The organism is Pseudomonas arsenicoxydans, from assembly GCF_006438915.1.
GTDB lineage: Bacteria > Pseudomonadota > Gammaproteobacteria > Pseudomonadales > Pseudomonadaceae > Aquipseudomonas > Aquipseudomonas arsenicoxydans_A.
Genome location: NZ_RCZE01000022.1, coordinates 1 through 49,784 on the forward strand (window position 1 = coordinate 1; position 49,784 = coordinate 49,784).

General features: G+C 58.3%; 55 protein-coding genes and 2 pseudogenes. 39 read left to right on the top strand and 18 right to left on the bottom strand.

Annotation, left to right across the window (positions count from 1 at the left end):
- The 31 genes and pseudogenes from EAH78_RS30580 to bfr form a co-directional block, all read left to right on the top strand.
- Positions 1-298 (top strand): annotated as a pseudogene (locus EAH78_RS30580) (hypothetical protein); the annotation flags it as partial.
- A 157-nt stretch (positions 299-455) separates the two neighbouring features.
- Entirely contained in the window at positions 456-767 is a 312-nt protein-coding gene (gene rpsJ, locus EAH78_RS30585) for a 30S ribosomal protein S10 (protein WP_003186070.1), read from the top strand.
- A gap of 80 nt (positions 768-847) precedes the next feature.
- Positions 848-1,483 (top strand): 50S ribosomal protein L3, encoded by a 636-nt coding sequence (gene rplC / locus EAH78_RS30590; protein ID WP_003186059.1) that lies wholly within the window; start codon positions 848-850, stop codon positions 1,481-1,483.
- A gap of 12 nt (positions 1,484-1,495) precedes the next feature.
- On the top strand, positions 1,496-2,098 hold the full coding sequence (gene rplD, locus EAH78_RS30595) for a 50S ribosomal protein L4 (protein ID WP_007896707.1): 603 nt from the start codon (positions 1,496-1,498) through the stop codon (positions 2,096-2,098).
- Complete coding sequence (gene rplW / locus EAH78_RS30600) at positions 2,095-2,394, top strand: 50S ribosomal protein L23 (protein WP_002555488.1); 300 nt, start codon at positions 2,095-2,097, stop codon at positions 2,392-2,394. The genes rplD and rplW overlap by 4 nt, the downstream gene beginning before the upstream one ends.
- A gap of 14 nt (positions 2,395-2,408) precedes the next feature.
- The gene (gene rplB / locus EAH78_RS30605) at positions 2,409-3,233 is read left to right on the top strand and encodes a 50S ribosomal protein L2 (protein ID WP_003176423.1); all 825 of its coding nucleotides are present in this window, start codon (positions 2,409-2,411) and stop codon (positions 3,231-3,233) included.
- Between the two features lie 16 nt (positions 3,234-3,249).
- The gene (gene rpsS, locus EAH78_RS30610) at positions 3,250-3,525 is read left to right on the top strand and encodes a 30S ribosomal protein S19 (protein ID WP_002555486.1); all 276 of its coding nucleotides are present in this window, start codon (positions 3,250-3,252) and stop codon (positions 3,523-3,525) included.
- Between the two features lie 11 nt (positions 3,526-3,536).
- The gene (gene rplV, locus EAH78_RS30615; protein WP_003103908.1) at positions 3,537-3,869 is read left to right on the top strand and encodes a 50S ribosomal protein L22; all 333 of its coding nucleotides are present in this window, start codon (positions 3,537-3,539) and stop codon (positions 3,867-3,869) included.
- A 13-nt stretch (positions 3,870-3,882) separates the two neighbouring features.
- A complete protein-coding gene (rpsC, locus tag EAH78_RS30620; RefSeq protein WP_003176422.1) occupies positions 3,883-4,569 on the top strand; it encodes a 30S ribosomal protein S3 in 687 nt (228 codons plus the stop codon).
- A 12-nt stretch (positions 4,570-4,581) separates the two neighbouring features.
- Positions 4,582-4,995: a 50S ribosomal protein L16 gene (gene rplP, locus EAH78_RS30625; RefSeq protein WP_007943783.1), complete on the top strand. Its 414-nt coding sequence runs from the start codon at positions 4,582-4,584 to the stop codon at positions 4,993-4,995.
- A complete protein-coding gene (gene rpmC / locus EAH78_RS30630; RefSeq protein WP_002555481.1) occupies positions 4,995-5,186 on the top strand; it encodes a 50S ribosomal protein L29 in 192 nt (63 codons plus the stop codon). Before rplP ends, rpmC begins: the two co-directional genes overlap by 1 nt.
- A 2-nt stretch (positions 5,187-5,188) precedes the next feature.
- Positions 5,189-5,455, top strand: a complete 267-nt coding sequence (gene rpsQ, locus EAH78_RS30635) for a 30S ribosomal protein S17 (protein ID WP_003176419.1) — start codon at positions 5,189-5,191, stop codon at positions 5,453-5,455.
- A 23-nt stretch (positions 5,456-5,478) separates the two neighbouring features.
- Positions 5,479-5,847: a 50S ribosomal protein L14 gene (rplN, locus tag EAH78_RS30640; protein WP_002555479.1), complete on the top strand. Its 369-nt coding sequence runs from the start codon at positions 5,479-5,481 to the stop codon at positions 5,845-5,847.
- 11 nt (positions 5,848-5,858) lie between these two features.
- On the top strand, positions 5,859-6,173 hold the full coding sequence (gene rplX, locus EAH78_RS30645) for a 50S ribosomal protein L24 (RefSeq protein ID WP_003176416.1): 315 nt from the start codon (positions 5,859-5,861) through the stop codon (positions 6,171-6,173).
- A 20-nt stretch (positions 6,174-6,193) separates the two neighbouring features.
- Positions 6,194-6,733, top strand: a complete 540-nt coding sequence (gene rplE / locus EAH78_RS30650; protein ID WP_003176415.1) for a 50S ribosomal protein L5 — start codon at positions 6,194-6,196, stop codon at positions 6,731-6,733.
- A 13-nt stretch (positions 6,734-6,746) separates the two neighbouring features.
- Complete coding sequence (gene rpsN / locus EAH78_RS30655) at positions 6,747-7,052, top strand: 30S ribosomal protein S14 (RefSeq protein WP_003176414.1); 306 nt, start codon at positions 6,747-6,749, stop codon at positions 7,050-7,052.
- A 209-nt stretch (positions 7,053-7,261) separates the two neighbouring features.
- Complete coding sequence (gene rpsH / locus EAH78_RS30660) at positions 7,262-7,654, top strand: 30S ribosomal protein S8 (protein WP_003186040.1); 393 nt, start codon at positions 7,262-7,264, stop codon at positions 7,652-7,654.
- A 12-nt stretch (positions 7,655-7,666) separates the two neighbouring features.
- Positions 7,667-8,200 (top strand): 50S ribosomal protein L6, encoded by a 534-nt coding sequence (rplF, locus tag EAH78_RS30665; RefSeq protein ID WP_003176412.1) that lies wholly within the window; start codon positions 7,667-7,669, stop codon positions 8,198-8,200.
- 10 nt (positions 8,201-8,210) lie between these two features.
- The gene (rplR, locus tag EAH78_RS30670) at positions 8,211-8,561 is read left to right on the top strand and encodes a 50S ribosomal protein L18 (RefSeq protein WP_003186037.1); all 351 of its coding nucleotides are present in this window, start codon (positions 8,211-8,213) and stop codon (positions 8,559-8,561) included.
- 3 nt (positions 8,562-8,564) lie between these two features.
- Positions 8,565-9,065, top strand: coding sequence for a 30S ribosomal protein S5 (gene rpsE / locus EAH78_RS30675; RefSeq protein ID WP_007943782.1), 501 nt, complete (start codon positions 8,565-8,567; stop codon positions 9,063-9,065).
- A gap of 2 nt (positions 9,066-9,067) precedes the next feature.
- Positions 9,068-9,244 (top strand): 50S ribosomal protein L30, encoded by a 177-nt coding sequence (gene rpmD / locus EAH78_RS30680; protein ID WP_003186033.1) that lies wholly within the window; start codon positions 9,068-9,070, stop codon positions 9,242-9,244.
- Between the two features lie 3 nt (positions 9,245-9,247).
- Entirely contained in the window at positions 9,248-9,685 is a 438-nt protein-coding gene (gene rplO / locus EAH78_RS30685) for a 50S ribosomal protein L15 (RefSeq protein ID WP_007896782.1), read from the top strand.
- On the top strand, positions 9,686-11,014 hold the full coding sequence (gene secY, locus EAH78_RS30690) for a preprotein translocase subunit SecY (RefSeq protein ID WP_003228718.1): 1,329 nt from the start codon (positions 9,686-9,688) through the stop codon (positions 11,012-11,014).
- A gap of 27 nt (positions 11,015-11,041) precedes the next feature.
- Positions 11,042-11,158, top strand: coding sequence for a 50S ribosomal protein L36 (gene rpmJ / locus EAH78_RS30695; protein WP_002555468.1), 117 nt, complete (start codon positions 11,042-11,044; stop codon positions 11,156-11,158).
- A 130-nt stretch (positions 11,159-11,288) separates the two neighbouring features.
- On the top strand, positions 11,289-11,645 hold the full coding sequence (gene rpsM, locus EAH78_RS30700; protein WP_003186020.1) for a 30S ribosomal protein S13: 357 nt from the start codon (positions 11,289-11,291) through the stop codon (positions 11,643-11,645).
- 30 nt (positions 11,646-11,675) lie between these two features.
- Positions 11,676-12,065 carry a 30S ribosomal protein S11 gene (rpsK, locus tag EAH78_RS30705; protein WP_002555466.1) on the top strand — a complete coding sequence of 130 codons (390 nt, stop codon included), beginning with the start codon at positions 11,676-11,678 and terminating at the stop codon, positions 12,063-12,065.
- An 18-nt stretch (positions 12,066-12,083) separates the two neighbouring features.
- Positions 12,084-12,704, top strand: coding sequence for a 30S ribosomal protein S4 (gene rpsD / locus EAH78_RS30710; protein ID WP_003210056.1), 621 nt, complete (start codon positions 12,084-12,086; stop codon positions 12,702-12,704).
- Positions 12,705-12,726: 22 nt separating this feature from the next.
- Positions 12,727-13,728 (top strand): DNA-directed RNA polymerase subunit alpha, encoded by a 1,002-nt coding sequence (locus tag EAH78_RS30715; RefSeq protein WP_003186012.1) that lies wholly within the window; start codon positions 12,727-12,729, stop codon positions 13,726-13,728.
- Between the two features lie 42 nt (positions 13,729-13,770).
- On the top strand, positions 13,771-14,157 hold the full coding sequence (rplQ, locus tag EAH78_RS30720; RefSeq protein WP_140671918.1) for a 50S ribosomal protein L17: 387 nt from the start codon (positions 13,771-13,773) through the stop codon (positions 14,155-14,157).
- Between the two features lie 238 nt (positions 14,158-14,395).
- Positions 14,396-15,850, top strand: a complete 1,455-nt coding sequence (locus EAH78_RS30725; RefSeq protein ID WP_140671920.1) for a catalase — start codon at positions 14,396-14,398, stop codon at positions 15,848-15,850.
- A gap of 149 nt (positions 15,851-15,999) precedes the next feature.
- The gene (gene bfr / locus EAH78_RS30730; RefSeq protein ID WP_007943775.1) at positions 16,000-16,464 is read left to right on the top strand and encodes a bacterioferritin; all 465 of its coding nucleotides are present in this window, start codon (positions 16,000-16,002) and stop codon (positions 16,462-16,464) included.
- A gap of 65 nt (positions 16,465-16,529) precedes the next feature.
- Here bfr and uvrA read toward each other — a convergent pair whose 3' ends face one another.
- Complete coding sequence (gene uvrA, locus EAH78_RS30735) at positions 16,530-19,364, bottom strand: excinuclease ABC subunit UvrA (protein ID WP_123433348.1); 2,835 nt, start codon at positions 19,362-19,364, stop codon at positions 16,530-16,532.
- Positions 19,365-19,555: 191 nt separating this feature from the next.
- Between uvrA and EAH78_RS30740 the strand changes: the two genes are divergently transcribed.
- Together EAH78_RS30740 and EAH78_RS30745 are read left to right on the top strand one after the other, a co-directional pair.
- Positions 19,556-20,953 carry an MFS transporter gene (locus EAH78_RS30740; RefSeq protein WP_140671922.1) on the top strand — a complete coding sequence of 466 codons (1,398 nt, stop codon included), beginning with the start codon at positions 19,556-19,558 and terminating at the stop codon, positions 20,951-20,953.
- A gap of 9 nt (positions 20,954-20,962) precedes the next feature.
- Positions 20,963-21,490, top strand: coding sequence for a single-stranded DNA-binding protein (locus EAH78_RS30745; protein ID WP_017341065.1), 528 nt, complete (start codon positions 20,963-20,965; stop codon positions 21,488-21,490).
- Between the two features lie 66 nt (positions 21,491-21,556).
- Here the strand turns inward: EAH78_RS30745 and EAH78_RS30750 are convergent, their stop codons facing one another.
- From EAH78_RS30750 to EAH78_RS30795, 10 genes are all read right to left on the bottom strand, one after another.
- Complete coding sequence (locus EAH78_RS30750) at positions 21,557-23,761, bottom strand: OsmC domain/YcaO domain-containing protein (protein ID WP_140671924.1); 2,205 nt, start codon at positions 23,759-23,761, stop codon at positions 21,557-21,559.
- A gap of 156 nt (positions 23,762-23,917) precedes the next feature.
- A complete protein-coding gene (locus EAH78_RS30755) occupies positions 23,918-25,075 on the bottom strand; it encodes a glutathionylspermidine synthase family protein (RefSeq protein ID WP_140671926.1) in 1,158 nt (385 codons plus the stop codon).
- Positions 25,076-25,087: 12 nt separating this feature from the next.
- Positions 25,088-25,801: a DUF1190 domain-containing protein gene (locus EAH78_RS30760; protein WP_140671928.1), complete on the bottom strand. Its 714-nt coding sequence runs from the start codon at positions 25,799-25,801 to the stop codon at positions 25,088-25,090.
- 19 nt (positions 25,802-25,820) lie between these two features.
- On the bottom strand, positions 25,821-26,249 hold the full coding sequence (locus EAH78_RS30765) for a DUF350 domain-containing protein (RefSeq protein ID WP_123433352.1): 429 nt from the start codon (positions 26,247-26,249) through the stop codon (positions 25,821-25,823).
- 14 nt (positions 26,250-26,263) lie between these two features.
- Entirely contained in the window at positions 26,264-26,947 is a 684-nt protein-coding gene (locus EAH78_RS30770; protein WP_140671930.1) for a DUF2491 family protein, read from the bottom strand.
- A complete protein-coding gene (locus tag EAH78_RS30775) occupies positions 26,934-27,968 on the bottom strand; it encodes an ion channel (RefSeq protein WP_140671932.1) in 1,035 nt (344 codons plus the stop codon). The genes EAH78_RS30770 and EAH78_RS30775 overlap by 14 nt, the downstream gene beginning before the upstream one ends.
- 72 nt (positions 27,969-28,040) lie before the next feature.
- The gene (locus EAH78_RS30780; RefSeq protein ID WP_140671934.1) at positions 28,041-28,604 is read right to left on the bottom strand and encodes a rhomboid family intramembrane serine protease; all 564 of its coding nucleotides are present in this window, start codon (positions 28,602-28,604) and stop codon (positions 28,041-28,043) included.
- A 142-nt stretch (positions 28,605-28,746) separates the two neighbouring features.
- The gene (locus EAH78_RS30785) at positions 28,747-29,445 is read right to left on the bottom strand and encodes a PspA/IM30 family protein (protein WP_140671936.1); all 699 of its coding nucleotides are present in this window, start codon (positions 29,443-29,445) and stop codon (positions 28,747-28,749) included.
- Positions 29,446-29,466: 21 nt separating this feature from the next.
- Complete coding sequence (locus tag EAH78_RS30790) at positions 29,467-30,048, bottom strand: YjfI family protein (RefSeq protein ID WP_193560112.1); 582 nt, start codon at positions 30,046-30,048, stop codon at positions 29,467-29,469.
- A gap of 234 nt (positions 30,049-30,282) precedes the next feature.
- The gene (locus tag EAH78_RS30795) at positions 30,283-30,831 is read right to left on the bottom strand and encodes a cysteine hydrolase family protein (protein ID WP_140671940.1); all 549 of its coding nucleotides are present in this window, start codon (positions 30,829-30,831) and stop codon (positions 30,283-30,285) included.
- A 102-nt stretch (positions 30,832-30,933) separates the two neighbouring features.
- Between EAH78_RS30795 and EAH78_RS30800 the strand changes: the two genes are divergently transcribed.
- The 3 genes from EAH78_RS30800 to EAH78_RS30810 all read left to right on the top strand — a co-directional run bounded on the left by EAH78_RS30800 (position 30,934) and on the right by EAH78_RS30810 (position 34,089).
- Positions 30,934-31,929 (top strand): GlxA family transcriptional regulator, encoded by a 996-nt coding sequence (locus EAH78_RS30800; RefSeq protein ID WP_140671942.1) that lies wholly within the window; start codon positions 30,934-30,936, stop codon positions 31,927-31,929.
- Between the two features lie 302 nt (positions 31,930-32,231).
- Positions 32,232-33,341, top strand: a complete 1,110-nt coding sequence (locus EAH78_RS30805; protein ID WP_140671944.1) for a DUF3182 family protein — start codon at positions 32,232-32,234, stop codon at positions 33,339-33,341.
- On the top strand, positions 33,331-34,089 hold the full coding sequence (locus EAH78_RS30810) for an alpha/beta hydrolase family protein (protein WP_140671946.1): 759 nt from the start codon (positions 33,331-33,333) through the stop codon (positions 34,087-34,089). The genes EAH78_RS30805 and EAH78_RS30810 overlap by 11 nt, the downstream gene beginning before the upstream one ends.
- A gap of 113 nt (positions 34,090-34,202) precedes the next feature.
- Here EAH78_RS30810 and EAH78_RS30815 read toward each other — a convergent pair whose 3' ends face one another.
- From EAH78_RS30815 to EAH78_RS30840, 5 genes and pseudogenes are all read right to left on the bottom strand, one after another.
- Positions 34,203-35,189, bottom strand: a complete 987-nt coding sequence (locus tag EAH78_RS30815; RefSeq protein WP_140671948.1) for a lysylphosphatidylglycerol synthase domain-containing protein — start codon at positions 35,187-35,189, stop codon at positions 34,203-34,205.
- Positions 35,176-36,471 (bottom strand): annotated as a pseudogene (clsB, locus tag EAH78_RS30820) (cardiolipin synthase ClsB). Before clsB ends, EAH78_RS30815 begins: the two are co-directional and overlap by 14 nt.
- Positions 36,468-37,265, bottom strand: a complete 798-nt coding sequence (locus tag EAH78_RS30825) for an endonuclease/exonuclease/phosphatase family protein (RefSeq protein WP_140671950.1) — start codon at positions 37,263-37,265, stop codon at positions 36,468-36,470. The pseudogene clsB and the gene EAH78_RS30825 overlap by 4 nt, the downstream one beginning before the upstream one ends.
- Complete coding sequence (locus EAH78_RS30830; RefSeq protein WP_140671952.1) at positions 37,262-38,188, bottom strand: DUF72 domain-containing protein; 927 nt, start codon at positions 38,186-38,188, stop codon at positions 37,262-37,264. Before EAH78_RS30830 ends, EAH78_RS30825 begins: the two co-directional genes overlap by 4 nt.
- A 204-nt stretch (positions 38,189-38,392) precedes the next feature.
- Positions 38,393-39,592, bottom strand: a complete 1,200-nt coding sequence (locus EAH78_RS30840) for an MFS transporter (protein WP_140671956.1) — start codon at positions 39,590-39,592, stop codon at positions 38,393-38,395.
- 312 nt (positions 39,593-39,904) lie between these two features.
- On the opposite strand from EAH78_RS30840, the gene EAH78_RS30845 reads away from it, so the two are divergent.
- A complete protein-coding gene (locus EAH78_RS30845; protein ID WP_140671958.1) occupies positions 39,905-42,028 on the top strand; it encodes a mechanosensitive ion channel family protein in 2,124 nt (707 codons plus the stop codon).
- 135 nt (positions 42,029-42,163) lie between these two features.
- Here the strand turns inward: EAH78_RS30845 and EAH78_RS30850 are convergent, their stop codons facing one another.
- Positions 42,164-46,480 (bottom strand): DEAD/DEAH box helicase, encoded by a 4,317-nt coding sequence (locus EAH78_RS30850; RefSeq protein ID WP_140671960.1) that lies wholly within the window; start codon positions 46,478-46,480, stop codon positions 42,164-42,166.
- 325 nt (positions 46,481-46,805) lie between these two features.
- On the opposite strand from EAH78_RS30850, the gene EAH78_RS30855 reads away from it, so the two are divergent.
- Both EAH78_RS30855 and EAH78_RS30860 read left to right on the top strand, forming a co-directional pair.
- Positions 46,806-47,690 carry a sugar nucleotide-binding protein gene (locus tag EAH78_RS30855; RefSeq protein ID WP_140671962.1) on the top strand — a complete coding sequence of 295 codons (885 nt, stop codon included), beginning with the start codon at positions 46,806-46,808 and terminating at the stop codon, positions 47,688-47,690.
- Positions 47,683-48,612 (top strand): NAD-dependent epimerase/dehydratase family protein, encoded by a 930-nt coding sequence (locus EAH78_RS30860; protein ID WP_140671964.1) that lies wholly within the window; start codon positions 47,683-47,685, stop codon positions 48,610-48,612. The genes EAH78_RS30855 and EAH78_RS30860 overlap by 8 nt, the downstream gene beginning before the upstream one ends.
- Positions 48,613-48,665: 53 nt before the next feature.
- On the opposite strand, the gene EAH78_RS30865 is transcribed toward EAH78_RS30860, so the two are convergent.
- A complete protein-coding gene (locus EAH78_RS30865; protein WP_140671966.1) occupies positions 48,666-49,367 on the bottom strand; it encodes an OmpW/AlkL family protein in 702 nt (233 codons plus the stop codon).
- Positions 49,368-49,784: the final 417 nt, after the last annotated feature.

Sequence of the window (49,784 nt, forward strand, 5' to 3'; positions counted from 1 at the left end):
GGGTTCGGTTAAGCCGCACACCAAGTTCACTGCAGAAGTTTACGTTCTGAGCAAGGAAGAAGGCGGCCGTCATACTCCGTTCTTCAAAGGCTACCGTCCACAGTTCTACTTCCGTACTACTGACGTGACTGGTAACTGCGAGCTGCCAGAAGGCGTTGAAATGGTAATGCCAGGTGACAACATTCAGATGACTGTTACCCTGATCAAAACCATCGCGATGGAAGATGGCCTGCGTTTCGCTATCCGTGAAGGCGGTCGTACCGTCGGCGCTGGCGTCGTAGCCAAAATCATCGAGTAAGCCTCTTTTTAGAGTCGGCTTGATGAATTGAAAAAGCCCCCGCTTAGCGGGGGCTTTTTTATTGGGTTGACACCTATCTGGGGCGTCTATAGAATTGCGCCTCCTTTTAACGGGCGTATTGCGCTCGGTGGGAATAGCAGCCGGAGTCTGAAATCCAATGCAAAATCAGCAAATCCGTATCAGGTTGAAGGCTTTTGACCATCGCCTGATCGACCAATCCACCCAGGAAATCGTGGAAACCGCGAAACGTACTGGTGCTCAAGTGCGTGGTCCAATTCCACTGCCTACCCGTAAAGAGCGGTTCACCGTTCTGGTCTCCCCGCACGTCAACAAAGACGCGCGTGATCAGTACGAGATCCGTACTCATAAGCGCGTTCTGGACATCGTCCAGCCAACGGATAAAACCGTTGATGCTCTTATGAAGCTTGATCTTGCGGCCGGTGTGGAAGTGCAGATCAGCCTCGGCTAAGACTCGGTCTTAGTCGTGTAACGCTCTGAAATGGGCGGCCATAGCGGGTGAAAGCCCCGTACACTCATGAGGTTTACAACATGACTATTGGTGTAGTCGGTCGTAAATGCGGTATGACCCGTATTTTCACCGAAGAAGGTGTCTCCATTCCGGTCACGGTCATTGAGATCGAACCGAATCGCGTCACCCAGTTCAAAACTGAAGAGACCGATGGCTATCGTGCAGTGCAAGTCACTGTAGGCGAGCGTCGTGCTTCGCGTGTTACAGCTGCTCAAGCTGGCCACTTCGCTAAAGCGAACGTTGCCGCTGGTCGTACCGTAATGGAATTCCGTCTTGAAGAAGGCGAGTACCAGGCCGGCGATCTGATCAACGCTGAAATCTTCGCCGCTGGTCAACTGGTTGATGTAACCGGTCAGTCCAAGGGTAAAGGCTTCCAGGGTACGATCAAGCGTTGGAACTTCCGCGGGCAAGATAATACCCACGGTAACTCCGTGTCCCACCGCGTTCCAGGCTCTATCGGCCAGTGCCAGACTCCTGGTCGTGTATTCAAGGGCAAAAAAATGTCCGGTCATATGGGCGCTGAGCGCGTGACCGTGCAGTCCCTCGAAGTAGTGCGCGTGGACGCTGAACGCAATCTGTTGTTGGTCAAGGGCGCTGTTCCTGGCGCTACTGGCGGCAACTTGGTTGTACGTCCAGCAGCCAAGGCTCGCGGTTAAGGGGAAGCTGACATGCAATTAAATGTAAATGACGCTCAAGCGATCGAAGTTTCCGAACTGACATTTGGCGGCGAATTCAACGAGACGCTGGTTCACCAAGCAGTCGTGGCCTACATGGCCGGCGGCCGTCAGGGTTCCAAGCAGCAAAAGACCCGTTCCGACGTTCGTGGTGGCGGTAAGCGCCCATGGCGTCAGAAAGGTACTGGCCGTGCTCGTGCCGGTACTATCCGTAGCCCAATCTGGCGTGGCGGCGGTACCACTTTCGCAGCTCGTCCTCAGGATCACACCCAGAAGCTGAACAAGAAGATGTATCGCGCAGCAATGCGTTCCATCCTTGCTGAGCTGGTGCGTACTGATCGTCTGGTCGTGGTTCAGGACTTCGCTGTTGATGCACCGAAGACCAAAGATCTGCTGAACAAACTGACCGGCATGGGCTTGACTGACGTCTTGATCGTGTCTGAAGTCGTTGATCAGAACCTGTACCTGGCTGCTCGTAACCTGCCACACGTTGATGTACGTGACGTGCAAGGTTCCGATCCAGTTAGTCTGATCGCATACGACAAGGTGTTGATCACCGTGTCGGCCGTGAAGAAATTCGAGGAGCTGCTGGGATGAACCAGGAACGCGTATTTAAAGTTCTGCTTGGCCCGCACGTTTCCGAGAAGGCTACGGTTCTGGCTGACAAGAAAGGCCAGTTCGTTTTCAAGGTTGCAACTGACGCAACCAAGCTGGAAATCAAGAAGGCCGTCGAAAGCCTGTTCAGCGTGAAAGTAGAGCGTGTTACTACCCTGAATGTTCTGGGTAAGAGCAAGCGCACTGCTCGCGGTCTGGGCAAGCGTAATGACTGGAAGAAGGCAGTTATCTCCCTTCAGCCAGGCCAAGATCTCGATTTCAGCAGCAGTGCTGAGTAAGGAAGGGGTGCATCATGGCAATCGTTAAATGCAAACCGACTTCCCCTGGCCGCCGTTTTGTGGTCAAGGTGGTCAACCAGGAGCTGCATAAAGGCGCTCCTCACGCACCGCTGCTCGAGAAAAAATCGAAGACTGGTGGTCGTAACAACAATGGTCGCATTACCACTCGTCACATCGGTGGTGGCCATAAGCAGCATTATCGTCTGGTCGATTTCCGTCGCAACGACAAAGATGGCATCTCTGCCACTGTCGAGCGTATCGAATACGATCCAAACCGCACTGCTCACATCGCTCTGCTGCTGTACGCAGATGGCGAGCGTCGCTACATCATCGCCCCTAAAGGCGTGAGTGCTGGTGACCAGCTGATCGCAGGTGCTCTGGCACCGATCAAGCCGGGCAACGCTCTGCAACTGCGTAACATTCCAGTTGGTAGCACCGTACACGGCATCGAATTGAAGCCAGGTAAAGGCGCGCAAATCGCTCGTTCCGCTGGTGCTTCTGCTCAGCTGATCGCTCGTGAAGGTGTCTACGTGACCCTGCGTCTGCGTTCTGGTGAGATGCGTAAAGTGCTGGCTGAATGCCGCGCGACCCTGGGTGAAGTCTCGAACTCCGAGCACAGCCTGCGTTCGCTGGGTAAAGCTGGTGCCAAACGCTGGCGTGGCGTTCGCCCAACCGTTCGTGGTGTTGCCATGAACCCGGTTGACCACCCACATGGTGGTGGTGAAGGTCGTACCTCTGGTGGTCGTCATCCGGTATCGCCATGGGGCTTCCCGACTAAGGGCGCGAAGACTCGTGGTAATAAGCGTACCGACAAAATGATCGTCCGTCGTCGCAAGTAAATAGAGGGATACGACAGTGCCACGTTCTCTGAAAAAAGGTCCTTTTATCGATCTTCACCTACTGAAGAAGATCGAAGTGGCGGCGGAAAAGAATGATCGCAAACCGGTGAAAACCTGGTCGCGTCGTTCGATGATCCTGCCACAAATGGTCGGTTTGACCATCGCAGTACACAACGGTCGTCAACACGTCCCAGTTCTCGTTAACGAAGACATGGTCGGCCACAAACTGGGCGAGTTCGCCGGTACCCGCACTTATCGTGGGCACGTGGCAGACAAGAAAGCCAAGCGTTAAGGGGTTAGGAAATGGAAGTAGCCGCTAAGTTGTCGGGCGCTCGAATCTCCGCCCAGAAAGCCCGCTTGGTCGCCGACCAGATCCGCGGGAAGAAGGTGGGCGAAGCGCTCAACTTGTTGGCTTTCAGCAGTAAGAAAGCCGCCGAGATCATGAAGAAAGTGCTGGAGTCGGCCGTAGCCAACGCCGAGCATAACGAAGGCGCAGACGTTGATGACCTTAAAGTCAGCACCGTTTTCGTCAACGAAGGGCGTTCGCTGAAGCGCATCATGCCACGTGCCAAAGGCCGTGCTGATCGCATCGTCAAGCGGTCTTGCCATATCACTGTCAAGGTTGCTGACAAGTAACGGAGTCGAAGAGATGGGTCAGAAAGTACATCCCATTGGCATTCGCCTGGGAATCGTCAAGGAGCACACCTCCGTCTGGTACGCAGACGGTCGGACTTATGCGGACTATTTGTTCGCTGATCTGAAGGTGCGCGAGTATCTCCAAGACAAACTAAAAAGCGCGTCCGTAAGCCGTATCGATATCCATCGTCCGGCTCAGACTGCACGTATCACTATCCACACCGCTCGTCCAGGTATCGTTATCGGGAAGAAAGGTGAAGATGTTGAGAAACTGCGTCAGGACCTGACCAAGCAAATGGGTGTGCCTGTGCACATCAATATCGAAGAGATCCGCAAGCCGGAGCTCGACGGTATGCTGGTTGCGCAGAGCGTAGCTCAGCAGCTGGAGCGTCGCGTAATGTTCCGTCGCGCTATGAAGCGCGCTGTTCAGAACGCCATGCGCATTGGTGCCAAAGGCATCAAAATCCAAGTGAGCGGTCGTCTCGGCGGTGCTGAAATCGCACGTACTGAATGGTATCGCGAAGGTCGTGTGCCACTGCACACCCTGCGTGCCGACATCGACTATGCCAACTACGAAGCTCACACCACTTACGGTGTGATCGGTGTAAAGGTTTGGATCTTCAAAGGCGAAGTAATTGGTGGTCGCCAAGAAGAACTGAAACCACAAGCACCAGCGCCTCGTAAAAAAGCTGCTAAGTAAGGGGTACGCCAAATGTTGCAACCAAAGCGTACGAAGTTCCGCAAGCAGATGACAGGCCACAACCGTGGTCTGGCACAGCGCGGTAGCAAAGTCAGCTTCGGCGAATATGCGCTGAAGTCTGTAGCTCGTGGTCGTCTCACCGCTCGTCAGATCGAGTCAGCGCGTCGTGCTCTGACCCGTCACGTTAAACGTGGCGGCAAGATCTGGATCCGTGTATTCCCGGACAAGCCTATTTCCAAAAAGCCCCTCGAAGTTCGTATGGGTAAAGGTAAGGGTAGTGTGGAGTACTGGGTTGCCCAGATTCAGCCAGGCAAAGTCCTGTATGAAATCGAGGGTGTTTCTGAAGAGCTGGCGCGTGAGGCTTTTGCCCTGGCTGCTGCAAAGCTGCCGCTCGCCACCGCCTTTGTTAAACGGACGGTGATGTGATGAAAGCGAATGAACTTCGTGAAAAATCCGCACAGCAGCTGAACGAGCAACTGCTCGGCTTGCTGCGCGACCAGTTCAATCTGCGTATGCAGAAAGCAACTGGCCAGTTGGGGCAGTCTCATCTGCTCTCGCAAGTTAAGCGTGACATCGCTCGCGTGAAGACTGTGCTCAACCAGCAGGCAGGTAAGTAATCATGGCTGAAGCCGAAAAAACTGTCCGTACGCTGACTGGCCGTGTTGTCAGCGACAAGATGGACAAAACCATCACCGTACTGATCGAGCGTCGCGTTAAGCACCCGATCTACGGTAAATACGTTAAGCGTTCGACTAAGCTGCACGCGCACGACGAAACCAATCAGTGCCACATCGGCGACAAAGTCACTATTCGTGAAACTCGTCCTTTGGCCAAGACCAAGTCTTGGGCGCTGGTTGATGTTCTCGAACGCGCTGTGGAAGTCTAAGGACTAGGGGTCGGAGAAATTATATGATTCAGACTCAATCCATGCTCGATGTGGCCGATAACAGCGGCGCTCGCCGTGTTATGTGCATCAAGGTGCTGGGTGGCTCCCATCGTCGTTACGCTGGTATCGGTGACATCATCAAAGTTACCGTGAAGGAAGCAATTCCTCGCGGTAAAGTGAAAAAAGGCCAAGTGATGACTGCTGTTGTAGTCCGCACTCGTCACGGCGTACGTCGTGCTGATGGCTCCATTATCCGCTTTGATGGCAACGCTGCTGTTCTTCTGAACAACAAGCAAGAGCCGATCGGCACCCGTATCTTTGGGCCAGTGACCCGTGAACTTCGTACTGAGAAGTTCATGAAGATCGTCTCGCTCGCCCCAGAAGTGCTGTAAGGAGATCCGACATGCAAAAGATTCGTCGTGACGACGAGATCATCGTGATCGCCGGCAAAGACAAAGGTAAGCGCGGTAAGGTGCTTAAGGTTCTCGCTAACAACCGTCTGGTTATTGGCGGTCTGAACCTGGTCAAGCGTCATACCAAGCCTAACCCGATGTCGGGCGTACAAGGCGGTATCGTCGAAAAAGAAGCTCCACTGGACGCTTCTAACGTCGCCATTTTCAACGGCGAAACCAACAAGGCTGACCGCGTTGGTTTCAAAGTAGAAGACGGCAAGAAAATTCGTGTCTTCAAGTCGACCCAAAAAGCGGTTGATGCTTGAACACTGCTAGGTAGAAGACCATGGCACGACTAAAAGAGATTTACTGGAAGGAAATCGCACCGAAACTTAAGGAAGAACTTAAGCTTTCGAACGTGATGGAAGTTCCACGCGTTACAAAAATCACCCTGAACATGGGTCTGGGCGAAGCAGTCGGTGACAAAAAAGTCATCGAACACGCTGTTGCCGACCTGGAAAAGATCACCGGCCAGAAAGTCGTTGTGACCTACGCTCGGAAATCCATCGCTGGCTTTAAAGTCCGTGAAGGTTGGCCGATCGGAGTCAAAGTGACCCTGCGCCGTGAGCGTATGTACGAGTTCCTGGATCGTCTGCTGTCGATCTCCCTGCCTCGGGTTCGCGACTTCCGCGGCCTGAATGCCAAGTCCTTCGATGGTCGTGGTAACTACAGCATGGGCGTTAAAGAGCAGATCATCTTCCCGGAAATCGACTACGACAAGATCGATGCTCTCCGCGGTCTGGACATTACCCTGACCACCACTGCCAAGAACGATGATGAAGGTCGCGCCCTGTTGCGTGCTTTCAAATTCCCGTTCCGCAACTGATTGGAGTAGGAAAATGGCCAAGATGAGCATGAAAAACCGCGAGCTGAAGCGTCAGCTCACGGTTGCCAAGTACGCCAAAAAGCGTGCAGCACTGAAAGCTATCATCGTTGATCTGAACGCAAGTCCAGAAGCACGTTGGGAAGCTACAGTAGCTCTGCAGAAGCAGCCACGTGACGCAAGCGCCTCGCGCATGCGTAACCGCTGCCGCCTGACCGGTCGTCCACACGGCGTTTACCGCAAGTTCGGCCTCGGCCGTAACAAGCTGCGTGAAGCTGCAATGCGTGGTGACGTACCTGGTCTGGTTAAAGCCAGCTGGTAAGCACTGTCAAAGTCTCGGTGTCCAGGATCGCAAGATCCTGACCGCCGGTGACCTTGAACTTGAATCAAGCCCCTTTTGGGGCTTGATTCATTTGTGGGGTGTGTCTAGAATATCCGGCTCGCCTGAGCCCGTGCTTTTTCCGCATGGATGAGCTCGGCGACAAGTAGTAGCCGCAAGGCTAATTTTTTTGTATTAGGAGCGTCTAGCCCATGAGTATGCAGGACCCGTTAGCGGACATGCTAACTCGAATCCGTAATGCCCAGATGGCTGAAAAGTCCGTCGTAAGCATGCCATCTTCTACTTTGAAGGTAGCTGTTGCCAAAGTCCTGAAGGACGAAGGTTACATTGCGGGTTATCAGATCAGCAGCGAAATCAAGCCACTGCTGTCCATCGAGCTGAAGTACTTCGAAGGCCGTCCGGTCATCGAAGAAGTGAAGCGCGTTAGCCGTCCAGGCCTGCGTCAGTACAAGTCCGTCGATGATCTGCCAAAAGTTCGTGGCGGTCTCGGTGTGTCTATCGTCTCCACCAACAAAGGTGTGATGACGGATCGTGCTGCGCGCGCTGCCGGTGTCGGCGGCGAAGTTCTTTGCACTGTGTTCTAAGGGGGGATAAGCATGTCACGCGTCGCTAAGAACCCCGTTAAGCTGCCAGCCGGTGTCGAAGTCAAATTCGCAGGCCAACAGCTTTCGGTGAAGGGTGCCAAGGGCACTCTCGAACTGAACATCCATTCGTCCGTTGAGATCGTTGAAGAAGCTGGTGAGCTGCGTTTCGCTGCTCGCAATGGCGATCAACAAACTCGCGCAATGGCAGGTACCACTCGTGCGTTGGTAAACAACATGGTCCAAGGCGTAAGCCAAGGCTTCGAGCGCAAGCTCCAGCTGGTCGGTGTTGGTTACAAAGCGCAAGCAAAAGGCACAGTGCTGAACCTGGCTCTTGGCTTCTCGCACCCAGTGGATTATGAACTGCCGGAAGGCATCACCGCTGAGACTCCTAGCCAGACCGATATCCTGATCAAGGGCATCGATAAGCAGCTGGTAGGTCAAGTGGCCGCCGAGATCCGCGACTTCCGTCCACCAGAGCCGTACAAAGGCAAAGGTGTGCGCTACGCGGACGAAGTCGTCCGTCGTAAAGAAGCCAAGAAGAAGTAGGGCATAGCAAATGACCGACAAAAAAGTTACTCGACTGCGTCGCGCTCGCAAAGCACGCCTGAAAATGCACGAACTCGAAGTCGTGCGTCTCTGCGTGTTCCGCTCGTCGCAGCACATCTACGCCCAGGTCATTTCGGCCGACGGCAACAAAGTCCTGGCATCTGCCTCGACTTTGGATAAAGAACTGCGTGATGGCGCCACTGGCAACATCGACGCGGCCACTAAGGTTGGCCAGCTGGTCGCTACGCGTGCTAAAGCCGCTGGCGTCTCGCAGGTGGCTTTCGACCGCTCTGGCTTCAAGTATCACGGCCGCGTCAAGGCGCTGGCTGATGCTGCTCGTGAAGCTGGGCTGGAGTTCTAAGTTATGTCAAATAACGACCAAAAGCGCGACGAAGGCTACATCGAGAAGCTGGTTCAAGTTAACCGCGTAGCCAAAACCGTTAAAGGCGGCCGTATCTTCACTTTCACCGCGTTGACCGTGGTTGGTGATGGTAAAGGGCGTGTTGGCTTCGGCCGTGGCAAGTCGCGTGAAGTGCCTGCTGCGATCCAGAAGGCAATGGAAGCTGCTCGCCGCAACATGATCCAAGTTGACCTGAACGGCACCACTCTGCAGTACGCAATGAAGTCCGGTCACGGCGCTTCGAAGGTGTACATGCAGCCTGCTTCTGAAGGTACCGGTATCATCGCTGGCGGCGCTATGCGTGCTGTCCTCGAAGTTGCTGGCGTTCAGAACGTTCTGGCCAAGTGCTACGGCTCGACTAACCCGGTAAACGTGGTTCACGCCACTTTCAAAGGTTTGAAAGCTATGCAGTCTCCTGAATCCATTGCCGCCAAGCGTGGCAAAAGCGTCAAGGAGATCTTCTGATCATGGCTACCGTTAAAGTTACGCTGATCAAAAGCATGACCGGCCGTATCCCTAACCACAAACTGTGCGTTAAGGGTCTGGGTCTGCGTCGCATCGGTCACACTGTAGAAGTACTTGATACTCCCGAGAATCGCGGGATGATCAACAAGGCTTACTACATGCTGCGTGTCGAGGGTTAATCGATGAAACTCAATGATCTGAGTCCAGCGCCGGGTTCCCGTCGCGAAAAGCATCGTCCGGGCCGTGGTATCGGTAGTGGTTTGGGCAAGACCGGTGGCCGTGGCCACAAAGGTCAGTCCTCCCGCTCCGGTGGCACCATTGCTCCAGGCTTTGAAGGCGGTCAACAGCCGCTGCATCGTCGCCTGCCGAAGTTCGGTTTCGTTTCCCTGAAAGCCATGGACCGCGCAGAAGTGCGTCTGTCCGAGCTGGCTAAAGTGGAAGGCGACATCGTCACCGTGCAGTCCCTGAAAGATGCCAACGTGATCAACGTCAACGTACAGCGTGTGAAAATCATGCTGTCCGGCGAAGTTACTCGCGCTGTTACCATCGGAAAGGGAATCGGCGCCACCAAAGGTGCGCGTGCGGCTATCGAAGCAGCTGGCGGCAAGTTCGAGGAATAAATGGCTAAGCAAGGTGCTCTCTCTGCGCTCGGCAAAGGCGGTATGTCTGAACTCTGGGCTCGTCTGCGTTTTCTGTTCCTGGCGATTATCGTCTACCGAATAGGCGCACACATCCCGGTTCCAGGTATCAACCCGGACCGACTCGCGGACCTGTTTCGACAGAATGAGGGGACCATTCTTAGCTTGTTCAACATGTTTTCCGGCGGCGCGCTGGAGCGGATGAGCATCTTTGCACTGGGGATCATGCCGTACATTTCGGCATCGATCATCATGCAACTGATGACCGCCGTCAGCCCGCAGCTGGAGCAGTTGAAGAAGGAAGGTGAAGCTGGCCGTCGCAAGATCAGCCAGTACACCCGCTACGGCACTGTCGTCCTCGCTCTCGTCCAGGCAATTGGCATGTCCATTGGTCTGGCAGGGCAGGGCGTTGCGTTCACTGGTGACTTTGGCTTCCATTTCGTCGCGGTATCCACTTTTGTGGCTGGTGCGATGTTCATGATGTGGCTGGGTGAGCAGATTACTGAGCGTGGTGTTGGCAACGGTATCTCGATGTTGATTTTTTCGGGTATCGTCGCCGGTCTTCCGAGAGCGATCGGGCAGTCTTTCGAGTCTGCACGTCAGGGTGATATCAACATCTTCGCCCTGGTTGCCATCGGTTTGCTGGCAGTAGCGATTATCGGTTTCGTGGTGTTCATTGAGCGTGGTCAGCGTCGTATTGCTGTTCACTACGCCAAGCGTCAGCAGGGCCGTAAGGTCTTTGCTGCGCAGACTAGCCACTTGCCGCTGAAGGTGAACATGGCCGGTGTTATTCCGGCCATTTTCGCGAGCAGCATTTTGCTGTTCCCGGCTTCGTTGGGTGCCTGGTTTGGTCAGTCTGAAGGTATGGGCTGGTTGCAGGACATCTCGCAGTCGATCGCTCCTGGTCAGCCGTTGAATATTCTGCTGTTTAGTGCAGGGATTATTTTCTTCTGCTTCTTCTATACGGCGTTGATGTTCAATCCGAAAGACGTAGCGGAAAACCTGAAGAAGTCCGGTGCCTTTATTCCGGGCATCCGTCCAGGTGAGCAGTCTGCGCGCTACATTGACGGCGTTCTGACCCGCTTGACCATGTTCGGTGCTCTTTACATGACGGCCGTGTGCTTGTTGCCCCAGTTCCTGGTGGTTGCAGCAAACGTACCGTTCTACCTTGGCGGGACCTCGTTGCTGATCGTCGTCGTGGTTGTGATGGACTTCATGTCCCAAGTACAATCGCACCTCGTTTCGCACCAGTACGAATCCCTGATGAAGAAAGCCAACCTGAAGGGTTACGGCAGCGGCATGTTGCGCTGAGTACCCATAAGGTTCGAGGAGTTGGTGATGAAAGTTCGTGCATCGGTGAAAAAGCTGTGCCGTAACTGCAAAATTATTCGCCGCGAAGGTGTTGTTCGAGTAATTTGCAGCGCGGAACCGCGTCACAAACAGCGCCAAGGCTGAGTGTGATTGTGCTTCAAGCCCGGTAGCTAGTGCGCTACCGGGTTGATTATTTGTTATTACAGCGATATTATCTCGCGCCCTATTTCTTGGCTTCCGGGGCGTAGGTAGCTGTCAATTGGAGTCCCACTGAATGGCCCGTATTGCAGGCGTTAACATTCCAGATAACAAGCATACTGTTATCTCGCTGACCTACATCTATGGTGTTGGTCGCACTACTGCACAGAAGATCTGTGCAGTGACTGGGGTAAACCCAGCCGCAAAGATCAAAGATCTGAGCGACGAGCAGATTGAACAGCTGCGTGGCGAAGTGGCGAAGTTCACCACTGAAGGTGACCTGCGTCGCGAAATCAACATGAAAATCAAGCGTTTGATGGACCTCGGTTGCTATCGCGGTCTGCGTCATCGTCGTGGTCTTCCAGTGCGCGGTCAGCGTACCAAGACTAACGCGCGTACCCGTAAAGGTCCGCGTAAGCCGATCCGCAAGTAATCGCCCCCGCGAATCGACAGGAAAATTATCATGGCAAAACCTGCTGCTCGTCCTCGTAAAAAAGTTAAAAAGACAGTGGTTGATGGCATCGCCCACATCCATGCATCTTTTAACAACACAATCGTGACCATCACCGACCGTCAAGGCAACGCTCTTTCCTGGGCTACCTCCGGTGGTTCGGGTTTCCGCGGTTCCCGCAAGTCCACCCCGTTTGCTGCTCAAGTAGCTGCTGAACGTGCTGGTCAAGCTGCGCTGGAATACGGTCTGAAAAACCTCGACGTTAACGTCAAAGGTCCAGGCCCAGGTCGTGAATCTGCAGTCCGCGCTTTGAACGGCTGTGGCTACAAGATCGCCAGCATCACCGACGTGACGCCAATCCCGCACAACGGGTGCCGTCCGCCGAAGAAGCGCCGCGTGTAATCCAGGAGATTGTAAAGAATGGCTCGTTACATTGGTCCAAAATGCAAACTCGCTCGTCGCGAAGGCACCGATCTCTTTCTGAAGAGCGGCGTGCGCGCGATCGAATCGAAGTGCAACATTGAAGCAGCACCTGGTATCCACGGCCAACGCCGCGGTCGCCAGTCCGATTACGGCACCCAACTGCGTGAAAAGCAGAAGGTCCGTCGTATCTACGGCGTTCTCGAGCGTCAATTCAGCGGCTACTACAAAGAAGCTGCTGGCAAGAAAGGTGCAACCGGTGAAAACCTGCTGCAACTGCTCGAATGCCGTCTGGACAACGTTGTATACCGTATGGGTTTTGGCTCTACTCGTGCCGAATCCCGTCAGCTGGTATCGCACAAATCCGTCAGCGTTAACGGTCAGACCGTAAACGTACCGTCGTACCAGGTTCGTGCTGGTGACGTGGTCGCGATTCGCGAGAAAGCAAAGAACCAACTTCGCATTGTCCAAGCTCTCGATCTGTGTGCCCAACGTGGCCGCGTAGAATGGGTAGAAGTAGACACTGAGAAGAAGTCGGGCGTTTTCAAGAACGTTCCAGCTCGCAGTGATCTGTCCGCCGACATCAACGAAAGCCTGATTGTCGAGCTCTACTCCAAGTAAGGGCTAGAAAATAGGTGCATCCATGCAGATTTCGGTAAATGAGTTCCTGACACCCCGCCACATTGATGTGCAGGTTGTCAGTCCAACCCGCGCCAAGATCACTCTCGAGCCTCTCGAGCGTGGTTTCGGCCACACCCTGGGCAACGCGCTGCGCCGCATCCTGTTGTCCTCAATGCCCGGCTGTGCAGTAGTCGAGGCCGAGATTGACGGTGTACTCCATGAGTACAGCGCCATCGAAGGCGTACAGGAAGACGTAATTGAAATCCTGTTGAACCTTAAAGGTCTGGCTATCAAGCTGCACGGTCGTGACGAAGTTACGCTGACCTTGTCGAAGAAGGGTTCGGGGGTGGTTACCGCTGCCGATATTCAGCTGGATCATGATGTCGAGATCGTTAACCCCGATCACGTAATCGCTAACCTGGCGTCTAACGGCGCCCTGAACATGAAGCTCACCGTAGCTCGTGGTCGTGGTTATGAACCGGCAGACTCGCGTCAGAGCGATGAAGACGAAAGCCGCAGCATCGGTCGCTTGCAGCTTGACTCTTCGTTCAGCCCGGTTCGCCGTATCGCATACGTGGTGGAAAACGCCCGTGTCGAGCAGCGTACTAACCTGGACAAGCTGGTTATTGATCTGGAAACCAACGGTACTCTGGATCCTGAAGAGGCTATCCGTCGCGCTGCAACCATTCTGCAACAGCAGTTGGCTGCGTTCGTCGATCTCAAAGGTGACAGTGAGCCAGTGGTTGTCGAGCAGGAAGACGAGATCGATCCGATCCTGCTTCGCCCGGTTGACGATCTGGAACTGACTGTACGTTCGGCTAACTGCCTTAAGGCGGAAAACATCTACTACATCGGTGACCTGATTCAGCGTACCGAAGTAGAGCTGTTGAAGACTCCGAACCTTGGCAAGAAATCCTTGACTGAAATCAAGGACGTTCTGGCCTCCCGCGGTCTGTCCCTCGGCATGCGCCTCGACAACTGGCCGCCTGCAAGTCTTAAGAAGGACGACAAGGCGACTGCCTGATCGTCGTAATCACCGAACGTCGTGTTTGGTAAGGAATGAACCATGCGTCATCGTAAAAGTGGTCGTCACCTGAGCCGCACTAGCTCGCACCGCAAGGCCATGTTTCAAAACATGGCAGTGTCGCTGTTCGAGCACGAGCTGATCAAAACTACACTGCCGAAAGCTAAAGAACTGCGTCGCGTTGCTGAGCCGCTGATCACTTTGGCCAAGACAGACAGCCTGGCTAACCGCCGTCTGGCTTTCGACCGTACTCGTTCGAAAGCTATCGTTGGTAAGCTCTTCAACGACCTGGGCAAGCGTTACGCTACCCGTGAGGGTGGCTACCTGCGCATCCTCAAGTGCGGCTTCCGCACTGGCGACAACGCGCCTATGGCGTACGTCGAGTTGGTTGATCGTGCTACTGCCGGCGAAGCTGTAACCGCCGAGTAAGACGTCAGTCTGAAACGAAAAACCGGGCCTAGTGCCCGGTTTTTTGTGCCTGTAAAAAACGCGCGGTTTATACAATCTTTCCTGCGGTCCATGCCGTCATTCTGTTAACGGCTTCATTGGTAGTATTTTTCTATTGATCTCTGCAAATTAATGAATTTGTAGCCTTCTTGATCAATGGTCAATACTGCGTCCCAAGCCGATTAGCCGGCAGTTATAGACTGACAAAGGAAGAGAACGCATGAGCCAAAGTAAAACGCTTACCACCGCCAGTGGCGCTCCTGTCGCCGATAACCAGAATTCCCGTTCCGCCGGCCCTCGTGGCCCGCTGCTGCTCGACGACTTTCACCTTATCGAGAAGCTTGCCCACTTCAATCGCGAAAACATCCCGGAACGCCGTGTACACGCCAAGGGCTCGGGCGCCTACGGTACGTTCACCGTTACGCGTGACATCACTCAGTACACCAGCGCCAAGCTGTTTGAGTCCGTCGGCAAGCAAACCCTGACTTTTCTGCGGTTCTCCACCGTTGGCGGTGAGCGAGGTTCGGCCGATACCGAGCGCGATCCACGGGGTTTCGCCCTGAAGTTCTACACCGAAGAAGGTAACTGGGACATCGTCGGCAACAATACGCCTGTGTTCTTCATTCGCGATCCTTTGAAATTCCCGGACTTCATCCACACGCAAAAGCGCCTGCCGCAAAGCAATCTGAAAAGTGCGCAGATGATGTGGGACTTCTGGTCGCATTCGCCTGAGGCGCTGCACCAAGTCACCATTCTGTTCTCCGATCGGGGCATTCCTGATGGCTACCGTCACATGCACGGCTTTGGCAGCCACACCTACAGCCTGATCAACGCCAATGGCAAGCGGCACTGGGTGAAATGGCACTACAAAACCAAACAAGGAATCAAAAACCTCGTCCCGGCAGAAGCTGCACGCCTGGCGGGTACCGATCCTGATTACGCCCAGCGCGATCTGTTCGGCGCGATCGAGCGCGGTGACTTCCCGAAATGGCGCGTGTGCGTACAAATCATGACGGAAGCTCAAGCGACGGCGCACTACGAGAACCCGTTCGATGTCACCAAAACCTGGTCGCAGAAAGAGTTTCCACTGATCGAAGTGGGTGAACTGGAGCTCAACCGCAATCCGCTGAATTACTTTGCTGAAGTCGAGCAAGCGGCGTTCGGTCCGAGCAACCTGGTCCCAGGTGTCGGCTTGTCGCCTGACCGCATGCTGCAAGGTCGCGTATTTGCTTACGCGGATGCTCATCGCTACCGCATTGGCACCAATCACCAGCAACTGCCGGTGAATGCGCCTCGCAGCCCGGTGAACAGCTACCAGCGCGATGGTTCGATGGCGTTTGGCAGTAATGGCGGGGCGGCTCCCAACTATGAGCCAAACAGCTACGTTGATGCACCGAAGCAAGCGCCTCGTTATGCAGAGCCGCCATTGGCACTGAGCGGCGCGGCTGATCGTTACGATCACCGCGAAGACACCGACTACTACAGCCACGCCGGTGCGTTGTTCCGCTTGATGAGCGACGAGCAGAAGGCGCTGCTGGTCAACAACATTGCCGGCGCAATGGCCGGGGTTTCCAGCGATGTGGTAGACCGTCAATTGCAGCACTTCTACAAAGCTGATCCTGCGTATGGAGAAGCAATCGCAAAGCTGGTCAACGTACAGCTTAACGAAGTCTGAATGAGAAGCAGAACCGCCCTCGATTGGGCGGTTTTTGCGTTATTTAAACCATTTTTCTCAGAATTTCTTCGCTTTTATCGCGCAAACGGGGTGACCAATCAGTCGTCCTGGCTCAAACTACAAACTTTCAAGCAGGGAGATGTAGGGCGATGCAAGGCCACCCAGACGTAATCGATTACCTCAACACGTTGCTGACCGGCGAACTGGCGGCGCGTGATCAATATTTCGTGCATTCGCGGATGTATGAGGACTGGGGTTTCACCAAGCTCTACGAACGTATCAATCACGAGATGGAAGAAGAAGCCGGGCACGCTGATGCCCTGATGCGCCGAATTCTGATGCTCGAAGGCACGCCGCGCATGCGTCCGGACGACCTTGATGTCGGCACTACCGTGCCGGACATGCTCGCCGCTGACCTGCGACTGGAATACAAAGTCCGCGCCGCACTCTGCAAGGGCATCAAGCTCTGCGAGCAGCACAAGGACTATGTCAGCCGCGAAATGCTGCGGGTTCAATTGCATGACACCGAAGAAGACCACACCTACTGGCTTGAAAAGCAGATGGGCCTGATCAAGCTGATCGGTCTCGAGAACTACCTGCAATCGCACGCCTGATTCCACCGAATACAAAAAGGCCCCTGTCACCGACAAAGTGACAGGGGCTTTTTCATGGCCGTGATTCAGGCCTTGTCGCGTGCCAACAACGGCTTGAGATAAAAGCCGGTGTGAGACTGCTTCATTTCCGACACTTCTTCCGGTGTGCCGACCGCAATGATCTGCCCGCCCTTGGAGCCGCCCTCTGGACCAAGGTCCACCAACCAGTCAGCAGTCTTGATCACGTCCAGGTTATGCTCGATCACCACCACCGTGTTGCCGTGGTCGCGAAGGCGATGCAATACATCGAGCAGTTGCTGAATGTCCGCGAAGTGCAGGCCAGTGGTTGGCTCATCGAGGATATACAGAGTCTTGCCGGTATCGCGCTTGGACAGTTCGCGGGACAGTTTCACCCGTTGCGCCTCACCACCGGACAGCGTGGTCGCCGATTGCCCCAGCTTGATGTACGACAAGCCCACATCCATTAGCGTCTGAAGCTTACGTGCCAGCGCCGGCACCGCGTCGAAGAACACCCGGGCTTCCTCGATGGTCATCTCGAGGGTTTCGTGGATGCTCTTGCCCTTGTACTTGATCTCAAGGGTTTCACGGTTGTAACGCTTGCTCTTGCAGACGTCGCACGGAACGTAGATGTCGGGCAGGAAGTGCATTTCTACCTTGATCAATCCGTCGCCCTGACAGGCTTCGCAACGTCCGCCCTTCACGTTGAAGGAGAAACGTCCCGGCCCGTAGCCCCGCGAGCGAGATTCCGGCACGCCGGCGAACAGCTCGCGAATCGGTGTGAACAGCCCGGTGTAGGTGGCAGGGTTCGAGCGCGGCGTCCGGCCGATCGGGCTTTGATCGATGTCGACGACCTTGTCCAGATGCTCCAGGCCCTTGATGCTGTCATGGGCAGCAGCTTCCAGCGTTGTCGCACCGTTAAGTGCCGTAGCGCTCAGGGGAAACAGCGTGTTGTTGATCAGCGTCGACTTGCCGGAACCGGACACGCCGGTCACGCAGGTCAGCAGGCCGATCGGGATGTCTAGGTCGACGTTGCGCAAGTTGTTGCCGCGAGCGCCCTTGAGGGACAGCGACAGCTTCTTGTTACGCGGTGTGCGCTTGGCCGGAACGGCGATCTTCACCCTGCCCGACAAGTATTTGCCGGTCAAGGAGTCAGGATGAGCCATGACCTCGGCTGGTGTACCTTCGGCGACGATATGCCCGCCGTGTACGCCAGCGCCCGGGCCGATATCCACAACATAGTCAGCCAGACGAATAGCGTCTTCGTCGTGCTCGACCACAATCACCGTGTTACCGATGTCGCGCAGGTGCTTGAGCGTGCCCAGCAGTCGATCGTTGTCCCGTTGATGAAGGCCAATCGACGGTTCGTCGAGGATGTACAGAACGCCCACAAGACCGGCGCCAATCTGGCTGGCGAGTCGAATCCGCTGAGCTTCACCGCCGGACAAGGTATCGGCACTGCGATCCAGCGACAGGTAATCGAGACCCACGTTGACCAGGAACTGCAGGCGCTCGCGGATTTCCTTGAGAATCTTGTCGGCAATTTCGCCACGGCGGCCTGTCAGCTTCAGCACGCCGAAGTACTCACAGGCGTCACCAATCGGCAGATTCGTCACCGCTGGCAGGGTTTTCTCGCCTACCCAAACATGCCGCGCCTCACGACGCAGGCGAGTGCCACGGCAATCCGGGCAAGGCTGGGTGCTGAGGAACTTGGCCAGCTCTTCACGCACCGAAGCGGATTCGGTTTCGCGGTAGCGGCGTTCAAGGTTCGGCACGATGCCTTCAAACGGGTGCGAGCGTTTGACGATGTCGCCACGGTCGTTCAGGTATTTGAAATCGACGTTCTGCGAACCGCTGCCGTGCAGGATGAATTTCTGCTGATCGGCCGGCAGTTCGTTGAACGGCACTTCCAGGCTGAATTTGTAGTGAGATGCCAACGACCCGAGCATCTGGAAGTAATAGACGTTGCGCCTGTCCCAGCCGCGAATCGCGCCCTCGGCCAGTGTCAGCTCGCCGTTGACCAAGCGCTTGATGTCGAAAAACTGCTTCACACCCAGGCCATCACAAGTCGGGCAGGCGCCGGCCGGGTTGTTGAACGAGAACAGCTTGGGTTCCAGCTCGCTGATGGCGTGGCCACAGATCGGGCACGCGAAGCGGGCGGAGAAGATCATCTCTTCACCCGGTTCGTCATCCATCGGCGCTACCAACGCAATGCCGTCCGCCAGCTTCAGCGCGGTCTCGAACGATTCGGCCAGACGCTGTTGCAGATCGGCGCGGACCTTGAAGCGGTCGACCACGACATCGATCGAGTGCTTCTTCTGTTTATCCAGCTTCGGCAGCTCGTCCAGTTCGCAGAGCCGGCCATTGACCCGGGCCCGCACAAAGCCTTGCGCGCGTAGTTCTTCAAACACCGACAGGTGTTCGCCTTTGCGCTCGCGGATCACCGGCGCCAGCAGCATCAGTTTGCTGCCTTCCGGCTGGGCGAGGACCAGGTCGACCATCTGGCTGACGGTCTGCGCTTCCAGCGGAATGTCGTGATCCGGGCAGCGCGGAATACCCACGCGCGCATACAACAGGCGCAGGTAATCATAGATTTCGGTGATGGTGCCGACCGTCGAGCGCGGGTTGTGCGAGGTCGACTTCTGTTCGATGGAAATGGCTGGCGACAAACCTTCGATGGTGTCGACGTCAGGCTTTTCCATCATCGACAAAAACTGCCGGGCATAAGCCGACAGCGATTCGACGTAGCGACGCTGGCCTTCGGCGTACAGCGTGTCGAATGCCAGGGACGATTTGCCGGATCCGGACAGGCCGGTGATGACGATCAGCTTGTCCCGTGGCAGGGTCAGGTCGATGTTCTTCAGGTTGTGGGTCCGGGCCCCACGAATCAGGATCTTGTCCAAAGTGGCCTCGCTTGGCGGGCGTCGAAAACGTAGGAGTATACGGCCAAATACTGGATGGATGCACACTATCAAACGAACGGGTTGATGTCTTACATGAAGAGTCTGTCAGCGGAGCGCGTCAAAGCGTCGCGATATACCCTGTCAATCGATGGGACTGGTAGAATCGCGGCCGGTTCACATGAGGTTTTTCCATGCACGATCCCCACAGCGAACGCATGAGTGGTAGTGAGACCCGCGCAGCAAGCGGTCTGGCCCTGGTGTTCGCCTTCCGTATGCTTGGCATGTTCATGGTGTTGCCGGTACTGGCGACCTATGGGATGGATCTGGCAGGCGCGACACCAGCCCTCATAGGGCTGGCGATTGGCGCTTACGGCCTGACCCAGGCGATCTTCCAGATTCCTTTCGGTTTCATTTCCGACCGCATCGGTCGTCGTCCGGTAATTTACCTGGGGCTGATCGTCTTCGCCCTCGGCAGCGTGCTGGCGGCCAATGCCGATTCGATCTGGGGCGTTATCGCCGGACGAATCCTGCAGGGCGCCGGGGCGATTTCCGCCGCTGTCATGGCCTTGCTGTCAGACCTGACCCGCGAGCAGCATCGGACCAAAGCCATGGCCATGATCGGCATGACGATTGGTCTGTCGTTCGCTGTCGCCATGGTTGTAGGACCGTTGCTGACCCGCGCCTTCGGCCTGTCCGGATTGTTCCTCGCCACGGGTGGCATGGCGCTGTTCGGTATCGTGATCGTGATGTTCATGGTGCCGCGTTCCACCGGGCCTTTGCAGCATCGCGAGTCCGGTGTCGCGCGCCAGGCGCTGATCCCGACGCTCAAGCACCCGGACTTGCTGCGCCTGGACCTCGGCATTTTTGTGTTGCACGCGATGTTGATGTCGAGCTTCGTTGCCTTGCCTCTGGCACTGGTCGAAAAAGCCGGCCTGCCTAAAGAACAGCACTGGTGGGTCTACCTCACTGCGCTGCTGATCTCCTTCTTCGCCATGATCCCGTTCATTATCTACGGCGAGAAGAAACGCAAAATGAAACGAGTTTTATTGGGCGCAGTGCTGACGCTGATGCTCACTGAGCTATTCTTCTGGCAGTTCGGCGATAGCTTGCGGGCTCTGGTGATCGGGACGGTGGTGTTTTTCACCGCGTTCAATCTGCTGGAAGCTTCATTGCCTTCGCTGATCAGCAAGGTTTCACCAGCAGGCGGCAAGGGCACGGCGATGGGGGTTTATTCCACCAGCCAGTTCCTCGGTTCGGCGCTCGGCGGTATCCTCGGTGGCTGGATGTTCCAGCATGGCGGTCTGTCGGTTGTGTTCCTGGGATGCGCCGGTCTGGCTGCCCTCTGGCTGGCCTTTGCTGTTACCATGCGCGAACCTCCCTACGTGACGAGTCTGCGCTTGCCGCTGTCGCCCGAGGCGATCCGCGAAGCGGGTCTGGTCGAGCGCCTGAAGGCTGTCGTAGGGGTAACAGATGCAGTGATCGTCGCAGACGAAGCGGCGATTTACATCAAATTGGACACCGAACTATTGGATCGCACCACCCTCGAGCGCCTGGTGAACAACCCGCCCGAGGCAGCGTGCGTAGCCTAGGAGAACGTTATGGCCCGTGGGGTTAACAAAGTCATATTGGTCGGCACTTGCGGCCAGGATCCCGAAGTTCGCTACTTGCCTAACGGTAACGCCGTGACCAACCTGAGTCTGGCGACCAGCGAACAATGGACCGACAAGCAAACTGGTCAGAAGGTCGAGAAGACCGAATGGCACCGTGTGTCGATGTTCGGCAAGGTGGCGGAAATCGCCGGCGAATACCTGCGTAAAGGCTCGCAGGTATACATCGAAGGCAAGTTGCAGACCCGCGAGTGGGAAAAAGACGGCATCAAGCGTTACACCACCGAAATCGTGGTCGACATGCAAGGCACCATGCAACTGCTGGGCGGCCGTCCACAACAGGGCGACCAACAAGGCGGGGGCAACAACTACCAGCAGTCCGCTCCGGCTCCACGCCAGCAGGCTCCACGTCCGCAGCAGTCGTCGGCACCGCAACAGTCGCGTCCAGCTCCACAGCAACAGGCCGCGCCTCAGCCAGCTCCGGATTTCGACAGCTTTGATGACGATATCCCGTTCTAAACAGCGGCGATTCAGTTAGTGATAAAAAAAGCGAAGCCATCAGGCTTCGCTTTTTTGTGGGCGCTATTAACGGGATGAGGCGGTCACGTTGGCCCGTGCTGAGTGCAGCTTCTTGTAGCTGTCGATCAACCGCAGGTGCCGGTCGAGCCCCTCGAGTTTCATGCTGGTCGGCGTCAAGCCATGGAAACGCACGCTGCCGTCTACCGAGCCGATGGCTGCTTGCGTGCGCTCGTTGCCAAACATCCGGCGGAAATTGGCCTCGTAGTCTTCCAGTTCCAGATCTTCGTCCAGCTTCATTTCCAGCACCACATTGACGGCCTGGTAGAACAAACCACGTTCAACCGTGTTGTCGTTGTACTGCAGGAACATTTCTACCGCCTCTTTTGCCTCTTCATATTGCTGCAAGGCGAGATAGATCAGCAGTTTCAACTCCAGGATCGTCAGCTGACCCCACGCCGTGTTGTCGTCGAACTCGATGCCGATCAAGGAGGTGATGTCGGTGTAATCGTCCAGCTCACTTTCCACCAGACGCTCAACCAGCGATCGCAGCTCTTCTTCGTCCAGGCGATGCAGGTTGAGGATATCGGCGCGGAAGAACAGCGCTTTGTTGGTGTTATCCCAGATCAGATCGTCCGCAGGATAGATTTCCGAATAGTCCGGTACGAGGATGCGGCACGCCGTCGCGCCGATATGCTCGTAGACCGCCATGTACACTTCTTTGCCCATGCCTTTGAGGATGCCAAACAGGGTAGCGGCTTCCTCGGCATTCGAGTTTTCACCCTGGCCGGAGAAGTCCCACTCGACGAATTCGTAATCCGATTTGGCACTGAAGAAGCGCCACGACACCACGCCGCTGGAGTCGATGAAGTGCTCGACGAAGTTATTCGGCTCGGTCACCGCATGCCCTTCAAACGTCGGCTGTGGCAGGTCGTTGAGGCCTTCGAAACTGCGGCCCTGCAACAATTCGGTGAGGCTGCGTTCCAGTGCCACTTCCAGGCTCGGGTGCGCGCCGAAAGAGGCGAACACTCCGCCGGTGCGTGGGTTCATCAACGTGACGCACATCACCGGGAATTCGCCGCCCAGGGATGCATCCTTCACCAACACGGGGAACCCTTGCTCTTCCAGCGCTTGAATCCCGGCCAGAATCCCGGGGTACTTCGCCAGCACTTCGGCCGGCACATCCGGCAGGGCAAATTCGCCTTCGATGATTTCGCGTTTGACCGCGCGCTCGAAGATCTCCGACAGACACTGCACCTGGGCTTCGGCCAGCGTGTTACCGGCGCTCATGCCGTTACTGAGGAACAGGTTTTCAATCAGGTTGGACGGGAAATACACCACCTGGCCGTCCGATTGGCGCACGTACGGCAGCGAACAGATGCCGCGCTCTTCGTTGCCCGAGTTGGTGTCGATCAGGTGGGAGCCGCGCAGTTCGCCGTCGCGGTTGTAAATCTTCAGGCAGTATTCATCGAGAATTTCAGTGGGCAGCGCATCCTTGCGGCCAGGTTTAAACCAGCGCTCGTCCGGGTAATGCACAAACGGCGCGTTGGCGATGTCTTCGCCCCAGAACTGGTCGTTGTAGAAGAAGTTGCAGTTCAGACGCTCGATAAACTCGCCCAGCGCCGACGCCAACGCGCCTTCCTTGGTGGCGCCTTTGCCGTTGGTGAAACACATCGGCGAGTGCGCATCGCGGATGTGCAGCGACCACACGTTGGGCACGATATTGCGCCACGAGGCGATTTCAATCTTCATGCCCAGGTCCGCCAGAATGGCCGACATGTTGGCGATGGTTTGCTCCAGCGGCAGATCCTTGCCCGCGATATAGGTGTGCGCCTCGGAATGGGAGGCAGGCATCAACAACGCCTGGGCATCGGCGTCGAGGTTGTCCACTTCTTCGATCACAAACTCAGGCCCGGCCTGCACCACTTTTTTCACGGTGCAACGGTCGATGGAGCGCAGGATGCCCTGGCGGTCCTTGTCGGAGATGTCCGCCGGTAACTCGACCTGGATCTTGAAAATCTGGTTGTAGCGGTTTTCCGGGTCAACAATGTTGTTCTGCGACAGGCGGATGTTTTCCGTGGGAATACTGCGAGTGTCGCAGTACAGCTTCACGAAATAGGCCGCACACAACGCCGAGGAAGCCAGGAAGTAATCGAACGGACCCGGTGCCGAGCCATCGCCCTTGTAGCGGATAGGTTGATCGGCGACCACGGTGAAGTCATCGAACTTTGCTTCAAGCCGAAGGTTGTCGAGAAAGTTGACCTTGATTTCCATGGGGGATTACCAGAATAACGGGCTAGACGAATTGGCCGCCATTATCCGGCTTTTCAGGCGTATGTCTTGTCGTTGTCGGATCCTGAGCCTGGTTTACGCCTGTTTCAACCTGACGCCCGATACACGGTATCGGGCGATTTATGCGCGATTTGCTGCTCAGTCGAGGATCAGGTGTGGCAAAAAGCGGCTCGAATCCTTGGTGATCAAGCTGTTGTCTTCCCGCACGCCAATCCCGGCCGCCTGGTCGCCAATCACCCAGGAGCCGATCAGCGTATAGCTGTCGCCAAATTTAGGCAGCGGCGCGAACTCCTGAAGGATAAACGGCGCATCGGTGTAGGGGCCGTCCTCTTTCACGATCAGACCCTCGGTCGTTTGCAGCTCGATGTTGGCGCCTTCGCGGGAGAAGAACGGCTTGCGCACCCAACCCTTGGGCACTGATTTATTCGGATCGGTGTCCAAGTGCGCCGCGAGCAGGTTCGGGTGACCTTTATTGAATTCCCACAGCAACGGCAGGATGCCTTTGTTGGAAATAATGGATTTCCACGCGGGCTCAAAAAACTGCGTATCACACTGGGCAATCGCGGCGCCGAAGGGCTCGTGGAAGATGAACTCCCAGGCGTGCAGCTTGAACAGGTGAGGAATCCAGCGATCCTCAAGGTCGACGAAGCGTCCGTCACTGGTCAGGCCGATGTCTTCAATATCGATGTGCCGTGATTCGATGCCGACCTTTTCCGCGACCAGCCGCAGGTAATCAGTGGTGCCCTTGTCTTCGACCGAGTGTTTCATCGAGGCGAAATAGAACGGCAGCTTCAACTGCAACTGGGCGAAAGCCTGATGCAGTTTGGTGTCGATGCTGTTGAACTGGTCAGCCTGCTTGGGCAGCAAACCGCGTTCGATGCATTGCTCCAGCCAGCCCCATTGAAACGCAGCGGCCTCATACAGGCTGGTTGGCGTGTCGTAGTTGAGTTCCAGCAACTTGGCCGGCCCGGTGCCGTTGTAGGAGAAGTCCATGCGCCCATACAGGTGCGGGTGGCCTTCGAGCCATGACGTGCGAATCATGTCGTTGAACGCCGGGGGAATACTCAGGCGTTCGAGCAATTGCTCGTTCTGCACCACCCGGGCGACCATGTCCATGCACATCTCATGGATCTCGGTGGTCGGGTCTTCCAGATCGTTTTCGATCTGCTTGAGCGTGAACTGGTAATACGCGCTCTCGTCCCAGTAGGGTTCGTCGTCGATGGTGTGAAACAGAAAGCCGAGACCTTCGGCGGTCTGTTTCCAGTCATGACGCTCTGCGCAATGGATCTTCTTCATGGCCCGGTCTCCTTAACTGCTCGACCCGCCGCCCCAGCCGCTGCGTGCGCTGGCCTTGCTGCCGAAGCCGCCACGCGACGTCGACGAGGCAACGGAAGAAACCGGCTTGCTGGCCGACTTGCTGATGGTGGAGCTGTAGCTGCTGCCAGATCGTGCCTGGTTGGAGCGGCCAAACGTTGAACCGTTGGCGACGCGTTGGCTGAGCGTTGAATTGCCGTAGTTGCCGCGATCATCGCGGTAGCGGTACACCGGCTGCGAGTAATAGCTGTTGCGGTTGTTGCTCAGCATGTTGCCGATCAACAGTCCGGTCAGCAGGCTGCTGGTGGAGAAGCCCGAACCGCCGGTGTTGGCTTCCGACGCCGGCAGTTGCGCCTTGGCGGCATCGACCTGGGACTGCGTCACCTCGCCATCGGCGGTCAGCTCGAAGCCACCGAGCCGGGGGATGAACTTGCCGGTTGAATCCTGCTGGCACCAGTCGGCGACGAAGTCGGCGTCACAATCGGCCTGGTTGTCGTACACCGGCGCAAGGCGGCGATGTTCGGCCATGGCGGTCATGTAGGCGTCCGAGCAGACGTCCACCGGGAGCTTTTCATCGGCGCATTGCTGAACGGACTGGAAGTTGTACTTCTTCTGCACCGCGTAGGTTTTTTCAGTTGGCCCGCAACCGGATATCGCCATGGCGACCGATGCGGCAAGCGAGAGCTGAACGTACTTGCTTCGTTTCATCAGAATCTCCGCTGCGCAATCAGTTCTGGGAAGGGGTCATGCACGCGGCGTTCAACATGCCGACGCTGATGGCCACTGCCGCGACATAAATGCCCGCCGCGATTTCACCTTTCTTGATGCGTTCCGAGGTGCCTTTGAGCACCAGGCTGGTCATCAGGAACGCCAGCAGTTGCACGAACGCAGCGATCACCGCCCAGACGACGAAGTCGAGCAGGCTGATCGAGTAGGCAATCACATTGCTCGCTGGAATGGCGAAGCCAATGATCGCGCCACCCAGTGCAATCGCAGCCGCCACGTTACCCGAACGGATCAGTTCGAACTCTTTGTGCGGGGTGATGCGGGTGTAAATGAACTGGAACAGCGCGAACAGCACGGCGGCGCCGAGGATGTACGACAGAAAACCGAGCACGGCGGCCGGGTTCAGGGAGATGGAGAGTGCTTCTAGCATGGACGGCTTCCTTGTTAAAAAGTATTCAGGTCGGTGGTGTACAGCGAGACGCCCAGCGACGTGCTCAAACTGATGGTGCCTTCGGCATCTTCTTCGACGGAAAACAGCAGGAATTCCCGGCGATCGGTCAGGCCGGTTTCGCGGGCGTACAGCATAGAACGGTGCTCGATGCTGTAGGACTCATCCGGATTTTTCAGCTGTTCGCTCAATGCCACCAATTCGGTCTGGCCATTTTCGGTGCCCCATTCGCGGGTGTATTCGACACCGTTGTGGGTGTAGGTCGGCAAGCCGATCAGGCTCTGCGGGCCGGCCAGTCGACGCAGTTCCGCTTCGCTGCTGATGGTGATGTAGCTGAGGTAATTGAACAGAATGACCGACTCGACCTGGCCAGCGATATCGCCGGTGGTGTGCACTTGCAGCCAGTATTCTTCGTCGTTCATGTAATAGCGCGACAGCCAGGTCGACTGCCCGAGATCGATGGTGCCGTTGCTCCAGATTTGCTGGGAGCCCGGGATCGTCACCGTGGAGTTGCCGTCGAGCAACAACTTCAGCGTCGTGTCGAACATCACCCCCTTGCCCAAGGCCAGGCCCAGCGGGCCAGTGGCGGGTGGCGAGGTTTCGTTGGCAGTCCATTTTGACGGGGTGTTTGTTGCCGTGTTCGGAGCCTCAAGCCCCATCAACTGTTTAAACCATCCCATTGGAGATCTCCTTCAGGCGAGTGGAGGCAATGTAAAAGAGTTCGCCGCCCTGAACGCGTGTGACGCAGGGCGGGTTGATTGAAGGTTGCTGCGCGCCTTTGGCGCGATAGCCGATGAGCGTGGCGTTGTGGCGCTGTTTCATTTGCGCGTACAAATCGCCAAAAGTCGCTTCATAGGTGTCGGGCAGTTTCATCAGGTATTGAGTGGCGCCTTCACCCACGCACAGCAATTCGTTGATGACCACTGACGAACCGGGGTCCTGGGAGGCGCGGACCAACATCTCGATGGCCATGCTTGAAGTGCATTCCAGGCTGGGCGCGTAGGCGCTGGCGAGCGCGGCGATTTCACTTTCATTGAAGTGTGCGACCACATGCCCGACCGGGTTCAGTTGATTGACCGCCAGCACGGTGGCCAGGGTCAAATCGTCTGACGGGGTGCGCACCAGCACGCGCTCGGCGCCGGGAACACCGGCACGCATCAACAATGCCGCGGAAGACAGGCTTTCACCTTTGATGAAGTCTGTCTTGCCCGGCATGGGGTTTTCTTCGAGGGTGCAATCGCAAATGACGATCAGGTTGTCGTTCGAGGTTTCGTCCGCCAGCAACAGTTCAATGACCCGCTCGCTGGACGCACCTTCCCAGCCGATGAGCACGGTATGGCCAACCTTACCGGTGAAATCGCCTTTGCCCTTCATGCCTTTTCTCCATGCATCGATAACACTGCTGGTGGTTTTGCCGATGGCCGCCGTCAGCAGCGCAATGCCGCCGAGCATGACCCAGGTCGCCACGAAAATCCGCCCGGCCGCTGTCTGTGGCGCGAGATCTCCATAGCCCACGGTCAGCGTGGTGGTGAGATAGAAGTAGGTGAACGTGGCGGGGGCGGTGAGGTGGTGTTCGCCCAGAAACACCAGGCCCAGCCAGGCCGTCGTCAGGTGTACGCCCAACGCAATCAGCAGGCCCGCCCACCCAAAACGGTGGAAGAGGGACGAGGCGTACATCCGCAATAAAAGAAAAATCGACATGGGGTCCCTGACTTCCGTGGGGTACTTATTCCTGCGAGGTAATTGCGTTGGCGCCAGAGTGCTCAACTGCGCTTACCGGGCGGCATTAAACCTGCTGCGCGGTGCGGATAAAAGTACTTTTGCGGCGATAAATCCGGCGAAGGCCCCGAACAGATGCCCTTCGAATGAAATGCCCCGGCGAGGCAGGAAGCCAAAGATCAGGCCGCCATATAACAGCGCCACGACGCCCGCCGTGAGCACATTGCTCCAGCTCTTCTGGAACCAGGCGCGCGCCAGAATATACGCCCACAGCCCGAACACCCAGCCGCTGGCGCCAATGTGTACGCCTGCAAAACCGAACAGCCAGACCAGCGAGCCGCCCAGCAGAATAATGATGGCGCTGACCGCCAAGAACCGATTGAGCCCTTCCACCATCACCAGCGTGCCCAGGACCAAAAAGGCCACCAGGTTGGCGCTCAGGTGCGAGAAGGACGCGTGCAAAAAAGGTGAAGTGACGATGCCGAGCAGTCCATGCACGGTTCGCGGGATCAGGCCGAATGCCATAAGGCTGTATCCGGTCGCCGCGTTGATCACTTGCAGCGCGACCATGAAGATGGCCAGGCCGGCGATTAGCTTGAAACCCTTCAGGGCATCCATCCTTGACCTCTACTCGAAAAAACTGAAACGCAATCCATTGTGGGAGCGGGCTTGCTCGCGAAGGCGGTGTGTCGGTCAGCAAAAATGCCGACTGATAGATTGCCTTCGCGAGCAAGCCCGCTCCCACAGGTTACCGAGTCGGTCACTCGGCCGATTTTTGCTTCAGGCGTTCCAGGATCGCATTGGCGCTGCCTTCGTTCGGCGTGATGCCGGCTTCGCGCAGTTTGCGTTCCAGGTCGGTGCCGGTCGATGCGTCGGCCAGTTCGTCCTGCGCTTGCAGTTCAGCGGCGCGTTGCTGCTGTTTGGCCTGCAAACGGTTCAGGGTACCGACGGCGGTTTCCAGCTTGCCGTTGGCGCCGCCGCTGGCGATGGAGGCACTGACCTGGGCTTTCTGTACGCTGTCACGGGCCTTGGCCATGTCCACTTGCTGGCGCAGGCTCTTGATGCGGTTTTCGGCCTTGGTGATGTCTTTGCGCATGTTTTCCGCGTAACCGCCGAACTCGGTGGCCTGCTTCTGCTCGACATCCAGTTCGTTGGTCAGGGTCGAAATTGCTTCGGCCACTTCCATTGCCAGGTCTTCGCGGTTGGCCTGGATCGAGGCCATGGCCTTGGATTCCAGGTCCTTGATTTTGGCGTTGTACTCGCTGACGCGGTCAGCCGACAGTTTGTGCTTGGCCATGATGGTGATCAGCTCACGCTTGGCGTTGGCCAGCGCGCTGTCGGCATCGCGAATTTCCTGGTCGAGGATGCGCAGGGCCTGCTGGTCGACGATGGATTCGCCCACTTCAGTGGCGCCGCCGCGCAGTGCGGTGAACAGTTTGCTCCAGATGGACTGAGTCATTGGATCTTCCTTTCCTGATAATTACTTGAAGAAGCGTTCGAAGGCTTCGCTGGCACGCTGGACGTTGTCGACCAGGGTTTTCACCTCGGTCACCACGTTGGTCAGGCTGGAGTCGGAACTCAGCGCGCCGAACATGTTGTAAACGACCTGGCCGTTGGGCATGGACTCGATACCGATCGAGGACAGCGGGAACATTTCCCGGCTGCGCAGCACGGCATCGTTGAAGGCTGGCACGTCGCTGATGGACTCGACGTCGACCAGAACGGTGTCGACGATGATCTGCTCACCTGCCACGGCGATGTGAATTGGCAGACCACCAAACTCGTTCATCTCCAGCTTCAGGCTGGGTTCGGCGCTCTGGATCAGGGAGAGCGTGATCTCTTGCGAAGCCACCTCATCAAGGGCCTTGAGGGCGTTGTAGAGGCTATCGATGTTCCAGTTGTTGCCTGCGCTCATGTAATTCTCCGACATGAATGAGCCAGCCAGAATCGGTTGGCGTAGCTGTTGCTCCATCTGCTTGAGCAAGCTTCGGTTTTCGGGAAGCACCCAAGATTCGTGTTTCACATAACCGGCGGCTGCCAGGCCTGCGCGCATCTGCTTCATGTAAAAGCTCGATGGTTTTTTCGCGGACGGTTTCGTGCGGCTTTGCATGGCAGTGACTCCGTTGTGAAAATCTCACGCGTGAGAAACCCTACGCCCAATATTCATCGTCATCAACGACTCACGCGTGAGTTTTTTCTACCAGGCGCCAAAAGGCCCGCTGCATGGCGGGCCCTGTGGTATTTCAAAGTGTTTCCCGACCGTCAATGAAGCTTGGGGTGCTCACATTTACCGAGTTTAATCACGCAGGAACTCATCGGTGGACACCACGTTGGCATAGGCAAAACCCAAGGCCGACATGAACGCCGCATGAACATGGGCGGCCGGCACGGTCAGACCGTTGAATTCCAGGTCACGGGTGGCACAGGCGTCATGAATCACCGTGACGCTGTAGCCGAAATCCGCCGCCGCGCGTGTGATGCCATCGACGCACATGTGGCTCATGCTGCCGACCACCACCAATTCGCTGATTCCTTGTTCATCGAGGATCGATTTCAGCTCGGTTTCGCGGAACGAGTTGACGAAGTGCTTGAGAACCACCGGCTCATTGGCGAGGTTGAGCACTTTGGGGTGCAGCTTTGCGCCTTCGGAACCGGGGGTAAAGAAGGGTGCCTCTTCGGAGGTGAATTCGTGGCGAATGTGTACCACCGAATCACCGGCCTCACGAAAGGCCTTGAGCACACGAACGGCGTTATCTGCCGCGGCGTCAGCGCCGACCAGCGGCCACTTGCCTTGTGGGAAGTAGTCGTTTTGGATATCAACTACGATGAGCGCTTGCTTGGCCATGACTGTTTCCTCGAAGTGCTTGTTGGGTGTGGAATGAAATATTGGGCCTGGCGGGCCGTCCGAGGATTGGCCGCACCGACAATAGAAGGGGGAAAACTGACAATGGACGCAGAAAGGGCAATCGCCGAACTGGGCGTGCTGATTTATCCCGGCGCGCAGATGGCGGCGGTGCATGGGCTGACGGACTTGTTCGATGTGGCTAACCGAATCGCCGCCGAGCATCAATCGGCGCGGTTGCCGCTGTTGCGGGTCAGTCATTGGCAGGTTGAGGGCGATCAGGCCCCCGTTCGGATCTTCGACAGTCATCCGGCTCCGGATTCGGCCTTGGTGGCCGTGTTGATCCCGCCGTCGATCGCCAGCTTTTACGCCGGTCAGGTGCCGCAGGCGTTGCTCCAGTGGGTTCGTCAGCAGCACGCGAACGGCGCGACCCTCGGCGGCATCTGCGTGGGCTCGATTCTATTGGCTGAAAGCGGCTTGCTCGATGGCCGCAGCGCCACCGCTCACTGGACCTCGGCCAAAGCCTTCGCCGAGCGTTATCCGGCGATCAAGCTCAAGGCTGATACGCCGATTGTCGACGACGGCGACCTGATCACCACGGCCGGGCTGATGGCCTGGTCCGAGTTGGGGCTGCGCCTGGTGAACCGTTTACTGGGACCGAGCATTGCGACTGGCACCGCACGCTTTCTGGTGGTGGAACACAGCGATAGCGCGAGCGAGTGCGGCAGCAACTTTGCACCGATTCTCAGCCATGGCGACGCCTCGATTCTCAAGGTCCAGCATTGGCTACAAAGTACCGGCGCGACCGATGTGTCGCTGACCGCCATGGCCGAACGGGCCGGGCTGGAGGAGCGCACGTTCTTGCGTCGCTTCCGCGCGGCGACCGGGCTCAAACCGACTGAATACTGTCAGCACCTGCGAGTCGGCAAGGCTCGGGAAATGCTCGAGTTCACCAACGGCACCATCGATCACATTGCCTGGACCGTGGGGTATCAGGACCCGAGTGCGTTTCGGGCGACGTTCAAGAAAATCACCGGGCTGGCGCCGAGTGATTACCGGTCGCGGTTTGGTGTGTCGCCGACGGCTGCAACCCCACGATAGCCAGATCACAGAAGAGCAAATGTGGGAGCGGGCTTGCTCGCGAATACGGTCTTTCATTCAACAGATAATTTGTCTGACACACCGCCTTCGCGAGCAAGCCCGCTCCCACATTTGATTACCGTTGAAGTTGAATCGTGCAAAATGCAGGAGCTGCATCAGCTGTCGTGCAGAATAAGACAGGCCTGATGCCATTACCCTTTTCACAACTCTCTGATTTAACGGTTGTTTGCGGCGCCCGCCGCTTGGCCTGATCTCTGCACCTTTCCCTCAACACTCATCAAGCGCCAATTGAAGGGGGACGCATGACCCCAACAAGCCGCAAAAAACTGGTGGTTGCCCATTCCGTGCACCCCGATGCGCCACAGCATGAAGTCGAAACCAATCGCGCCCTGGCCCGTTGGCTGGCGCAAATACTGGGTCTTAAATACGGCGGCAGTTTTGACCAGAAACTGCATAACGGCCGAGATCTTTATCTGCTACCAACCCAGACCCTGATAGGCGCCGCTGCCGCCCGGCAAATGGGCGTCAAAGGGCCGGAAGATTTGTGGGGCGGATACGTCGACCACGATTTCATCTGCACCAAAGCCATAAGCCATGGCTTGCTCAACAAGAATGCCTACGCCCCGCCAGGCTGGTCACCGCTGTTTTCCGAGCGCGTGCGCAATGTGGTGCTGGATGGCCTCAGCGTGTTCTCCCTCGAGGATGCGCGGCCCGCCGCCGAACACTTGCTTTACAACGGCCCGATCCGTCTCAAACCGGTGCATGCCTGCGCCGGGCGGGGACAGGAAGTGATTGAAAGCCTCGACCAGTTCGATGCCATCCTCGCCAGACCGGATGCCAGCAAACTGTTCACCGAAGGCGTAGTGTTGGAACAGGACCTGAGTGACGTGATCACCCACAGCGTCGGCCAGAGTTTTATCGGCGACACTGTGCTGAGTTACTGCGGTGATCAATACTTGATCGAAGACGGGCAGGGCGCGCTGGTGTACGGCGGTTCCAACCTGCTGGTGGTGCCGGGTGATTACGAGGACCTGCTCAAGCTGTCGTTGCCGGATGACGTGCGATTGGCGATCTGCCAAGCGCAGGTGTTTGACAGCGCCGCCAATGAAGCCTATCCCGGTTTCTATGCGTCGCGGCGCAACTACGACATTGCCCAGGGCCTGGACAGTAACGGTAAGCAACGCAGCGGTGTGCTGGAGCAATCCTGGCGCATGGGCGGTGCCAGCAGCGCGGAAGTGGCCGCGTTGCAAAGCTTCGTCAACGATCCGCGGATGCGCGCGATACGCGTGTCATCCGTCGAAACCTACATCGACCAGCCGCTGCCGGCAGACGCCATCGAGGTGTATCGCGGCCCCGCGGAAAACAGTGACTTTCTTCTCAAGTACGTAACGGTCAAATCTTATGACGGCTAGAAGCGAAACCATTCAGATCGACATCGACGATGAACAGATGAGCGGGACTTTTCTCAGCCCCAAATCCAAGGTCCCCGGCGTGCTGTTTGTGCACGGTTGGGGCGGCAGTCAGGAGCGGGACCTGGAGCGGGCCAAAGGCATCGCCGGTCTGGGGTGCGTGTGCTTGACGTTCGACTTGCGCGGTCACACTGGCGGCACCGGAATCCCACTGACACGCGTTACCCGCGAAGACAACTTGCGTGACCTGTTGGCGGCGTACGACCGCCTGCTCGCGCACCCGGCGCTCGACACCTCGGCCATCGCCGTGGTCGGCACCAGTTATGGCGGGTACCTGGCTGCGATCCTGACGTCATTACGCCCGGTACGCTGGCTGGCGCTGCGAGTGCCTGCGCTGTATCGCGACGATCAATGGCACACGCCCAAGCGTGAGCTGGACAAGGCCGATCTGCGTGATTACCGCAGCACGTTGATCCGCGCCGACAGCAACCGGGCACTGCATGCCTGCTCGCAGTTCACCGGTGATGTGCTGCTGGTTGAGTCCGAGACCGACGACTATGTGCCCCACGCAACCATCATGAGTTACCGCGCGGCCTGTCAGCAGACCCACTCGCTCACCCACCGGATTATCGACGGCGCCGATCACGCCTTGAGCGACCCGGTTTCGCAGCAGGCGTATACATCGATCCTGGTGGACTGGATTACCGAGATGGTGGTGGGTGAGCGGTTGAGCATTATTCAATCCCGCTGAGATTTGCAGTGCTCTCTCGACCATTCGCGAGCAAGCCCGCTCCCACATTTTGACCGCGATCAACCTGTGGGAGCGGGCTTGCTCGCGAAGGCGGCATCCGCCTCACCACATATTCAAGAAGGTTTCTTCGAAATCCGCAACGACTTGGCCTTGGCCTCCACCACCAAATACATCACCAACGTAATCAACAACGGCAAAATAAAATAAATCGCCCGATACGCCAGCAACCCCGCCACCAGGCTCCCCCGCGAAACCTCATGTTGCAGCAGCGCCACAAACACCGCCTCCAGCACGCCAAGCCCTGCCGGAATATGCGTGATGACCCCGGCAATCGCGCTGATCAGCAGCACCCCCAGCACCAGCGGATAATCCAGTTTGCTCGGCAACAAAGTAAAAATCACCGCCGCCATCAACGACCAGTTCAGCGCCCCCAGTGCCAGTTGCAGCACCGCCATGCGCAACGATGGCAGGTTGATTTCCACCCCGCGAATCGCCCATTCCCGGCGCTTTGAAAACCGGCACGCGGCCAGGTAACCCGCACTCACCAGCAGCAGCACCACGCCGACGCCTTGCAAGGCATCGCTGCTCAGTTTCCAGCCGGGCGGCATGCGCACCAGACCGCTGCTGAACACTGCTCCCGCAATCACCATGTAGCCGAACCAGTTGGTCGCCAGGCTCAGGCCGAGGATTTTTGCGATGTTGCCCTTGCTCACGCCCAGCCGTGAATACAGCCGATAACGCATGGCGATGCCACCCACCCATGCACTCAGATTGAGGTTGAAGGCGTAGCTGATGATCCCCACCGGCAGGATCTGTTTCCACGTCAGGTCCTGGCGAATGTAGGTGCGGCCGATCAGGTCGAAACAGGCGTACACCAGAAAACTCAACAGCGTCAGCCCCGACGCGATGATCAGTGTGCGCACCTTGAAATCCGCCAGGGTGTCGAACACTTCGTTCCATTCGAGACGCTGGGCCAGCATCGTCAGCAAAACGATCAACGCGAGGAAAAACAGCATGGTCAAGGGACGCTTCCAACGGCTCCATCGGGTTTTCGCCGGGTGCTCGGTGTGTGGGGTCGAATGAGCTTCAGCGCGGGACATGGTGATCGCTCCCGGTTGGGTGGCTGAAGGGTTTCAGGCGCGGCTTGTGCGCCGGCAGCCAACCCGCCCAGGCCGGGAAATGCCGCAGGAAGTGAAACACCAGAAAGCCCACCGTCATGTGCCAGATGCGTCCGCGCGGAGCGTTATCGACGGACATGGCTTTGCAGTGGTTGTCGCTCAGGTGTTCAAGGCGCTCGAACAGCGTGCGATTGAACGCACGGTCGCGGATCAGCACGTTGGCTTCCAGGTTCATCGACAGGCTCAGTGGGTCGAGGTTGCTCGAACCGACGGTGCTCCAGTCCTCATCCACCAGCGCGACTTTGCCGTGCAGCGGCCGCTCGCAATACTCGTGAATCTGCACGCCCGACTTGAGCAGATAGTCGTAGGTCATGCGCGCCGCGAGCTTGGCCACCAGCATGTCCGGTTGGCCTTGCAGGATCAGCCGCACATCGACGCCACGGCGCGCCGCGTTACGGATCTCGCGCAGCAAACGATAACCGGGAAAGAAGTAGGCGTTGGCGATCACCACCCGGCGCTTGGCCGTGCGCAGCGCAAGTCGGTAAACCTCTTCGATGTCGGTACGGTGGTCGCCATTGTCGCGGTACACCAGCCGGACCTGACCGTCATGATCGTTGAAGGCCAATTCCGAGCGCCGCTGCCGGCGTCGTTGCCACCATTATTTGGCACGGGCCGGGCGCCCGCATTGCAGCAGTGCGAAGTGATGAATGTCGGCCACCGCCGGGCCTTGCACCTCAACCGAATAATCCTGCTTGGCCTCGGGGCCGAAGTCGCCCAGGTGGTCGGCGGAAAAGTTGATCCCGCCGATAAAGGCAATCGTGCCGTCGACCACCACGATCTTGCGGTGCAGCCGACGGAACCAGTTGGTGCGAATGCCCAGGTGCTTCGGCGCCGGATCGAATATCTGGATGTGTACGCCGGCCTCGCTCAACGCGGCGAGGAACCCGGTGCTCAATTCGCCACAGCCAAAGCCGTCGAGACTGGCGGTGACTCGCACGCCGCGCCGGGCCGCGTCGATCAGCACTTGCTGCATTTCGTTGCCGACCTTGTCCTCGAACACGATGAAGGTTTCCAGGAGGATTTCAGTCTTCGCCTGGCGCATGGCCTCGAACACCCTCGGGAAATACGCCTCACCGTTTTCCAGCAACTCGATCCGGTTGTTGCCTTGCCAGCCGTAGTCGACATCGACCACGCTGGGCTCGCCGGTGGTCTGAGTTGTGGACAGATGTTCCACGCGGGTTTCTTCCATCGAAGGGATGCTCATAGTTCGATCTCCACCGACAGCGGTGCGTGGTCGGAAAGGTGTGACCAGGGGCGGGCGGCCAGCACCTGCGGACGGCTGGCCTTGAGGTTGCGCACGTAGATGCGGTCCAGTCGAAGCGCCGGCAGTCGCGCCGGAAAACTGCGCGCCGGTTTGCCGTGATGCTCGGCGAATACTTCGCGCAGGCCACACGGTTTAAGCAACACATCGGCGCGCTGGCGCCAGTCATTGAAGTCCCCGGCAACGATCACCGGCGCATCGTCCGGCAACTCTGCAAGGCGTCGGGTCAACAGCTTGAGTTGTTCGATACGATGGCTTTCACGCAGCCCCAAATGCACGCAGATGGCGTGGACTTCCGGGCCGTCCCCGGGCAGGCGCAGCACGCAATGCAGAAGGCCGCGGTTTTCATGGCCGCTGATCGAGACGTCGAGGTTGTCATGGCGAATGATCTGGAATTTCGACAGCAGCGCATTGCCGTGATCACCCGCTGGGTACACCGCGTTGCGGCCATAGGCAAACTGCGGCCACAGGGTGTCGGCCAGGAACTCGTATTGCGGCATCGCCGGCCAGTTGCTGTAGCGCATGGGATGCTGTTCATGGGCGCCGTGGACTTCCTGCAAGAACACCACGTCGGCGGACACGCTGCGTACCGCTTCACGCAACTCCGGCAGGATGAAACGCCGGTTCAGCGCGGTAAAACCTTTGTGCGTATTGACCGTCAGCACCGTGAAGCGGCGCACGGCGGTGAGGGTGGGTGACGGCTCATCCGCTGCGTCGAGCGACTCGGGAATATTCATGGCAGCACGCCTTCGGCCGCCGGCTCACCGGGGGCGGTGGCGAGTTCGTTGTCCAGATGGAAACGTTCGAGCAGGCGCCGCGCATCGAAGGGCGCGCGGACCTTGATGTCGTTATCGAAATAGCAGAACACCTCGCGGGATTTTCGTGCCTTGGGCTTTTGCCGAGGGGCGATCAAATGTGCGTCCGACGGTTGTTGGCCATGCACCCAGGCGTCGATCCGGTCGCCCCAGCGCTTCAGCGCCTGCGGGGTGTAGCCGCTGGCGTAGAGTTCTTCGGCACCGTGCAGGCGCAGGTAGACGAAATCGCTGGTGAGGTCTTCCCGGTACGGCCATTTACCCGCCGTATCAGCAATCACCAGTGCGGCGTTGTAGCGTTTGAGCAAACGGATGAACGCCGGGTCGACGAAGCTTTCGTTCCTGATTTCCACTGCGTGCCGTATAGCTTTTTTCTTGTACGCCGTGAGGCTGGCGTGGCCGTTCACGTGCGAATCGTGCTGGCGGGCGAGGGCGGCCGCTTGTCGGGTGTCGTGGGGTAATTGTTCGAGGAAGCTTTCGAACACATCGGCATCGAATTTGAAGTTAGGCGGGAATTGCCAGAGGATCGGGCCGAGCTTTTCCTTGAGCTCCAGCACGCCTGAAGCAAAGAAATTCGCCAGTGGATGATGGATGTCCCGCAGGCGTTTGATGTGGGTAATGAAACGCGGGCCTTTGACGCTGAAGACGAACCCCGGCGGGGTGTCGGCGTACCACTCCGCGTAACGTTCCGGCCGTTGCAAGGCGTAAAACGATCCATTGATTTCAATGCTGTTGACCGCCCGCGAGGCGAATTGCAATTCGCGCTTTTGGGTCAGCCCCTTCGGGTAGAAATCCCCCCGCCACGGCGCATAACGCCAGCCTGAAATACCGATATGAATCGCCGCCATGTCGCCTCCCGCCTGATGGTCCTCGGACAGCTGTGTCTTTTGATGACTGTCGGGCGGGTGAGAAAGTTTCGACGGGACTACAGACGGTACGGCACACACATATCCAATGTAGGAGTGAGCCTGCTCGCGATGACGGAGTGTCAGTCGACATTCACGGCGACTGATTCACCGCTATCGCGAGCAGGCTCACTCCCACAGGATTAATCAATGCCCGGCGACGATTCGGGTTGAGCCTTGATACACCGGTCCCAGCCGATCAAGCCGACCGCTCCACGCCGTTAGTGCCAATGCCACCAACACCACCAGACCCCCGATCCACGCGGTATGAATCAACCCCATGTGCGCAACGATCAAGCCACCACCCCACGCACCACCGGCGATGCCGAGGTTGAACGCCGCAATGTTCAACCCCGACGCCACGTCCACCGCCTGCGGGGTGTGATGTTCAGCCTGACGCACCACATACACTTGCAGGCCCGGTACGTTGCCGAACGCGACGGCGCCCCAGACCAGCACCGTGGCCAGCGCCAGCCATGGATTGCCGGCGGTGAACGTCAGCACGAACAGCACGGCGGCGAGTAAGGCGAAGATGATTTTCAGTGCGCTGATCGGGCCGCGCTTGTCTGCCAGTTTGCCGCCCCAGATGTTCCCGACTGCCACCGACACGCCGTAGACCAGCAACACCAGGCTGACCGTACCGGCGCTGAAGCCGGAAATGTCCTGAAGAATCGGCGCCAGGAAGGTGAACGCGATAAACGAACCGCCGTAACCGACCGCCGTCATGGCGTACACCAACAGCAGGCGCGGTTGCTTGAGCACCTGCAATTGCTGCAACAGCGAAGCGGGTTTGCTGTGGGCGATGTTGTTCGGCACGTAGATCAGGCTGCCAATGAAGGCGATCACGCCCAATGCCGACACAGCGAGGAAGGTTTCACGCCAGCCGAAATGCTGACCGATGAAAGTCCCCAGCGGCACGCCGGTGACCAGTGCCACGGTCAGGCCGGTGAACATGATGGCGATCGCACTGGCGGCTTTTTCCTTGGGCACCAGGCTGGTGGCGATGGTCGAGCCAATCGAGAAAAACACCCCGTGGGCCAAGCCAGTGACGATCCGCGCAATGATCAGCGACTCGTAGCTCGGCGCTTGCCAGGCCAGCAGATTACCGAGGGTAAACAGCACCATCAGCGACAGCAGCAGCATTTTGCGCGGGACTTTGCCGGTCAGGGCCGTCAGCACCGGGGCGCCGATGGCCACGCCTAGGGCGTACAGGCTGACCAGCAGGCCGGCGGACGGCAGGCTCACACCAAGGTCGGCGCCGATGGTGGGTAACAGGCCAACGATGACGAACTCGGTCGTCCCGATGGCGAAGGCGCTGAGGGTCAGCGCGAGCAAGGCAATGGGCATGACTGCAACTCCGGTGGGTTTGAGTGAATGGAGCGCAGTGTCTAGGGTTGGGTTGTGCAGAAAAATACCGGGGGAAGCATTTGATATTTGCGTTTAGGTCAAATATCGAGGGTGCTATACAGTTCCAGGTGGGAGCGGGCTTGCTTGCGAAGGCGTCGTGTCAGTCGACATATAGGTGTCTGATACATCGCTTTCGCGAGCAAGCCCGCTCCCACAGGGAATCGCGTAGTCTTTTATCCCGCGGCCAAAACCGAACTTGCCTGCCAATTTTCGATCAGCTTCTTACAGACTGTTTCAACGGAGCTCCCCGTTTTGCTCAAGTTCAAGACTGCGATATCGCTGGCGCTACTTCTGTTCACCTGCAGCCTGGGACTGCACGCGGCAACGCTGCCGGGCCTGCCGGCGACCAGCAGCGCGGCGACGCCAGCGGCTCACCCGGAACCACTGGTCCAGGGCGGTTTGCTGGGGGCAATCAGTTCGAGCATCGATGAGGTCGAGAGCAAACTTGATCTCAACGACGACCTCGTCGACGCCTGGCGACTGCGTGCGGATCGCGCGGCCGATGAAGTGGATCGACTGGTCAATCACCCCTCGGCGCGTTCCAGCTGGGGCGTGGTCGGGGATTTCCTGATTTTGTCCGGCGTGTGGGCTGGCGTCTTTGCGTTGCTCTGGCTGCTTGGCGGGATGCTGGCCCAGCGCCTGAGCCAGCACCGCTTGCTGCTCACCCGCGAACGCGGCCAGGCCGTGCTCGGTTATGTGTTGCCGTTCAGCCTTCCGGCGCTGATCAGCCTGCCGCTAACTATTTTTGTCAGCCACTTCCTGCCCGTGTCAGCTGGCCGGGCGTTGGCGTTGTGTTTCGCCTATGCCACTAGCAGCGGTATTTTCGCCGCCTCGCTGGTGCTCACATTGGTGGTCCTGTTCAATACGGGACACAAGCGCCGGGCGGTGCAGATCCTTCGTCAGTACAGCCCTCGGCCGCTGTTCGGGATCGGTTTTCTGGTCGCGATCAGCGATGCCTTGACCAGCCCGCAGATCGCCCATCAGTTGGGCAACAACCTCACCAGCGGCCTCGCAGTGTTGACCGGGCTAGGGGCCTCGATTTCCTTTGGTCTGCTGGTGATCAAAATGCGTCGGCCGGTCGCGCACCTGATCCGCATTCTGCCGTTGGCCCAACGCCTCAAGCAGCCAGCGTTGCGCGAGATGCTGCGGATTTTTTCGGGGCTGTGGTATTGGCCGATTCTGTTGATGGTGATGGTCTCGGTCATGAACCTGATCAGCATCAGCGATGACAATCAGCAAGTGCTGCGCAGCGCATTGTTCACTACCATTTTGTTGATCGCCACGGTGTTCCTCAGCACGACGCTGCATCACCTGTTCAAGACCCGCAGCGAGCAAGCGGCGCGTCGCAGCAATGCCTACAAAGAGCGTTTCCTGAGCCTTTCGCACGCCTTGTTGCGGATCGGCATGTCGATTGTGTTCATCGATATTCTGGGGCGGATCTGGGGGGTGTCACTCCTGGAATTCGCGATGAGTAACACGGTCGGGCGCGCGATCAGTGATTCGCTGAGCCGCATCGGCCTGATTTTCCTGGTGACCTGGATGGTCTGGGTGGTGCTCGACACGGCGATTCAGGAAGCCCTGAAACCACCGGTCAACAAACGCTCCGCACGCCAGCCGAGTACGCGGGTGAAAACCATCCTGCCGCTGCTGCGCAACGCGATCAAAATCCTGCTGGTGGTGATCTGTGCGATCACCACCATGGCCAACCTGGGGATCAACGTCGCGCCATTCCTGGCCGGTGCCGGGGTGGTGGGGCTGGCCATCGGTTTCGGTTCCCAGCAACTGGTGCAGGACGTCATCACCGGGCTGTTCATCATCATCGAAGACACCTTGTCGATAGGTGATTGGGTGGTGCTCGATTCCGGGCATGCCGGCACAGTCGAAGGCCTGACCATCCGCACCCTGCGCCTGCGTGACGGCAAGGGTTTTGTGCACTCGGTGCCGTTCGGCCAGATCAAGGCAGTGACCAACCAATCCCGGCAGTTTGCCTATGCGTTCTTCTCGGTGCAGTTCACCTACGACACCGATGTCGACAAGGCGATTGAACTGATCCGCGAGGCCGGGCATTCGATCAGCGATGACCCGTTTCTCAAGTACAACCTGCAAGGGCCGCTCGACGTATTTGGCGTCGACAAAATGGACCTCAATGGCGTGGTGCTGACGGCGCAGTTCCGTACCGTGTCGGGCGGGCAATATGCGGTGAGCCGGGCGTTTAACCAGCGTTTGAAAAAGCTTGTGGATAACAGCCCGTGGGTGCATTTCGCGCAGACTTATCCACAGCAGGTTTTGATGCCGAAGCGGCAGGTGGATGGGGATGGGGAGTTGGCGCAGGAGCATTCGCCGGTGTTGTTGCCGGATCAGCCGCGAACCCAGTGATTTGTGTTGGGGCTCATGGCCTCTTCGCGAGCAAGCCCGCTCCCACATTAGAGCTTCAGTGCACACAGCATTTGTGAACGACCGAGATCAAGTGTGGGAGCGGGCTTGCTCGCGAAGAGGCCCGCCCGGACAACATCAATGCCGGATCAGTTTGCTCTGCAATTCAGCACTCGATACCTGATCCAGCTCCATCCAAAAATGCTGCTTGCCGGCAATCTCCGCCGCCGCCGGCAGCCCATCGCGGTACACCAGCCGATTACTCGCCAACGCCGGCACCTTCGCCCCCGGTAACAGCGTCCCGGCCAGGTTCAGCGGATCAACCCCGCACACCGCAACCAAACTCCCGTCATGCGGCCGTCGGCGTATTTCGCGCAGCAACGGAATCGCCTCAGGCAACGCAAACTGTTCACCGGCCAAGCCACTGACAAACCGCCCTCCGCGTATCTCGCCCCGCGCCTCCAGCCGATGAAAGGTGCGCAATAATTCGCGCCAGCTCGGCAGCCAATCCGCCTCACGTTCCAGCAAGCGCCAGAACACCACGCCGTAGCGTCGCAGCAAGGTCATGGCGATGTGTTCCAGTGTCTCGGCAGGCGTGGGCGCAGCACGTTTGTTATCCACAACCGGCGCGGCAGGACCGCGGCGCAACAAGGCCCAGCGTCCGGCATCGTCCATCCCGCCAATAAAGGCCCCGCGACCGCGTCGGCTGCTGCGATTCTGGCGTTTGCTGGCCGGGGTGATCAGCGCCCGCAAGCCGGCGAAGCTGTCGGCATTCACCAGCCCGGCGCCGACCAGTTCCTGCAAGGCGATTTCCAGTTCCGCGCGCAGCAGGTGAGCTTCGTGAATCAGCTCATCAAAAAACAGCGCGCCGTGCTGGCTGAGCGCTTGGTGAACCTTTTGTGTTTTGGGCGACAGTTCGCTGACCGCCGTCTGCTCGGTCAGGCCACTCCACAAGCCGACCTGACTGCGAGGCAGCAGCAGAATCGGCGTGCTGCGCAGTGCCGTGCTTGCGCTTTTGTTGTGAGCGGTCAGACGGGTCCAGACCAGTTTGCCGCTGCGGCACAGATCATCCAGCCAAGCCGGTGAATAGTCTTTGATCCGCGCCGGCAGGATGTCGCTGTCCCAGGCCGATGCCGCGGCGGGGTAGCCTTCGAACTGACTGATGATCGCCGGCAAAACCGCGTTGCCCTGGCCCTGAGTCGCCGACGACAGGTGCTGCCAGTCGAACAGAAAACGCATGAAGTCCTGCAACGCCACCGGCTCGATTTCCCGGCGCAAACGCTTGACGGTGTAGCGGTGAATGCGCGCCAACAGATGCCGTTCGCACCATTCCTCATCACCCGCATCCGGCGTGAACCGGCCGCGCAACACATAGCCTTCGCGTTCCAGTTGTGCCAAGGCCTGGGTGACCGGATTGGCCGCTAATCCAAGCGACTCGGCAATCGCGGTGAGCGGCAACGGCCCGAAGGCGCTGAGCCGAGCGCGGATCACTTCTACGGTGGCTTCGTCTGGCACCCAGGCCTCATCGAAACCGGGCAACGCTTGCAGCGCCGGCAACAAAGTGGCCTGTGGATAAATCGCCTGCAAGCAGGTCAGTCGCTCCAGGGCCAGCCACAACGATTGCCCGGCGTTGACCTGCAAGCGGCTGGCGCGACCGCTGTGGGCCAAGGCGTTCAGCCAATCAAGCCAGTGCGCATTGGCCTGTGCCTCGGCATCGGTAATGCACGCAAGGCTCATCAACGCCTCATGCATTTCATCGACGTCGGTGGGTGTCGGCCAGGCCTCGTCGCGCACCGCTTGAATCGCTTCGGCATCCAGCGCGCCGAGGTCGCCGGTCGACTGTGGGTCGGTCCAGCGGCGGTTGAGCACCGCTTGCGTGCGCCGCTCTTCCAGCGGTGCATCGTCGAGAAAGGTGTAGGGCCGGGCACTGAGGATTTCTGCTGCCAGCGGGGACGGCGCCGGCAAATCGCGACTGATCAGCCGCACCTCGCCACGTTCCATGCGCCGCAACAGCGCCAGCCAGCCTTCGCTGTCCATCGCTTCGTGCAGGCAATCGTCGAGGGTCTGTTCCACCAGCGGATGGTCGGGAATTTCGCGCTCGCCGGCGAGGTTTTCGACGCAGGCAATCTGATCGGGGAAGACACTGGCGATCAAGTCTTCGCTTTTCATCCGCTGGATCTGCGGCGGTACTTTGCGTCCGCCTCTATAGCGCGGCAGGGCCAGGGCGACACCGGTATTCCAGCGCCAGCGCACGCCAAACAACGGCGCGTCGAGCACCGCTTGAATCAGGAGTTGTTCGGCGCTGTTGCTGTGCAGGTAACGCCAGACATCGTCGAGTTCAAAACTGTGGCTGGTGGACAGCGACAGCACGATCGCGTCTTCGCTGGCAGCGGCCTGCAATTCGAAGTTGAACGTGCGGCAGAAACGCTTGCGCAGGGCCAGGCCCCAGGCGCGGTTGATGCGGCTGCCGAACGGGGTGTGGATGATCAGTTGTGTGCCGCCGGATTCGTCGAAAAACCGCTCCATCAGCAGCGTGTCCTGCGACGGCAGGGCGCCGAGGGTCAGGCGCGCACGGGCGAGGTAATCCGCCAGTTGCTCGGCGCTGGCGAGGTTTAGGCCGAGGGTGTCGGTCAGCCAGTCGAGGGCCGGTTGCAGGTTGCCCGGTGTGGCGCCGAGCAGCTCGTCGAGGTGCGCTTGCAAGCGGGCGACCGCAAACGACAGTTCCGCGCTGCGTCCCGGCGCTTCGCCGAGCCAGAACGGAATGGTCGGCGGCTGCCCCTGAGCGTCTTCGACCCGGACCTTGCCGGTGTCGACCCGCAGGATCCGGTAGGAAGTATTGCCCAGCTGGAACACGTCCCCGGCGATGCTTTCCACCGCGAAGTCTTCGTTGACGCTGCCGATGTTCAGCCCTTGAGGCTCCAGTAACACGCTGTAGTCGGCGTTGTCCGGAATGGTCCCGCCACTGGTCACGGCGGTCAGCTTGGCGCCCCGACGACCGCGCAGGGTGCGGGTGACGGCGTCGCGGTGCAGGTAAGCGCTGCGGATGCCCTGGCGCCCGTTGTAACCCTCGGCGAGCATGTGCAGCAGCGCCTGATAATGTTTTTCGTCAAGTCCGGCATACGGCGAGGCGTTGCGAAACGTCTCCAGCAGCGCCTGCTCCGGCCATTCCTGGCAACTGACCTCGGCGATGATTTGTTGCGCGAGTACGTCCAGCGGCGCGGTGGGAATCTGCAACGTGTCGAGTTCGCCGCGCCGGACGCAATCGAGCAGCGCGACGCATTCGATCAGGTCGTCGCGGGTAGTAGCGAACAAGCGGCCTTTGGGCGTGCCGCCGACCTGGTGCCCGGAGCGACCGACCCGCTGCAAAAATCCGGAAATCGAGCGCGGCGAGGCGATCTGGCACACCAGGTCGACATCGCCAATGTCGATGCCCAATTCCAGTGATGCGGTGGCGATCAGCACTTGCAGGTCGCCGCGCTTGAGCCGCTGTTCGGCGTCCAGACGAAACTCTTTGGCCAGGCTGCCGTGGTGCGCGGCCACCGCGTCCTTGCCGAGGCGTTCGCTCAGGTGCCGGCTCAGGCGCTCGGCGAGGCGCCGGGTGTTGACGAAAATCAGCGTGGTCCGGTGTTCGCGGGCGAGGGCGGCGAGCCGGTCGTAGACCAGTTCCCAGACGTCATTGGCCATGACCGCCGACAACGGCACGGGCGGTACTTCGATGTCCAGGTCCCGTGGGCGGGCGTGGCCGATGTCGACGATCTCGCATGGACGGTCGCGGCCGACCAGAAAACGCGACACCGCTTCGATGGGTTTTTGCGTGGCGGACAGACCGATGCGCACCAGCGGTTTTGCGCACAGCGCCTGCAACCGTTCAAGGCTCAGGGCCAAGTGGCTGCCGCGTTTGCTGGCGGCGATGGCGTGAATTTCATCGACGATCACGGTGCGTGTAGTGCCGAGCATCTGCCGCCCGGAATCGGAGCCGAGCAGCACGTAAAGGGATTCCGGGGTGGTCACCAGGATGTGCGGCGCGGTCTTGCGCATGGCCGAGCGGTCTTTCTGCGGGGTGTCGCCGGTGCGCACGGCAGTGTTGATCTGCAATGGGGGCAAGCCCATCACGCGCAATTGCCCGGTGATCCCGGCGAGCGGGTTTTGCAGGTTGATCTGGATGTCGTTGGACAACGCTTTGAGCGGCGAGACATAAACCACGAGGGTTTCGTCGGGCAGCCCGTCATCGGTTTCCAGGCCTCGATGAACCAGATCATCGATGACCGCGAGGAACGCGGTGAGGGTTTTGCCGGAGCCGGTGGGTGCGGCGATCAGGGTCGAGCGGCGCTGGCGAATCAACGGCCACGCCCGGGCCTGGGCGGCGGTGACCGTCGGGAAGTTGCTGCTGAACCAGGCGCTGACGGCGGGGTGGAAGCCTGCCAGGGCGCTGTCCGTGGGGATTGGCAGATTCATGAAGTGATTTATGCGGGTGGGGGGATGAAGATGCAAGTACCGCTTAGGACCTTCGCCGACCTCCAGGGCCCCTTCGCGAGCAAGCCCGCTCCCACCTTTAATCTGTGTCATTCATAAATATTGAGTTCACTGCAGATCGAGTGTGGGAGCGGGCTTGCTCGCGAAGGGGCCAGTAGCCACACCAAATCCCTGGGATCTACACTTTACGGATGACGGTTGCGCACTAAACCCGCAAAATGCAACGATTCCGGCATCTATCAACGGCATTGCCCGCGGGCCGTGCCGATACAGCCATCGTTCCAATCAGACTGGGCCTGCTGACTCTATGCGAATGCGCCTTATGTTACTGGGCGGCGGAAATGCCCTTGGGCAGGCGCTGATTCGCCTCGGTGCGGAGGAAGACATCGGTTTCCTCGCCCCCCGCCCCCCGCAAGACGGCTGGGATGCCGCGAGCCTGACGCAGCTGCTCGACGACACCCGCCCGGACGCGCTGATCAACCTCGCCTATTACTTCGACTGGTTTCAGGCGGAGACGGTCAGCGAAGCGCGCCTGGCCGGGCAGGAGCGCGCGGTCGAGCGTCTGGCCGAACTGTGCCAGCATCACAACATCGTGCTGCTGCAACCCTCGAGCTATCGCGTGTTCGATGGCTCCCGTGCCACCGCCTACAGCGAAAAAGACGAACCGGTGCCGCTGGGCCTGCGCGGTCAGGCGTTGTGGCGCATCGAACAAAGCGTTCGTGCGACCTGCCCGCAGCATGTATTGCTGCGTTTCGGCTGGCTGCTCGATGACAGCCCTGACGGCACGCTGGGGCGTTTCCTTGCGCGGGCCGAAACACCCGACGAACTGCTGCTGGCCGATGACCGCCGGGGTAACCCGACCCCGGTCGACGATGCGGCTCGGGTGATCATCTCGGTGCTCAAGCAACTCGATTGTGCAGCGCCGCTGTGGGGCACCTATCATTACGCCGGGCATGAGGCGACCACGCCGCTGGCGCTAGGGCAGGCCATCCTGACCGAAGCACGCAGCCTGCATCCGCTGGCCATCGAAGCACCGACCGCCCAGGCTCATGCCGCGCGTCCGGATGCCGCCGAAGAGCCGCAACACGCGGTGCTGGCCTGCAAGAAAATTTTGCACACGTTCGGGATCAAGCCTCGCGCCTGGCGTGCTGCACTCCCGGGCTTACTGGACAGGTTTTATCGCCATGGCTGACGGACCCGTTTTAATCACCGGCGGCGCCGGTTTCATCGGCTCGCACCTGACTGATGCCTTGCTCGCCAAGGGTCATTCGGTGCGCATTCTCGATGACTTGTCCACCGGCAAACGCAGTAACTTGCCACTCGATAACCCCAACCTTGAATTGATCGTTGGCGACGTCGCCGATGCTGCGCTGGTCGCTCAGGCGATGGCCGGTTGCAGCGCCGTGGCGCACCTGGCCGCAGTGGCGTCGGTACAGGCCTCGGTGGACGACCCGGTGAAGACTCACCAGAGCAACTTCATCAGCTCGCTGAACGTCTGCGAAGCCATGCGCCAGGCCGGTGTCAAACGTGTGCTGTTCGCCTCGAGTGCGGCGGTTTACGGCAACAATGGCGAAGGTGAGTCGATCAATGAAGACACCGCTAAAGCGCCGTTGACGCCGTACGCGTCGGACAAGCTGGCGAGCGAGTATTACTTCGATTTTTACCGTCGCGAGCATGCACTGGAACCAGTGATTTTCCGCTTCTTCAACATCTTCGGCCCGCGTCAGGATCCGTCCTCGCCGTATTCCGGGGTGATCAGCATTTTCAGCGAACGGGCACAGAAAGGCCTGCCGATCACCGTATTCGGCGATGGCGAGCAAACGCGTGACTTCGTCTACGTCGAGGATCTGGTGGATCTGCTGGTGCAAGCCTTCGAAAAACCACAGGTTGAAGTCGGTGCGGTGAATGTCGGCTGGAACCAGGCGACCAGCCTCAAGCAAATGCTCCAGGCGCTGGAAGCGGTGGTGGGTGAGTTGCCGCCGATCAGCTACGGCCCGGCGCGTTCTGGCGATATCCGCCATTCACGGGCGAACAATCAGCGATTGTTGCAGCGCTTCAGCTTCTGCGAGCAGACACCGATGAGTGTTGGCCTGGCAAGGCTGTTGGGACGCTGAGTTTTCTAAAGCCACAAAAAAGGCGCCTGTTGAGGCGCCTTTTTTATGGGGACTTAGAACTTGTAACCCAGGCCCACCATGTAAATGAACGGGTCCACATCGACATTGACCTTGGCACGTGTGCCCGGCGCAATCGAGTTGTTCTCAACGGTCGCGGTGGTGTCGATGTCGATGTAGCGCACCTGGGCGTTGAGCAAGATGTTGTCGGTGATCATGTAGTCAGCCCCGACCTGAAACGCCAGGCCCCATGAGTTGTCTGCTTCGAAGTTGCTGAAGCCCTTGGCCTGGGCTTCGCTGCCGACGTGTTCGTCGTAGATCACGGTGTAGTTGATACCGGCGCCGAGGTACGGCTGGAAATCGGACTTCGAGTCCAGCGGGTAGTACACGACACTCAAAGTCGGCGGCAAATGTTTCAAGGTGCCGAGTTTGCCGTTGGCTGCGGAGCCGAGAGCAGTGCCTTTAAGTTTCACCTCATGCTCGAACGGGGTGGCCGCCAGCAGCTCGATGCCCCAGTGGCTGTCGAACATGTACGCGAAGTTCAGACCCAGCTGGGTGTCACTGTTCATGGTGGCTTTGCCACCCAGGTTGGTACCGGCCAGCGGGCCTTGATCGACCTTGACGCTGGAGCTGTCGGCTTTCGGGTTGACGGTAATGGCACCGGCACGAATGAGGATGTCGCCGGCCTCGAAGGCGTGGGCGAGCGGGGCTGTGAGCGCTAAGGCAAACAGCGAAGCGCTGAGCAAGGATTTGTGCATGGAGGGCTCCAGAGGACGTTAAAAATTTTCGATGTCCAATGGTACAAAGCGCTCTGTTCCGGTCTTTTGATGCAGCTCAATGAAACTGTGATGGGGTTGGTTTTTGTGTTGGCTCTTAGGGCCCCTTCGCGAGCAAGCCCGCTTGTGTCTTGCGCAGGAATTAGACTGGTGATGAGAGCGGTGAGTGGCAAGCTGAACGCCCGGAGTGCTTAAAGCACGTGTGGGAGCCCACGCTGCCATTCACCCCTCCACTCTGGTTATTGAGCCCGAACAGTTGAACGAGCCTACCTCGAACAGTTACAAGCGTGGAGCCCAGCCAGAGCGCTCTCACCTTTGAGTGTAAGAGGGTTTGGCTATGTTTTCCTGCGCAGGCATCGACGTTTCTAAAGACAACCTTGAAATCCGGATCAATCCGCA

Bases quoted from the DNA above. Each gene is read 5' to 3' on its own strand.
- rplD (WP_007896707.1), top strand. From the start codon at position 1,496: ATGCAATTAAATGTAAATGACGCTCAAGCGATCGAAGTTTCCGAACTG.
- rpsJ (WP_003186070.1), top strand. From the start codon at position 456: ATGCAAAATCAGCAAATCCGTATCAGGTTGAAGGCTTTTGACCATCGC.
- EAH78_RS30830 (WP_140671952.1), bottom strand. From the start codon at position 38,188: ATGGCGGCGATTCATATCGGTATTTCAGGCTGGCGTTATGCGCCGTGG.
- EAH78_RS30810 (WP_140671946.1), top strand. From the start codon at position 33,331: ATGACGGCTAGAAGCGAAACCATTCAGATCGACATCGACGATGAACAG.
- EAH78_RS30770 (WP_140671930.1), bottom strand. From the start codon at position 26,947: ATGGGATGGTTTAAACAGTTGATGGGGCTTGAGGCTCCGAACACGGCA.
- EAH78_RS30790 (WP_193560112.1), bottom strand. From the start codon at position 30,048: ATGAAGCAGATGCGCGCAGGCCTGGCAGCCGCCGGTTATGTGAAACAC.
- EAH78_RS30825 (WP_140671950.1), bottom strand. From the start codon at position 37,265: ATGAATATTCCCGAGTCGCTCGACGCAGCGGATGAGCCGTCACCCACC.
- rplN (WP_002555479.1), top strand. From the start codon at position 5,479: ATGATTCAGACTCAATCCATGCTCGATGTGGCCGATAACAGCGGCGCT.
- EAH78_RS30780 (WP_140671934.1), bottom strand. From the start codon at position 28,604: ATGGATGCCCTGAAGGGTTTCAAGCTAATCGCCGGCCTGGCCATCTTC.
- rpsN (WP_003176414.1), top strand. From the start codon at position 6,747: ATGGCCAAGATGAGCATGAAAAACCGCGAGCTGAAGCGTCAGCTCACG.
- EAH78_RS30750 (WP_140671924.1), bottom strand. From the start codon at position 23,761: ATGGAAATCAAGGTCAACTTTCTCGACAACCTTCGGCTTGAAGCAAAG.
- rplV (WP_003103908.1), top strand. From the start codon at position 3,537: ATGGAAGTAGCCGCTAAGTTGTCGGGCGCTCGAATCTCCGCCCAGAAA.
- rplB (WP_003176423.1), top strand. From the start codon at position 2,409: ATGGCAATCGTTAAATGCAAACCGACTTCCCCTGGCCGCCGTTTTGTG.
- rpsM (WP_003186020.1), top strand. From the start codon at position 11,289: ATGGCCCGTATTGCAGGCGTTAACATTCCAGATAACAAGCATACTGTT.
- EAH78_RS30740 (WP_140671922.1), top strand. From the start codon at position 19,556: ATGCACGATCCCCACAGCGAACGCATGAGTGGTAGTGAGACCCGCGCA.
- rplC (WP_003186059.1), top strand. From the start codon at position 848: ATGACTATTGGTGTAGTCGGTCGTAAATGCGGTATGACCCGTATTTTC.
- rpsK (WP_002555466.1), top strand. From the start codon at position 11,676: ATGGCAAAACCTGCTGCTCGTCCTCGTAAAAAAGTTAAAAAGACAGTG.
- EAH78_RS30745 (WP_017341065.1), top strand. From the start codon at position 20,963: ATGGCCCGTGGGGTTAACAAAGTCATATTGGTCGGCACTTGCGGCCAG.
- rpmJ (WP_002555468.1), top strand. From the start codon at position 11,042: ATGAAAGTTCGTGCATCGGTGAAAAAGCTGTGCCGTAACTGCAAAATT.
- EAH78_RS30755 (WP_140671926.1), bottom strand. From the start codon at position 25,075: ATGAAGAAGATCCATTGCGCAGAGCGTCATGACTGGAAACAGACCGCC.
- rpmD (WP_003186033.1), top strand. From the start codon at position 9,068: ATGGCTACCGTTAAAGTTACGCTGATCAAAAGCATGACCGGCCGTATC.
- EAH78_RS30815 (WP_140671948.1), bottom strand. From the start codon at position 35,189: ATGTCCCGCGCTGAAGCTCATTCGACCCCACACACCGAGCACCCGGCG.
- rpsH (WP_003186040.1), top strand. From the start codon at position 7,262: ATGAGTATGCAGGACCCGTTAGCGGACATGCTAACTCGAATCCGTAAT.
- EAH78_RS30805 (WP_140671944.1), top strand. From the start codon at position 32,232: ATGACCCCAACAAGCCGCAAAAAACTGGTGGTTGCCCATTCCGTGCAC.
- EAH78_RS30850 (WP_140671960.1), bottom strand. From the start codon at position 46,480: ATGAATCTGCCAATCCCCACGGACAGCGCCCTGGCAGGCTTCCACCCC.
- rpsE (WP_007943782.1), top strand. From the start codon at position 8,565: ATGTCAAATAACGACCAAAAGCGCGACGAAGGCTACATCGAGAAGCTG.
- rplF (WP_003176412.1), top strand. From the start codon at position 7,667: ATGTCACGCGTCGCTAAGAACCCCGTTAAGCTGCCAGCCGGTGTCGAA.
- secY (WP_003228718.1), top strand. From the start codon at position 9,686: ATGGCTAAGCAAGGTGCTCTCTCTGCGCTCGGCAAAGGCGGTATGTCT.
- rplP (WP_007943783.1), top strand. From the start codon at position 4,582: ATGTTGCAACCAAAGCGTACGAAGTTCCGCAAGCAGATGACAGGCCAC.
- rpsC (WP_003176422.1), top strand. From the start codon at position 3,883: ATGGGTCAGAAAGTACATCCCATTGGCATTCGCCTGGGAATCGTCAAG.
- EAH78_RS30800 (WP_140671942.1), top strand. From the start codon at position 30,934: ATGGACGCAGAAAGGGCAATCGCCGAACTGGGCGTGCTGATTTATCCC.
- EAH78_RS30715 (WP_003186012.1), top strand. From the start codon at position 12,727: ATGCAGATTTCGGTAAATGAGTTCCTGACACCCCGCCACATTGATGTG.
- EAH78_RS30795 (WP_140671940.1), bottom strand. From the start codon at position 30,831: ATGGCCAAGCAAGCGCTCATCGTAGTTGATATCCAAAACGACTACTTC.
- rpsD (WP_003210056.1), top strand. From the start codon at position 12,084: ATGGCTCGTTACATTGGTCCAAAATGCAAACTCGCTCGTCGCGAAGGC.
- rplO (WP_007896782.1), top strand. From the start codon at position 9,248: ATGAAACTCAATGATCTGAGTCCAGCGCCGGGTTCCCGTCGCGAAAAG.
- bfr (WP_007943775.1), top strand. From the start codon at position 16,000: ATGCAAGGCCACCCAGACGTAATCGATTACCTCAACACGTTGCTGACC.
- EAH78_RS30785 (WP_140671936.1), bottom strand. From the start codon at position 29,445: ATGACTCAGTCCATCTGGAGCAAACTGTTCACCGCACTGCGCGGCGGC.
- rplX (WP_003176416.1), top strand. From the start codon at position 5,859: ATGCAAAAGATTCGTCGTGACGACGAGATCATCGTGATCGCCGGCAAA.
- rplR (WP_003186037.1), top strand. From the start codon at position 8,211: ATGACCGACAAAAAAGTTACTCGACTGCGTCGCGCTCGCAAAGCACGC.
- EAH78_RS30865 (WP_140671966.1), bottom strand. From the start codon at position 49,367: ATGCACAAATCCTTGCTCAGCGCTTCGCTGTTTGCCTTAGCGCTCACA.
- rplE (WP_003176415.1), top strand. From the start codon at position 6,194: ATGGCACGACTAAAAGAGATTTACTGGAAGGAAATCGCACCGAAACTT.
- EAH78_RS30840 (WP_140671956.1), bottom strand. From the start codon at position 39,592: ATGCCCATTGCCTTGCTCGCGCTGACCCTCAGCGCCTTCGCCATCGGG.
- rplQ (WP_140671918.1), top strand. From the start codon at position 13,771: ATGCGTCATCGTAAAAGTGGTCGTCACCTGAGCCGCACTAGCTCGCAC.
- EAH78_RS30855 (WP_140671962.1), top strand. From the start codon at position 46,806: ATGCGAATGCGCCTTATGTTACTGGGCGGCGGAAATGCCCTTGGGCAG.
- EAH78_RS30860 (WP_140671964.1), top strand. From the start codon at position 47,683: ATGGCTGACGGACCCGTTTTAATCACCGGCGGCGCCGGTTTCATCGGC.
- EAH78_RS30765 (WP_123433352.1), bottom strand. From the start codon at position 26,249: ATGCTAGAAGCACTCTCCATCTCCCTGAACCCGGCCGCCGTGCTCGGT.
- rpmC (WP_002555481.1), top strand. From the start codon at position 4,995: ATGAAAGCGAATGAACTTCGTGAAAAATCCGCACAGCAGCTGAACGAG.
- EAH78_RS30760 (WP_140671928.1), bottom strand. From the start codon at position 25,801: ATGAAACGAAGCAAGTACGTTCAGCTCTCGCTTGCCGCATCGGTCGCC.
- rpsQ (WP_003176419.1), top strand. From the start codon at position 5,189: ATGGCTGAAGCCGAAAAAACTGTCCGTACGCTGACTGGCCGTGTTGTC.
- rplW (WP_002555488.1), top strand. From the start codon at position 2,095: ATGAACCAGGAACGCGTATTTAAAGTTCTGCTTGGCCCGCACGTTTCC.
- EAH78_RS30775 (WP_140671932.1), bottom strand. From the start codon at position 27,968: ATGTCGATTTTTCTTTTATTGCGGATGTACGCCTCGTCCCTCTTCCAC.
- EAH78_RS30725 (WP_140671920.1), top strand. From the start codon at position 14,396: ATGAGCCAAAGTAAAACGCTTACCACCGCCAGTGGCGCTCCTGTCGCC.